This is a genomic window from Acidovorax sp. GW821-FHT09B03 (assembly GCF_059418305.1).
Genome location: NZ_JBWKPP010000001.1, coordinates 504,661 through 559,203 on the forward strand (window position 1 = coordinate 504,661; position 54,543 = coordinate 559,203).

Below are 54,543 nucleotides of genomic sequence, written 5' to 3' on the forward strand. Positions count from 1 at the left end.
GAAAATTCGACCACCGGCCGCCCGGCGGCTCTATCGGACAAGGCGCCGACTTGATCTGCGGCAAGGGCTTGACCTTGACACCATGGCAAGCTGTAACTTCCAGGCCATGAGCACAACCCTTTCCCCTTCCCCCTCTGCTGCAGCGCAGCAGCAGTTCGACCTAGGCATCGGCGGCATGACCTGCGCGAGCTGTGTGGGCCGCGTGGAGCGCGCGCTGCGCAAGGTGCCGGGCGTGCAGGACGCGGCCGTGAACCTAGCCACCGAGTCGGCCCGTGTGGCCATGGCGGTGCCCGAGGGCAGCGATGCCGCGGCGCTGCAGGCGCGGCTGCGCCGTGCCGTGCGCGATGCCGGCTATGAGCCGCTGGCGCCGGGGCAGGCCGATGCGGCCGAGGACCTGTCGCCCTGGGCCGGCTTCCTGCCGGTGGGCGTGGGGCTGGCGCTGTCGGCCCCGCTGGTGCTGCCCATGGCGGGCGATCTCTTCGGGCAGGACTGGATGCTGCCCGCGTGGCTGCAGTTCGCGCTGGCCACGCCGGTGCAGTTCATCCTGGGGGCGCGCTTCTACAGGGCGGGCTGGCACGCGCTGAAGGCGCTGACGGGCAACATGGACCTGCTGGTGGCGCTGGGCACCAGCGCGGGCTGGGGCCTGTCGGTGTGGCTGTGGCTCACGGCGCATGCTGGCCATGCGCCGCACCTGTACTTCGAGGCCTCGGCCGTGGTGGTCACGCTGGTGCTGCTGGGCAAGTGGCTGGAGGCACGCGCCAAGCGCCAGACCACCACCGCCATCCGCGCGCTGCACGCGCTGCGGCCCGACGTGGTGCACCTGCTGGGCAAGGCCGGTGAGGTGGACGTGCCCGTGGCCGAGGTGCTGGTGGGCGACCGGCTGGTGGTGCGCCCGGGCGAGCGCATACCCGTGGACGGCACGGTGCACGAGGGCCACACGCAGGTGGACGAGTCCATGCTGACCGGCGAACCCCTGCCCGTGGCGCGCGAGGTGGGTGCGCCGCTCACGGGCGGGTCGATCAACGGCGATGGCCGCATCGTGATGGCGGTGACGGCCGTGGGTGCCGAGACGGTGCTGGCGCACATCATCCGCCTGGTGGAGGATGCGCAGGCCGCCAAGGCGCCGCTGCAGCGGCTGGTGGACAAGGTCTCGGCCGTGTTCGTGCCGGTGGTGCTGGCGATTGCGCTGGCCACCCTGCTGGGCTGGCTGTGGGCCGGCGCGGGCCTGGAGGCGGCGCTGATCCACGCGGTGGCGGTGCTGGTGATCGCCTGCCCCTGCGCGCTGGGCCTGGCCACGCCGGCCGCCATCATGGCGGGCACGGGGGTGGCCGCGAAGCATGGCATTTTGATCAAGGACGCGCAGGCGCTGGAACGTGCGCACCAGGTGGACACGGTGGCCTTCGACAAGACCGGCACGCTCACGGTGGGGCAGCCGCGGCTGACGGCCTTCGAGGTGGCGCCGGGCGTGGACGAGGGCGAGGCCCTGGCGGCGGTCGCGGCGGTGCAGAGTGGCAGCGAACACCCGCTGGCGCGCGCCGTGGTGCGGGCCGCCCAGGCGCGGCAGTTGGTGGTGCAGGCCCCCGGTGCGGTGCGTGCCGTGCCCGGGCGCGGCACGGAGGGCGAGGTGCAGGGCGCCAGCGTCCTGGTGGGCAGCCTGCGCTGGATGCACGAGCTGGGGGTCGACCTGGGGCCCCTGGCCGCGCGTGCCCAGGCCCTGCAGGCCGAAGGCGCCACCGTCTCGGCCATGGCCGAGCGCACGGACCAGGGCCTGGCCTTGCGCGCGCTGCTGGCGTTTGGCGACGAGCCCAAGCCGGGTGCGCGCGAGGGGCTGGCAGCACTCAAGGCCCGCGGCATCCGCACGGTGATGGTCTCGGGCGACAACCGCGGCGCGGCCGAGGCGATGGCGCGCCGACTGGGGCTCGATCCGGCAGCGGGCGAGGTGATGGCCGAGGTGCTGCCGGGCGACAAGGCGGCGCGGGTGGCTGCATTGCAACAGGGAGGCCATGTGGTGGCCATGGTGGGCGACGGCGTGAACGATGCGCCGGCCCTGGCCGCCGCCGACGTGGGCATGGCCATGGGCAACGGCACCGACGTGGCCATGCATGCGGCAGGTATCACGCTGATGCGCGGCGACCCCCGGCTGGTGGCGGCAGCGCTCGACATTTCGCACCGCACGGTGCAAAAGATCCGCCAGAACCTGTTCTGGGCCTTCGCCTACAACGTGGCCGGCATCCCGCTCGCGGCCCTCGGCTACCTGAGCCCGGTGGTGGCGGGTGCCGCGATGGCGCTCAGCTCGGTGAGCGTGATGGCGAATGCCCTCTTACTCAAGCGCTGGCGCATGTGATAAACACGTATGGCGCATGGTCACACATGTCTGGCAAACTGCAACGTTTTGTTGCAGTCGGGCGGACACGGGGGCAGGGTGCCTTGCATGGCAGGGCATCCCTTGCAGTCCGGCACCGGCACACACACCAATGAAGGATGACAGACATGAATCTATTCGCGCTCATGCGGCAGTTCACCATTCGGTTCCGAATGCTGGGCGCCATTGCCGTGGTGCTGGGGCTGCTGGGCCTGCTCGGAGGGGCCGGCATGCTGGGCATGTTCCGCATTGCGGCGCTCAGCGAGGACTTCATGTCCCACTCGTTCGCCGAAGTCGGCCACATGGCCGAGCTGCGCGGCGAGATGGGCACCATCCGCCAGCTCGAGAAGGACATGATCATCGGCTACGAGAAGCCCGAGGTCGTGAAGGCCGCACACGCCAAGTGGCTGGCCAGCCAGGACAAGGCCAAGAAGGTCGCGGCCCAGCTGCTTGAAGGGCCTGAGGACGCCAACAATGCAGTGGTGCGCGACATCATCAAGCGCCTGGACAGCTACCGCGAGCAGTTCGCGCATGTGGCGCGCCAGCTCGAAGCCGGTGGCTACGACACGGCCACCATCGCCAACCGCATGAGCGGCAAGGCCGTGGCCGAGTTCGACCAGGCCGACAAGCTCATGGTGCAGCTCGACACGGTGCTGCGCGCCGACGTGACCCAGGCCGTGGAACAACAGGGCAAGGTGACCAGCCAGACCAAGTGGCTGTTCGTGCTGGCCGTGCTGATCACTGTGGTGGTGGTGGTGCCGCTGACGCTGTTGAACATGATCTCCATCTGCAACCCGCTGGCCGATGCGCGCCGCATGGCGCAGGCGATTGCCGGGGGCGACCTGTCGCAGCCCATCGTGGCCGACGGCAAGGACGAGGTGGCCGACCTGCAGCGCGCGCTGGGCGACATGCAGCAGGGCCTGGGCGCGCTGGTGGCGCAGGTGCGCGATGCCAGCGGCAACATCGCCACGGCCAGCCAGGAGATCGCCACGGGCAACCAGGACCTGTCGCAGCGCACCGAGCAGACGGCCAGCAACGCGCAGGAGGCCGTGGCCTCGCTGTCGCAGCTGACCTCCACCGTGCAGCAGACGGCATCGTCCTCGCAGATGGCCAACCAGCTGGCGGCCTCGGCCTCCAACACCGCCACGCGCGGTGGTTCGGTGGTGCAGCAGGCCGTGGCCAGCATGCAGGAGATTTCGGCATCGAGCCGCAAGATCGGCGACATCATCGGCCTGATCGACTCCATCGCCTTCCAGACCAACATCCTGGCGCTGAATGCTGCCGTGGAAGCCGCCCGTGCGGGCGAGCAGGGCCGTGGCTTCGCCGTGGTGGCATCGGAAGTGCGCAGCCTGGCCCAGCGCTCGGCCGCTGCGGCCAGCGACATCAAGGGCCTGATCCACAACAGCGTGACCGCCGTGGACGGCGGCGTGCGCCACGTGGAAGACGCGGGCACGGCCATGAAGGAAATCGTGGCCAGCGTGCAGCGCGTGGGCGACATCATCGGCGAGATCACGGCGGCGGCCACCGAGCAGTCGGCCGGCATCGGCCAGGTGAACCAGTCGGTGGGCGAGATCGACCGCATGACGCAGCAGAACGCGGCGCTGGTGGAAGAGTCCGCCGCGGCGGCCGAGTCGCTGCGCGAGCAGGCGGCGCGCCTGTCGGAGGTGGTGCAGCAGTTCCAGCTCGCCGAGTCGATGGGCCATGGCGGCCATGGTGGCGGCCCGGTGGCCCAGCCGCAGCGCCCTGCAGCGCTGCGCGCGCCCGCGGCCTCGCGCCAGCTGCTGGCACGCTGACGCAGCCCCACGGCTGCCGCCAGGGCAAGGCCCCGCATGCTTCGGCAAGCGGGGCTTTTTTCATGGGGCTTTCATTGACCTGCGTCAGGTCGGCCCGGGCCCCTGCATGGCACCCTTGGGTCCATGGAAATTTTGGGAGCAAGGCCATGCCTCATGCCAGTGTGCGGACCATCCGCGACGAGCACGCGTCGCTGGCAGCGGTGCTGCGCTCGCTGCAGTTGATGCTGGACCGGGGGCCGGCCGATGCACCGGCCGCGTTCTTCGATGTGATGCGCGCGATGCTGTTCTACATCGACGAGTTTCCCGAGCGCCAGCATCACCCCAAGGAATCGCAGTGGCTGTTCCCGCGCGTGGCCGAGCGCGCACCCGAGGCGGCAGCGGCCATTGCGCAGCTTGAGCGCGAGCATGTGGGCGGCGAGGCCGCGGTGCGCGAACTGCAGCACCTGCTGCTGGCCTGGGAGCTGCTGGGAGAAACGCGGCGCAGCGCCTTCGAGGAGGCCCTGCAGCGCTACGTGGCCTTCTACCTGGAGCACATGCGGATCGAGGAAACCGTGGTGCTGCCTGCGGCCCATGCGCACCTGGATGCGCAGGACTGGGCGGCCGTGGATGCGGCGTTTGCCAGCAACGCCAATCCGCTGGCGCAGGGGCCGGCCCGCGATGGGGCCTATGACCGCCTGTTCACCCGCATCGTGATGCGGGCCCCCAGCCCGATAGGGCTGGGGTAGATACTTACGTCGCCTCAGCGAGCGTGGGGTAATCGGTATAGCCCTTTTCGCCGCCGCCGTAGAAGGTGCTCTGGTCCCAGGCGTTGAGCGGGGCCTTCTTGCGCAGGCGCTCGACCAGGTCGGGGTTGGCGATGAACAGCTTGCCGAAGGCCACGATGTCGGCCGAGCCGTCGGCCACGGCCTGCTCGGCCAGGCCGGCGTCGTAGGCGTTGTTGGTCATCCAGGCACCCTTGCCGCCGGCTGCGCGGTAGGCGGCCTTGAGGGCCGCGTAGTCGAAGGGGCGGTCGGGGAGCTCGCGCGGGCCGCCGGTGGCGCCTTCGATCACGTGGATGTAGGCCAGGCCCAGCGGGGCGAGCTGGCGCACCACGTAGTCGAACAGGGGCTGCGGGTCCGCGTCCACGATGTCGTTGGCAGGCGTGACGGGTGACAGGCGGATGCCGACCTTGCCGCCGCCCACGGCGTCGACCGCGGCGCGCGTGGCTTCGAGCAGCAGGCGGGCGCGGTTCTCGATGCTGCCGCCGTAATCGTCGGTGCGCTGGTTGGCACCGGTCTTGAGGAACTGGTCGAGCAGGTAGCCGTTGGCGCCGTGGATCTCCACACCATCGAAGCCGGCGGTCTCCACGGCATTGCGGGCGGCGGCGGCGTAGGCGTGCACGATGCCGGGCAGCTCCGAGGCGTCGAGCGCGCGCGGCTGCGAGGTGGGCGCGAAGCTGCCCTTGCCGGTCTCACGGTCGATCAGGTAGGTCTTGGACTTGGCGATGAGGGCCGAGGGCGCCACGGGCGCGCCGCCATCGGGCTGCAGGTCGTTGTGCGAGATGCGGCCCACGTGCCACAGCTGGGTCACGATCTTGCCGCCGGCCTCGTGCACGGCGCTGGTGACCTTCTTCCAGGCATCGAGCTGCTCGGTGCCGTACAGGCCCGGCACGTCGGCATAGCCCTGGCCCTGGTGGCTGATGGCCGTGGCCTCGGTGATCAGCAGGCCGGCGCTGGCGCGCTGTGCGTAGTAGGTGGCCGTGATCTCGGCCGGCACGGCATTGGGCGCCCGGTTGCGCGTGAGCGGCGCCATGGCGATGCGGTTGGCCAGGTGGATGTCACCGACCTGGATGGGATCGAACAGCGAGGGTGCGGACATGTGGTGGTGCTTTCTTTCGTGTTGGAGGAAGGCCGCGGAGGCCGGGAAAGATGGACAAGCCTAGTCGCAAATCGTGAAGCCTGCAGTGGACCGCTGTAACCAAGGGCAAGGGATTTGTGCTATTTCCGGGCGCCCGGGGCGACAGCCTGGCGATGCCCTGCGCGGCACAATGGCCGCCATGAGCAACGACGTTCCAGCGCCTTCTTCCCACCTGCTGCGCAACGGCCTGTGGCTGGCGGTGGCCCTGTCGATGGGGGCTGCCGTCTCGCTCGGCATCACGCGCTTTGCCTACGCGCTGCTGCTGCCGCCGATGCGCGCCGACCTGGCCTGGTCGTACACGCTGGCCGGCGCCATGAACACCGTGAACGCGCTGGGCTACCTGCTGGGTGCCCTGGCCACGCCCCTGCTGCTGCGCCGCCTGGCGCCGGGCACCCTGCTCGTGGCGGGCTCCGTGCTGGCCACCGTGTTCATGGGGCTGTGCGGCTTTTTCGTGGTGGCCGCCCCGCTGCTGCTGCAGCGCCTGCTGGCGGGGGTGGCGAGCGCGCTGGTCTTCGTCTGCGGCGGCCTGCTCGCGGCGCGGCTGGGGGCGCAGCAGCCCGGGCGCAGCGGGCTGCTGCTGGGCCTGTACTACGGCGGCACGGGCTGGGGCATCAGCCTCTCGGCGGTGCTGGTGCCGGCGGTGCTGGCCACCGCACCGGGCCCGCACCCCTGGGCCTGGGCCTGGTGGGCCCTGGCCCTGGCCTGCGTGGCGGCCACGCTGGTGCTGCTGTGGCCGGCGCGGGCGCTGCAGGCCCTGGCGGCACCGGTTGCCTCCGCGCAGGCGGCGACCGGTGGCATGCGCTGGGCGCCCTTTGCCCCGGCGCTGCTGGGCTATGGCCTGTTCGGCGTGGGCTATATCGGCTACATGACCTTCGTGGTGGCGCTGCTGCGCGAGCAGGGCGCCAGCGGCACGGCCGTGACCTGGTTCTATGCGCTGCTGGGCCTGGCGGTGGTGCTGTCCTCGCGCATCTGGGCGGGCCTCCTGGACCGCAGCCGCGGCGGGCAGGCGCTGGCACTGCTCAACGGCCTGCTGGGCGTGGCCACGGTGCTGCCGGCGCTGACCTCCGCCTGGCCGGTGGTGCTGGCCTCGGGCCTGCTGTTCGGGGCGGTGTTCCTGTCGGTGGTGGCCTCCACCACGGCGCTGGTGCGCCACAACCTGCCGCAGGCGCTGTGGGCCAGCGGCATCAGCGCCTTCACCATCGTCTTCGCGGCCGGGCAGATCGTGGGGCCCACGGTGGTCGGCTGGATCGCCGACGGCCCCGGCGGCCTGGCACGCGGGCTGGTGTTCTCGGCCTGTGCGCTGTGGGCAGGGGCGCTGGTGGCGTCGCGGCAGAAGCCGCTGGCCCCTGCCGCGTAGCCACTGCCCATAGACGCTTTTCGCATATCCAAGCGCGAAAGCAGTGCAAGGCGCCGGGGCCGGTGCTGCCTAGAATTTTTCTCTCATGCCGGGTGCGCGCGCCCGGTCGATTCCCATGGATCCCCGAGAGGACACATTCCCGATGGCAACACGCAGAACAAGCATCCAGGCCGCGGCCCTGTTGATGGGCACGGTACTGGGCTTCGGCGCCCTGGCGCAGACCCGCGAGGTGGTGATCGGCTACCAGGACATGGTCGTGCCGTGGCGCCATGCGCAGGAGACCCGCGAGGTCGAGAAGCGCACGGGCTACAAGGTCACCTACCGCAAGCTGGGCAGCGGCGCCGAGGTGGTGCGCGCGCTGGCCTCGGGGGCCATCCACATCGGCGAGGCGGGTTCCTCGCCGTTCGCCTCGGCCATTTCGCAGGGCGTGCCCATCGAGGTGTTCTGGGTGCTGGACAACATCAATGATGCCGAGGCCCTGGTGGCGCGCAACGGCGCGGGCGTGAACAGCCTGGCCGACTTGAAGGGCAAGAAGATCGGCCTGCCCTACGTCTCGACCACGCACTTCCACGCGCTGGTGGCGCTGCAGGACGCGGGCGTGGACCCCAAGGGCGTGCAGATCCTGAACCTGCGCCCGCCCGAGATCCTGGCGGCCTGGGAGCGCGGCGACATCGACGCCACCTTCGTCTGGGACCCGGTGCTGGCCAAGGTCAAGGGCAACGGCAAGGTGATCGTGACCTCGGGCCAGATCGCGGCCAAGACCGGCAAGGCCACCTTCGACGGCCTGGCCGTGACCAAGGCCTTCGCCAAGGAACACGACGCCTTCCTCGCGCAGTTCGTGCAGGTGCTGGCCGATGCCGACAAGGCCTACACCGGCAACAAGGCCGCGTGGAATGCCGATGCGGCCGAGGTCAAGTCCCTGGCCAAGTGGAGCGGGGCCGAGGCACCCACCGTGCCTGCCAGCCTGGCGCTGTACGCCTTCGTGCCGCCCACCGAGCAGGCATCGAACCAGTGGCTGGGCGGCGGCAAGGATTCGGGCGTGGCCAAGTCGCTGGCGGCCACGGCGGCCTTCCTCAAGGAGCAGGGCACCATCCAGAACGTGCTGCCCGACTACGCCGTGGGCGTGAACCCGGCCTGGGTCCGGCGTGCCAAATGACACTGCCGGCATCGCCGCAGCCCCGGGCGGGCTGCGGATCACCGGCCTGAACGTGCGCTATGCGGGCGCGCGCCAGGCCCCATCGCCCGTGCTCGCGCTGCAGGACGTGGATCTCGATATCGCCCAGGGCGAGCTCGTGGTGGCGCTCGGCGCCTCGGGCTGCGGCAAGACCACGCTGCTCAACTGCATCGCGGGCTTCACCGAGGCCTCCTCGGGCCGCATCACGCTGCATGGGCGCGAGGTGACGGGCCCCGGTGCCGAGCGCGGCGTGGTGTTCCAGAAGCATGCGCTCATGCCCTGGCTCAACGTGGTCGACAACGTGGCGCTGGGCCTGCGCCTGCGCGGCGTGCCGCGCGCGGAGCGGCGCCAGCGGGCCGCCGACAAGCTGGCCCTGGTGGGCCTGGAGGGCTTTGCCGAGGCACCCGTGTGGCAGCTGTCGGGCGGCATGCAGCAGCGCGTGGGCATTGCCCGCGCCCTGGCCAGCGACCCCGACGTGCTGCTCATGGACGAGCCGCTGGGCGCGCTCGACGCCTTCACGCGCGAATCGCTGCAGGAGCTGGTGCTGCAGCTGTGGGAGCGCACCGGCAAGACCCTCTTCTTCATCACCCACGACGTGGAGGAGGCGCTGTTCCTGGCCTCGCGCCTCATCGTGATGACGCCGCGCCCGGGCCGCATCGCGCAGCAGCATGCGCTGGACTTCAACCGCCAGCACCTGGCGGGCCGGCCCGCGCGGGCCGTGAAGTCGGACCCGCAGTTCATCGCCTGGCGCGAGCGCGTGCTGGACTGGATCGCGCCGAGCGTGGCGAACGCGGAGCCGGCCCATGCCTGACGCCATGAGCCAGATCCTGGTGATCCCGGGCATCGGCCGCGATGCACCCGGGGCCGCCGTGCCGGTGGAGCCCGCCACGCCGCCGCCGCCGCGTGCCGTCGCGCCCTTTCGGCTGCCCGGCAGCGGGCCCAGCCAGGCCATCAGCGCTGCCACCGTGGCGGCGCTGGTGGCGCTGTGGTGGCTGGCCACCCAGCGCGGCTGGGTGCCGCCGCTGTTCCTGCCCGCACCGGAGGCCGTGCTGCGCGCCTTCGGCGATGCCTGGCGCGGCAATATCCAGGGCGGTGAGCCGCTGTGGAAGCACCTGCAGTGGAGCGCGATCCGCGTGTTCGGCGCGTTCGCGCTGGCCGCCGCCACGGCCGTTCCGGTGGGCATCGCCATGGGTGTGAGCCGCGTGGCGCGCGGCGTGTTCGACCCGCCCATCGAGTTCTACCGCCCGCTGCCGCCGCTGGCCTACCTGCCGCTGATCGTGATCTGGCTGGGCATCGACGAGGCGTCCAAGATCCTGTTGATCTACCTGGCGTGTTTTGCGCCCATCGCGCTGGCCGCCAAGGCCGGCGTGCGCAGTGCCAGCGTGGAGCAGATCAATGCCGCGCTGTCGCTGGGCGCGAGCCGCTGGCAGCTGGTGCGGCACGTGATCGTGCCGGCCGCGCTGCCCGAGATCATGGTGGGCCTGCGCATCGCCATCGGCTTCGGCTGGACCACGCTGGTGGCCGCCGAGATGGTGGCGGCCACCGTCGGGCTGGGGCAGATGGTGCTCAACGCCTCCAACTTCCTGCGCACCGACCTGGTGGTGATGGGCATCCTGGTCATCGGCCTGGTGGCCTGGACCTTCGACTGGCTGATGCGCTGGCTGGAGCAGCGCTTCGTGCCGTGGAAAGGGCGTTGACCGCCATTTCCAGAGGGCCGCTGCTTACTTGAGCAGGCCTTCGGCCTTCATGGCTTCCTGCACGGCAGGGCGGGCGGCCACGCGGTCGCGGTAGGCCGCCAGGTGGGTGAAGGCCGAGATGTCCACGTTGGTGGGCTTGGCCCAGTTGGTCACGGTGAACAGGTAGCCGTCGGCCACGGTGAACTGCTCGCCCATCACGTACTGCTTGTCGGCCAGCTGGCCGTCCACCCACTGCAGGCGCTGCAGCAGCTTCTCGCGCGCCATGGTCTTGTATTCCTCGGGCGTGGCGGGGTTGAACAGGGGGCTGAAGCCCTTGTGGATCTCGGTGCCGATGAAGGTCAGCCACTCCTGCAGGCGGTAGCGCTGCAGCGAGCCGTTCTGGGGGGCCAGCATCTTCAGCGGCACCTGGTCGGCGATGTACTGAACGATGGCCGGGCCTTCGCGCAGGCGCGTGCCATCGTCCAGCTCCAGCATGGGCACGTAGCCCAGCGGGTTGATGGTGTAGTAGTCCGTGCCATCCTGCAGCTTGTGGCTCTTGGTGCTGGCCAGCACGGGGGTGTAGGCCAGGCCCGCCTCGTGCAGGGCGATGTGCGGGGACAGGGAGCAGGCGCCAGGAGAGTAGTAGAGCTTCATTTTTGGGTCCTCTGGGTTGAATGCGGCAGGAACCCCCGATCCTATGCGCTGCGCCCGTCTTTTGCATGACCTGGCCGGTAAAGGCGGCAGGCAGATGTCAGCTGTCGTAACCGGGCGCGTCGCGCTGCGCCTTGCGCAACAGTGACGGCCAGACGAAGGCGCCGCCCAGGCCACCGGTCTGCACGCGCATGGCCTGGGCCACGCCGCTCACGATCTGCGGGTCCACCGGGTTGAGCTCGCCGCCGGCCTGGGCGTCGATCTGGATGCGGCAGGTGTTCTCGAAGGTGTACATCGACAGGAAGGCATCGGCGATCGACTTGCCCACCGTGAGCAGGCCGTGGTTGCGCAGCATGAGGAAGTTGGCCTCGCCCAGGTCGGCCTGCAGACGCGGCTTTTCCTCGTCGCGAAAGGCCACGCCCTCGTAGCCGTGGTAGGCCAGCGAGGCGAGCACGAAGGTGCTCTGCTGGCTGATGGGCAGCACGCCGCATTTCTGTGCGCTCACGGCCACGCCCGCGCGGGTGTGGGTGTGCAGCACGCACTGCGCATCGGCCCGGGCCTCGTGCACGGCGCTGTGGATCACGAAGCCGGCCGGGTTCACGGGGAAGGGCGAGTCGTGCAGCTTGTTGCACTGCATGTCGACCTTGATCAGGCTCGATGCCGTGATCTCGTCGAACATCAGGCCGTAGGGGTTGATGAGGAACTGGTGCTCGGGGCCCGAGACCGACTCGGGCAGCTTGGCGCTGATGTGGGTGAACACCAGGTCGCTCCAGCCGTACAGCGCCACCAGGCGGTAGCAGGCGGCCAGGTCGCAGCGCAGCTGCCACTCTTCGGGGCTGACGCTTTCTTGCAGGGAGGGGATGGCGATCATGGGGCTTGTCTCCTGGAATGTCTTTGGAAAGGAAGCCCACTGTAGGCCGCCTGCGCGGCGGGCGCTGTCAGGCAGGCTACACAAGCCGCAGAAAGTCAGGGCGCCGCAGCGCCGGTCTCGTAGAGGGCGGGAAAGTAGCGCTCCATGAGCGACTGGGGCCGCAGCGGCGCGGTGAAGCCGAAGCTGGCGTACAGGCCATGGGCGTCGCCGGTGGCCAGGGTGAAGCGGCGCAGGCCCTGCAGGTCGGGGTGGTCCATGACGGCCTGCACCAGTTGCTTGCCGTAGCCCAGGCCCTGGTGCGCCGGCAGCACGAACACGTCCACCAGGTTGGCGAAGGTGGCGTGGTCGGAAATCACGCGCGCAAAGGCCACCTGGGCACCGTCCACGAAACCGCCGAAGCACAGCGAATGCGCCAGCGCACGCTGCACGGTGGCCAGCGGAATGCCCCGCGCCCAGGTGGACTGTTCGGACAGGAAACGATGGACCAGGGCCACGTCGAGTTCGGCCGGGTCGGTGGAAATGCGCAGGGGGGTGTCCATGGGAAAAAGTATACGGATGCGCCGGCGAAGCTGCTGCAGCGGTGTTTTCCCGCAATGTCGCGGGCATTCCATTTCGCCGTGCGCGCCTCCAATCGCCGCGCGGCAGGCGTCCCTACAGTCGATTCACCCCATCGACCGATGGGAGGGAACCACCACCGGACTTCTGGAGATCACCACCATGCCAACATTGAAGATCGCGAGGCTGCTGGCCTCGCTCGCGGCCGCCACCTGCCTGTCCGCCCTGGGGCTTTCGGCCCATGCCCTGGAGACCGTGGACAAGGGCGCCTTCACCATCGCGTTCTCGGGCGACATGCCGGGCACGGGCTATCAGGACGGCAGGATGGTGGGCTACGACGGCGAGATCCTGCAGCGCATCGCGCAGGCACTGCAGCTCAAGGTCAAGCCCGCGCTGATGGAGTGGTCGGGCACCATCGCCTCGGTGCAATCGAAGCGCGTGGACGTGATGGCCGGCACCATGGGCTGGACGGAGCAGCGCTCCAGGATCATGGCGCTGAGCGACCCGATCCACTACTTCAAGAACGGCATCACGCAGTCGGACAAGACCGACTGGAGCAAGCTCAAGGATCTGGAAGGCAAGAAGGTCGGCACGATCACGGGCTTCTCGTTCATCCCCGAGCTGCGCAAGATCAACGGCCTGCAGCTGGCGCTGTACGACACCTCGGACGCCGCCGTGCGCGACCTGCTGGCCGGGCGCATCGACGCGGTGATCGGCGACCCGCCGGTCATGCAGTACGCGATCTCGCAGAACCCGCAGTGGAAGATCAAGTTCAATGCCTTCAGCGATGCCTCACCCGACTACCCGCTGCTCACGGGGCTGGGCCAGGTGGTGTTCGGCCTGAACAAGGACAACCCCGAGTTGGTGAAGGCCGTGAACGCCGAGATCGCCAAGCTCTGGGGCAGCTGCGAGCTGCGCAAGATCGGCAAGACCTACGGCCTGGTGCAGGACGTCTGGTACCTCCCCGTGGGCCAGAACGCCCGGGCCGGCGTGGACCGCGCGGCGGACTGGAAGCTGCCGTCCTGCAAATGATGGGCTGACATCCTGGCGAGCCGCATGCATGCCCCCCCGGGCACGCATGCGGCTTTCTTGCGTCAGGCCTCCACGGCGCCGGCCTGCAGCGCCTTGCGCATGCGCCCCGGCGGCATGCCGTACAGCTGCTGGAAGTGGCGGATGAAGTGCGAGGCATCGGCAAAGCCGCACTCGTAGGCGATGGTGATGACGGCCAGGTCGGTGCTGGTGAGCATCCAGCGCGCGTACTTGAGGCGCGCGTTGCGGTAGTACTCCGACGGGGTGGTGCGTGTCTCGGCCAGGAAGACGCGTTCGAGCTGACGGCTGCTCGAATCCACGAGGCGCGCGATGACCGCGATCTCCAGCGGCGTGCCGATGTTCTTCTCCATCAGCACGATGGCCTGGCGCAGCTTGTCGTGGTCGGCCGTGCCGTAGCCCAGCGCGTGGCGGCGCGCCACGTGGGTGCTGCGCGCAGCGGGGTTCACCGTCATCTGGTGGATCACCTTGGCCGCGCGGTCGGGGCCGCAGTGCAGGCGCACCAGCTCGGCCGTGAGCTCGACGATGGAGATGCCACCCGCGCAGCTGATGCGGTCGCCATCGAACACGTAGTGGCAGTCGGTGGCGTGGTCGAGCGTGGGGAAGGCGGCCTTCCAGTCCTCCACATGGTAGGGGTGCACGCAGGCGCGGCGCCCGGCCATGAGGCCCGCATGCGCGAGTGCGAACGTGCCGGTGCAGATGCCGATGAGCGGCTTGCCCAGCGCGGCCGCATCGCGCAGGAAGGCGGTGTAGCGCGGGTGCACCGTGGGGATGGCGGGCAGCAGCCCGCCGATGACGGCGATGTAGTCGTAGTCGCTCTCGGACGAGAGCGAATCCTGCACCGGCACGGGCACGCCGCAGCTGGCCTGCACCGACTGCCCGGGCACTCCGAGGATGGTCCACGAACAGCGGATCTGGCGGCTCTGGTCGCCCACGTCGGCGGCGTGGCGCAGGCCGTCGCACAGGCCGGCCAGCGAGAGCAGGGGGAACTGCGGCCACAGCAGGATGCCCACGCGCAGCTCCGTGGCCGAGGTCGTGCCCGAGGGCCTGCGCTTCGGTGCGGACGATGCCCTGGCGGCATCGAGCTTTCCGATCAATGCACCAATGTCGCCTGTGTTCTGTGCACTGGCCTGGTGCGGCTGCGCACCAATCTCGGCAGGAGTGAGGTCAGATCGGTGTTTGGGTGGTGGCATGGGGTTTTCCCTGCATGTCGCATACGTTCAATATAGCGGCGACCGCCTGCAATGAACAGAGGGGCGTCCTTCCTAGCATGGAGGCACAGGGTAACGAGGGCATGCGGCTGCAAGGACCGTGCCGCGGCACCCGCACACAACTGCCTGGAGAACCCTGCTGTGAACGACCAACCCCCCCTGCTGCGCGTGAGCGGCCTCACGAAGAGCTACGGCCAGGCCGAGGTGCTCAAGGGCATTTCCTTCGACCTGAAGAAGGGCGAGACGCTGTCGCTGATCGGGCCCAGCGGCTCGGGCAAGTCCACCTGCCTGCGCTGCCTGAACTTCCTCGAAAAGCCCCAGGCGGGGGAGGTGCTGCTCGGGTCCGAGCGCATCGGCCAGCGGCCCGACCGCAAGGGCGGCTGGCGCCTGATGAGCGACACCGAGATGGCGCCGCAGCGCCGCGAGATCGGCATGGTGTTCCAGCTGTTCTACCTGTGGCCGCACCTCACCGTGCGCGAGAACGTGGCGCTGGCCTCCATCAAGGCGGCCGGCATGCGGCGCGACGAGGCCCATGCGCTGGCCGAGGCAATGCTGGACAAGGTGCACCTGCGCCACAAGGCCGATGCCTACCCCGAGCAGCTCTCGGGCGGGCAGCAGCAGCGCGTGGCGATCGCGCGCACGCTGGCCCAGAAGCCCCAGCTGATCCTGTTCGACGAGCCCACCTCGGCACTGGACCCAGAGCTGGTGGGCGAGGTGCTGGGCGTGATCCGCGAGCTGGCCGAGGAGGGGCGCTCGATGATCCTGGTAACGCACGAGATCCGCTTTGCGCGCGACGTGGCGGACCGCGTGATCTTCATGGACGGTGGCCACATCGTCGAGGAAGGCCCTGCGGCGCAGGTGATCGACCAGCCGCGCAGGGAGCGCACGCGCAGCTTCCTCGGCCAGGTGGGGGCGTGAGCATGCCGGGCACCGACACCCTGACCCTGATCGTGGCCACGCTGGCGCGCGGTGCGCTCACGGCCGCGCAGGTGGCCCTGGGCGCGGGCCTGCTGGCGGCCAGCCTGGGCCTGCTGCTGGCGCTGGCCGTGGTCTTCGTGCGCAACCGCCTGCTGCAGCTGGCCATTGCAGCCTATGTGGAATGGATGCGCAATGTGCCCGCGCTGGCGCACCTGTTCGTGCTGTACTTCGGCCTGGCTTCGGTGGGCGTGCGGCTGTCGCCGCTCACGGCCGCGGTGGTGGGCCTGGGCCTGGTGGGCGCGGCCGTGCTGTGCGATGTGTTCGCGGCCGGTCTGCGCTGCCTGCATGCCGGCCAGCGCGAGGCGGCCCTGGCCGTGGGCCTGACGCCCGCGCAGGCGCTGCGCAGCGTGCTGCTGCCGCAGATGCTGCGCGTGACGCTGCCCTCGCTGGGCAACTACGCGAGCCAGCTCGTCAAGGACACGTCCATCGCCTCGGCCATCGCGGCGCCCGAGGTGATGTTCTACGCGCGCAACCTGGTCACCTCGACCTTCGAGACGCCGCTGATCTACCTGACGGCCATGCTGCTCTATGCGGCCATGGTGCTGCCCATCAGCTGGGCGTTCGCGCGGCTGGAACGCCGCACCGCAGGGGGTGTGCGATGACTGCCTTCTTCGCGACCTATGCCGAGTACCTGGGCGAGTGGTGGCCACGCCTGCTGCAGGCGGCCCGGGTGACGGCCGAGCTCTCGGCCCTGGGCTTTGCCATCGCGCTGGTGCTGGGCGCCGTGCTGGTGTGGATGCTGCGCAGTGGCGTAGGCGCGCTGCGCCATGCGGCCAACGGCTTCATCCAGCTGCTGCGCGCGGTGCCGCTGCTGGCCCTGCTGCTGGCCATCTACTTCGCGCTGCCCTCGGCGGGCATCACGCTGTCGGGCTACTGGGCCGGGGCCATCGGCCTGGGGGTGCACGGCGCGGCCTATGTGGCCGAGATCCTGCGCGGCGGTCTGCAGTCGGTGCACGGCGGCCAGCGCGAGGCGGGGCTGGCCGCGGGCCTCACGCCGCGCCAGGTGTTCCTCTCCGTGACGCTGCCGCAGGCCCTGCGCGTGATGCTGCCGCCGCTGCTGTCGAGCTATGTGGCCCTGCTCAAGGACAGCTCGCTGTGCGCGCTGATCGCCACCAACGAGCTGATGCTGGCGGCGCGCGCCATGTCCAGCGAGTACTTCCTGCCGCTGCACATCTTCATCCTGGTGGGGCTGCTGTACTTCGCCATCGCCTTTCCCCTGTCCATGCTCTCGCGGTGGCTGGAGCGCCGTCTGGCGCAGGGGCGCCGCACGGTGGGTGCGGCATGAAAGAGCTTATGACATCCATGACCTACGCACCACTGGAGCAGTTGGCCCAAGCCATCGCCTGTGGGGAGCTGTCGAGCGAGGCCTTGCTGGAACACCAGCTCGCGCGCATCGCGCGCCTTGGCGGCCAGTTGCACGCTTTCACCGACGTGTATGTCGACGAGGCCCGCGCCGCGGCGCGCGGCCTGGACCAGATGGCGCGCGCCGGCATCCGCCTGGGGCCGCTGCACGGCGTGGCGGTGGCGGTGAAGGACCTGTTCGAGGTCGAGGGCAAGCCGATTGCGGCAGGCTCGAAGGCGCGGCCGCCGCGCACCTCGGCCACCAGCGCGGCCGTGGTCGAGCGGCTGCGCGCGGCCGGTGCCGTGGTGGTCGGCAAGACGCACACGGTGGAGTTCGCCTTTGGCGGCTGGGGCACGAATGCCGTGATGGGCACGCCCTGGAACCCCTGGGACCTGTGCACCCACCGCACGCCGGGCGGCAGCAGCAGCGGTTCGGCCGTGGCGCTGGCGGCGGGCCTGTGCACGGCCAGCATCGGCACGGACACGGGCGGGTCGGTGCGCATCCCGGCGGGGCTGTGCGGGGTGGTGGGCCTGAAGACCACGCGCGGGCTGATCAGCCGGCACGGGTTGATCGAGCTGTGCCCCACGCACGACACGGTGGGCCCGCTCACGCGCACGGTGCGCGACAGCGCCATTTTGCTCGACGTGCTCTCGGGCCCCGACCCGCGCGATGCTGTGTCGCTACCGGTGCCGGCGCGCGCGGTGCTGCCGCAGCTCGATGCGGCGCGCGGCGTGGCCGGCATGCGCATGTGGGTGCTGCCCGAGGCCGAGCGCGCGGACGTGGACCCCGAGGTGCTGGCCGCCTGCGACGAAGCCGTGCGGGTGCTGGAGGGCCTGGGCATGCAGCGCGTGGAGCGCGCGCTGCCGCAGAGCCTGGCCGAGTCGATGCGCGTGGCGGGCAGCCTGATGAGCGCCGAGGGCTATGCGAACCTGGGCACGCTGTTCGAGCAGGAGGGGCTGGAGTTCGACCCGCATGTGCGCCGGCGCATCCTGCTCGGGCGCGATATCGGCGCGGCGCAGTACCTGCAGCTGCTCAGGCTGCGCGAGCAGGCCAAGGCCGAGATGCTGGCCGCGATGGACGGGATCGATGTCTGCGCCTTTCCGACCAATGCCATCGCCGCGATCCCGCTCACCGAGGTGGACGAGCTGGCCACGCCGCTGTCGCGCTTCGGCCGCTTCGTGAACCTGCTGGACCTGTGCGCGCTGGCCGTGCCGGCGGGCTTCACGGGCCAGGGGCTGCCGGTGTCGCTGCAGTTCATTGCGCGGCCCTTCGACGAGGCCACGGCCTTGCGCGTGGGCCATGCCTTCGAGCAGGCGACGCGCTGGTACCTGGCGGTGCCGCCGGGGCTGGATTAGGACTGGGGGCGCCCACCATGCGTGCATCTGTTTTTCAGAAGTCCCTGCCGGTCCTGGTCGTGCTGGCCCTGCTCTGTACCCTGGGCCATGCCCAGGGTGCCAGGGATGGCGCGCTGGCGCGCATCGCGCGCAGCGGCACGGTGCACGTGGGCTATATCCCCACGCCCGGCACGTTTGCCTTTCGCGATGCGGCGGGCAATACCGTGGGCTATTCGATCGCCGTGTGCAACAAGGTCGTGGAGGCGCTGCGCAAGCAGTTGGGCCGGCCGGACCTGCGCGTGGCGTTCCGCCCGCTGGAGGCGGCGCAGCGCATCCCGCTGCTTGCGGCCGGCAGCATTGACATCGAGTGCGGGGGCAACACCAACACCGTGGGCCGGCAAAAGGAGGTGGACTTTTCGTACACGCTGTTCACCACGGGTGTGCGCTTTCTCGCGCGCCAGTCGGTGCAGCTCGACGGTGTGCCCAGCCTGTGGCGGCGGCGCATCGCCGTGAGCCGGGGCACAACGGCGCAGGAGACGCTGCAGCGCGTGGAGCGTGAGCAGGAGATCGCCGTGACCCTGGTGGCCACCGACGCCGAGGGCGTGCGCCTGGTGGAGCAGGGCCAGGTCGATGCCTTCGCGCAGGACGATGTGCTGCTCTACGGCCTTGTCGCCTCATCGCCGCTGCGCGGGGAGTTGCATGTGACCGGCCGCCACCTCACGGTGGAGCCCTATGCCTTCATGCTGCCCAAGGATGACCTGCCGCTGCGCGAGGTGGTGGACCGCACGGTGCTGGGGCTGATGCATTCCGGCGAGCTGGCGGCCCTGTACCGCCAGTGGTTCGACACCGCCACGCTGCGCATCCCGATGAGCGCGCACATGCGCGAGAACATCCGCTACCCGAACAAGTACGGCATTCCCTGAGCCCCGTGTGCGGGTGCTCGTGGCGCCGGGGACGCGGTGGCGGCCGCTTGGGCGCTCAGCTGCGGTGGCGTGGCAGGCGCACGGCGACCTCGGTGCCCTGGCCGGCTGCGCTGTGCAGCGCAACGCGGCCCTGGTTCTGCTCGACCAGGGTGCGCACGATCCACAGGCCCAGGCCCGCGCCGTCCTGCCCGGCCACGCCGGCGCTGCCCTGCCAGCCGCGCTCGAAGGCGCAGGACTGCTCGGCCTCGCCCATGCCGGGGCCATCGTCGGTGACCCGGATGACGATGCTGTCCTCCGTCTCGGTCGCACAGAGGGTGACGGTGCTCCCCGATGGGCAGTACTTGACGCAGTTGCCGATCAGGTTGCACAGCACGCGCAGCAGCTGGGCATAGTCCACGAAGACCTCGCCCGCCTGTGCGGGCACCAGGTGCAGGTGGATGCCGGCGCGCTCGGCCACCATGCCCATCGCGTCTGCCGCATCGGCCAGCAGCCGGGCCGGTGCGATGGTCTCGCACAGGGTGCGTTCGCGGCTGTCCACGGCATGGGTGGAGAGCAGGTCCTCGACCAGGCGCTTCATGGAGGTGATGGCGCCTTCGATGCGCCGGATGGCCGGCAGCGAGGGGGCGTGGCCGGCGCGGGCGAGCACGCTGGTGTTCAGGCCCATCACCTGCAGGGGCGAGCGCAGGTCGTGCGCGACCACGGCGAGCAGTTCTTCGTTGGCCTTGGCCAGTGCATGGGCGCGTTCGGCATTGGCCTCGGATTCCCTGAGCGCGCTGCGCAGCTGGATCTCGCGTGCAGCGGCCCTGGCGAGCTGCACCAGGGTCTCGATCTCGGTGTCCGTCCAGCTGCGCGGCTGGTTGTCGATGACGCAGAAGCTGCCGATGGGCTGGCCATCGACGATGAGCGGCACGCCCACGTAGGCGCGCACGCCCAGGCTGTTGACCGTGGGCACGGCGCGCCACAGCGGGTCGGCATGGGTGTCCTCGATCACCAGCGGATCGGTGCTGGCAATCGCGTAGTGGCAGAAGGTGCGGCCATGCATCTCGCGCGCAGCGGCCAGTTCCTGCGGAAAGCCGTGGGCGCTTTTGTAAAAATCGCGCTCGGCGTCGACGATGGACAGGAAGCTCGCGGGCGCGCCGACCAGGTTCACGGCCAGGCGGCTCATGGAGTCGAAGGTTTCCTCCGTCGGGCTGTCCAGCAGCGCAACGCTGTGCACGGCCGCCAGCCGGCGGGGGTCGGAGACGAGGGGGTCCAGGTGGGCCACCAGCTCCTGCGGGGCGATCGGCATGCCGGTCCTTTGCGCCACGGGGCTCGCTGGGGTCCGAGGCAGGGCGCGCATCAGGATCCGGGCCGCACCACACCGGCCGGCCCCGTATTGTCGCCCACCCCGGGATTCGGGGTGGGAAGCCCGCGTGCTCAGCCCGCCTGCGCCGGGATGGGCGCGCGCATGCCCGCGTTGATCAGGTTCCAGGCGTTGATGACGCCGATGGCAAAGCCCAGTTCGGCGATCTCGGTGTCGTTGAACTGCGCCTTGAGCAGGGCGAACTCTTCGTCGCTGGCGTCGCTGTGCGGCGTGGCGGTGATGATCTCGGCCCAGCGGAAGGCGGCGCGCTCGCGTTCGCTGAAGAAGGGCGCCTCGCGCCAGCCGGCCACGGCGTTGAGGTGGCGTGGCTCCATGCCGTCCTTGACCAGGTAGGTCCAGTGCATGTCCATGCAGTAGGCGCAGCCGTTGATCTGCGAGACGCGCAGGAAGACGAGTTCGGCCAGGCGGGCGCCGATGCTGCCCTTCTTGACGGTCTCGGACAGGTTCACGAGGCCCATGAAGGCCTTGTTGGCGAGCTGGTGGTAGGGCAGGCGGGCGGTGTGCTGGGTCATGGTGAAAACTCCGTTTGGTGGGTGATGAAGGGTTGGAACTGGAAGGCGCCGGGCCTTTCGTTGCCTTCCATACCCATCATGACGCGTGGGCCGGTGCCGTTGTGACAGCCGGGCGCAAAAAACTTTCTCTCAGTTCTCCACAGCGCTGCGCGTCACCCGCATCGCATGAAACTGGCACGGCCAAGGCCAGTGCCCCCGTGCAAGGGCCGCCAAGCCGCGTATGCGGCGCTTCGCTTGCGTGCACTGGGGGCGTCCCCCTCCCGCATTGCGCGGCAATGCGAGAGAGGGGTGAAGGCGCGAAGCGACTCAGGGGGTGTTCATCAATCGAGTGTGAGCGGGATGCCCGTGAGCTTGTCCGGGTTGCGGATCGCATAGATGGCGACGATGCGCTCGCCGTCGGTCACGATGGCCTGGGCCGATTCGAGCCGGCCGTCGATGTAGCGCAAGAGGCCCGGCTCGCCATTGATGAGCACGGTGCGGTAGACCACCTGCTCGGCCATGCGCCGCCACTGCGCCCAGAACAGGTTGGCGATGCGGAAGGCCCCCACCAGCGGGTGCGGGAAGGACTGCACCTTGCCGCCGCCGTCGCCGATCAGCATGGCGTCTTCGGACAGCAGGGCCTCGATGGCATCGCGCTGGCCGCTGTGGGCGGCCGCGATGAAGCGTTCGAGCAGCTGGTGGTGCACCTTGCGCGGCACCTCGAAGCGGGTGCGTGCCTGCTGCACGCGCTCGCTGGCGCGGTGCACCATCTGGCGGCAACTGGCCTCGGTCTTGCCCAGCTGGGCGGCGATCTCGGGGTAGTCGTAGTCGAAGACCTGGCGCAGCAGGAAGGCGGCGCGCTCCTCGGGGCCCAGGCGTTCGAGCACGTAGAGAAAGGCGACCGAGAGTTCACCGGCCAGTTCGGCGGCGGATTCGGGTGTGCGCTCATCGAGCTGCTCCACCAGCGGCTCGGGCAGCCACCAGCCCACATAGGCCTCTCGCTCGGCCTTGGCGGCGCGCAGCCGGTCGATGGACAGGCGCGTGGTCACCGTGACCAGCCAGGCCTCGGCCGACTGCAGGGCGGTGGTGTCCGTGCCGCTCCAGCGCAGCCAGGCGTCCTGCACCACGTCCTCGGCGTCGGCGCGCACTCCCAGCATGCGGTAGGCGATGCCGAACAGGCGCGGGCGCAAGGTGGCAAAGGTATTGTCGGCCTCAGGGGCCAGGGGTGGTGCGGTCATGGTCGGGCTCCAAGCGTAGTTTGGTCGATAACCAGACGTGCCAGGGGTCCGCTGTGTGACAGTTCGGCCGCGAAAAAATCAGAGCCTGCGGCGCAGCGCCTCGAAGAACAGCTCGGACTGCAGGCGTTCGCCCATGGACTGCTCGCTCACGTGCTGCGCCAGGGTGGCGCTGGCCGGGGCCAGGGGGCGGCCGGTGGATTGAGCCAGCACCTGGGCCATGCAGGCGCGCTCCAGGTAGTAGAGGTCGTCGTAGGCGTAGTCGATGCGATCGCCACAGACGACCACGCCGTGGTTGCTCAGGAAACCGATGTCCGCCGCGCGCAGCACGCCCGCGATGCGCTCGCCCTCGCGCACGTCGAGCGCGAAGCCGTTGTAGTTCGGGTCCACGGCCGTGCGGCCGTGGAAGCGCATGGCATTCTGCGAGAGCGTGGTGTCGAGCGCCCGGTCGGTGGTCAGCGTGAGTGCCGTGGCGTAGGGCATGTGGGTGTGCAGCACGCAGGCCTTCTGGCACAGGCGGTGGATGGCGGCGTGGATGAACATGGCCGTGGGTTCCACCGCGTGGCGGCCGGCCAGGCGCTGGCCCTGTTCGTCGATGAGCACGATGTCCTCGGCCTGCACCTCGCTCCACATCAGGCCGCGCGGGTTGAGCAAAAAGCGCCCCGAGCGGTCGGGCAGCTCCACGCTGAAATGGTTGCACACACCCTCGGACAGGCCATGGTGGGCGGCGGCGCGCAGGGCCAGGGCCAGGTCGTCGCGCAGCTTGCGAACGGTGGGCGAATCGAAGTCGAGGGTGGGTGCAGTCATCGGGGTTCCTGGGGGCGTGGGTTCCTCCATTGTCATCCGTGCAACGGGCGTGCCATCCATTCGGACTGGGCCTGCAGCACGCTGGCCGGGCTGCGGCCGGTGATGGCCTGGTAGACACCCGGGGCGGTGGCGCCCTCGGTGCTGATGAGCAGCACGCGTGCGTCCGGGCCCAGGCCGGCCTGGGCCGCCAGTGCCGGGTCGGCCATGAGGGCGGTGAGCCCGGCCAGGCCCGCGGCGCCCGATTCGCCGCTGAGCACAGGCACATCACCGGCAGTGCCGCTGGCCAGGGTGCGCATGGCCGCTTCGGCCTGGGCATCGCCCACGGTCATGAACAGGTCCACCGTGGGCTGCAGGAAGCGCCAGGCCAGGGGCGAGGTCTCGCCGCAGGCCAGGCCCGCCATCACCGAATCCACGCTGCCCGTGGCGCGGGCCGGCCGGCCGGCGATGGCGCTTTGCAGCAGGCAGTCGGCCTGCTCGGGCTCCACGGCGATGAAGCGGGGGCGTGCGGCGCCATAGCGCTCCCACAGGGGCGCCACGACGCCTGCGGCCAGGCCGCCCACGCCACCCTGCAGCAGCACATGGGTGAAGGGGCTGGCGCCATCGGCGCGCACGGGGACCTGTTCGAGCAGTTCGTCGACCAGGATGCCGTAGCCCTGCATGACGTCGCGCGGGATGTCCTCGTAGCCATCGTACGAGGTGTCTGAGACCACCCACCAGCCGTGGGTGCGGGCCAGGCGCTCGGCCTCCTGCACGGAGTCGTCGTAGTTGCCGGCGATGCGCACGACCTCGGCGCCCAGGTCGCGGATGGGTTGCTCGCGCTCGGCGCTGACGTGGGCATGCAGCACGATCACGCAGCGGCAGCCGATGCTCTGGGCCGCAGCGGCCAGCGCGCGGCCGTGGTTGCCGTCGGTGGCGCTGATGGCGGTGAAGTCGGCCAGCGCGTCGGCATGCCGGCCCGCGAGCAGGTCGGCCGGGGCCCATCCTGCCCCGGGCCACTGGCGCTGCACCAGGCGCACCAGGGCCACGGGCGCGCCCAGCACCTTGAAGCTGGCCAGCGGCGAGCGCACCGATTCGTCCTTGAGGGATAGCTGGCCCAGGCCGAGCTGGCGCGCCAGGTGGGGCAGGGCGTGCAGCGGTGTGCTGCCGCGGCGCAGCTGTGCCCAGCCGGCCAGCCACTGGCGGCTTTCGCGGGCGGTGGCGAGGTTCATCACGCGCTGCAGGGCGGGGTCGTAGGGGCGGCGCGTGGCCGCAGGGTTGGTGAACAGCATGGGTGGTTTTCCGGGCTCAGGCATTGAGGGGCAGGCGCACGCGCGCGATCTCGGCGAAGTAGCGTGCGCCTACCGGCAGCACAGCGTCGTTGAAGTCATAGGCGGCGTTGTGCAGGGGCACGCCGCCGGGCGTGCCGGCTTCGCCGTTGCCGATGAACATGAAGGCCCCGGGGACCACCTGCAGGAAGGCGCCGAAATCCTCGGAGATCATCATCGGCGTGACATTGCGGTCCAGGCGCTCGGCACCGATCACGGCTTCGGCGGCCGCGCTGGCCACCTCCACGCAGGCCGGCCAGTTCACGGTGGGGGCGAACTCGTGCGTGTAGCTGAAGCGGCAGGTGGCGCCGTGGGCCGCGCAGATGCCTTCGCAGATCTCGCGCATGCGCTTTGCCAGCAGGGCCTGTACCGCGGGCGAGTAGCTGCGCGTATCGCCCTTGATCGTGACATGGGTGGGCAGGGCGTTGCGGATGCCGTCGGTGGTGAACTCGGTGCACGAGACCACGGCGGGTTGGCTCGGGTCGACCGAGCGCGCCACCACGGTCTGCAGCGCGAGCACGATCTCGGCGCCGACGACCAGCGGATCGATCGCCATGTGCGGGCGTGCCGCATGCCCGCCACGGCCGGTGATCTCGATGGCGAAGTTGTCCTCGCTGGCCATGATGCCGCCGCTTCGGATGGCCATGTGGCCGGCCGGCATGCCGGGGATGTTGTGCGCGCCGTAGATCTCGTCGACCGGGAAGCGCTCGAACAGGCCGTCGGCCATCATCGCGGCGGCGCCCCGGCCATGCTCTTCGGCGGGCTGGAAGATGAAGCGCACCGTGCCGCAAAAGTCGCGGCGCTCGGCCAGCAGCTGCGCGGCGCCGAGCACCATCGCCATGTGGCCGTCGTGCCCACAGGCATGCATGCAGCCGGCGTTCTGCGAGGCATGCTTGCGGCCGGGTGCGGATTCGCCCAGGGCCAGGGCGTCCATGTCGGCGCGCAGGCCGATGGCGGGGCCGCCGTCGCCCACGCTGAGGCTGGCCACCACCCCCGTGCCGCCGATGCCGCGCTGCACGTCGAGGCCCAGGGCCGCGAGGTGGCGCGCCACGTAGTCGGCGGTGTCCACCTCGTTGAAGCCGGTCTCGGGATGGCGGTGCAGGTGGTGGCGCCAGCGCACGAGCTGCTGGTCGAAATCGGCTGCGGTGGTGATGGTCATGGCGTGCGTCCCGGTTGTCGGATGGTTCCTACGCATTGTTGGGGTGGGCGCCCGGTTGAAACCACCGCAATACGGCGTTCAATGAGGGATCTGTCTCACAATTTGGAGAAGAGTGATGCATTTGTCCCATCGTCCTTTGGTATCGTGGGCGGGCCCATGAACCTTGACCGCCTGGACATCCAGATCCTCAACCTGCTGCAGGAAGACGCCTCGCAGCCGCTGCGCGTGCTGGCCCGCAAGGTCAACAGCTCGCCGGCCACCTGCCAGCGGCGCATTGCCATCCTGCGCGCTGCGGGCATTCTGCTCAAGCAGGTCGGGGTGGTGAACCGGCAGCGCGTGGGGCGCGCGCTCACGGTGTTCGTGTCGGTGGAGCTGGACAAGCAGAACGATGCGCTGCTGCGCAACTTCGAAGCCAAGATGGCGGCGCAGGACGATGTGATGGCCTGCTACGAGGTCTCGGGCGAGTTCGACTTCCTGCTGATCATCAACTCCGCGTCGATGGAGCGCTACCACGCGTTCACGCGCGAGGTGTTTTTGTCGAACAACAACGTGCGGAACTTCAAGAGCACGTTCGCGATGAACTGCTCCAAGTTCGAGACCCGGGTGGCGCTGGACGTGCCGCCGGAAGTCGACAAAGATGACGACGAGGAGGACTGATTAGGCCGAGGGGCGTGTCAGGTCTTCGAGCCGCGTCAGGAAGGCCATGGCTTCGCGCGTGCTGCCTGCGCACATCTCGGCCGAGGGCTGCAGGCCGCTGCAGACGGCGGGGCGCTCGGGCTGCCCAAAAATAAGGCAGCGTGCGTCGTCCCCGAGCTGGATGCAGCGCACGCCCGCCGGCTTGCCCTGCGGCATGCCGGGGATCGGCGAGCTGATGGAGGGGGCGGTGCAGCAGGCACCGCAGCCCGATCTGCACTGCATGAGTTGCTATCTATTCAATAGCTAAAGATCAGGCATTCAGCCTGGCCGAGGCCCAGAGCACCTGGTCGACCACGGCGCGCACGCGCTCGCGGTGCACCGCCTGCACCAGGGCGCCCGCTTCGTCGAAGGCCGTGCTGGCTTGGCCCAGGGCAAAGGCCTTGGGTGCGAGCCAGCACTCCAGGTTGTGCAGCAGCGGTGCCAGGTGGCTTTGCGAGCGCAGGCCGCCCAGGCCGCCGTTGGAGGCGCTGAGCATGCCCACCACCTTGCCGCGGAAGGGCTTGGTGCCGTCCTGCCATTCGGGGTTGCCGCTCACGGGGCTCGATGCCCAGTCGATGGTGTTCTTGAGCAGGGCGGTGTAGCTGCCGTTGTACTCGGGCGAGCAGACGATCCAGGCCGGGTGCGCCCACAGCACCTGCTTGAGGCGCACCACGTCGGCCGGCGTGCCCTGGGCTTCGAGGTCGGCGTTGTACATGGGGATGTCGTAGTCCGACAGCTCCAGCAGCGTGACCTCGGCGCCGGCCTCGCGGGCGATCGCGGCGGTTGCGTGGGCCAGGCGGCGGTTGAACGATTGCTGGCGCGTGCTGCCGGCGAAGACGAGGAGCGGGTTCTTGTGCATGGCTGGATTGGAGCACAGGCGCCAGGCAGGATTCCTGCAAGCGCAGCCTGGCGGTCGGCCCGGGGCGGTGCCAGCCGCCACACCAGGGTGACCAGGGCCGCGACGAAGGCGGCCAGACTGAGCAGGGCGCGCCAGAGGTTGGCCGCGTTCCAGCGCGCGCGCACCTGGGCCCAATCGGCGGGCAGCACCTGCGGGTTCCAGGCCTCGGTGGTCGCGTTGAGCGGCAGGTTCACCTGCTGGGTGAAGAAGACGATGCCCAGCAGGTAGGCCAGCAGCACGGCGGCCAGCGTGGGCCACCAGGCTTCGCGGCGCCGGGCCCAGCCGGTGGCCAGGGCCAGCGCGCACCACAGGGGCGGGCCGAAGAACAGCGCAAAGAACAGGCTGTGGCGCACGTTGCGGTTCAGGGCCGACTGCACGGTGGCGTAGGTCGCGCCATCCATCTGCAGCATGGCCAGGTTCACATTGGCGCTGTAGGTGCCGAAGAAGCCGGCCATGAGCCCGAGCCACACCACGGCCAGGAAGTGGGGCGCCACGGCGATGGCGGAACGGGGGTGGAAAAAAGCGGTGGCAGGCATGGCAACCACTGTGCCGGCCCCGGTGGGCCCGCGCCTTAACCTTTGATAAGGCCCATATCACTGCGCACGCGCGAGAGCGTGACATCGGTGACGCCCAGGTAGGACGCCAGGTGCCGCAGCGCGATGCGCTGCGGCCAGTCCGGGTGCTGGGCCAGCAGCCGGGCATAGCGCTCGCGCGCGCTCAGCTGCAGGAACTCCTGCTCGCGCTGCATCTTGCCGTCGAGCAGGGCGCACAGGACCCGGTGCTCCAGCGCCGCCCAGGGTACCCAGCCATCGGTGGGCGTGGCGGTGCCCCATGCGGGCAGGGGCAGCGCCCACACCCGGCTGTCTTCCAAAGGTTCCACGTGGAACATTGCGGGCTGCTGTCGCAGGCTCGGGGTGATGGGCCAGAACAGGGCGCCGTCGAGAAAGAAGTTCTTGTTGGCCTCTGCTCCGTCCCGGTCCACGAGGTACAGGCGCAGGGCGCCTTGCTCCACCCACCACAGATGGCGCCATGGCTCGCCGGCGCGCAACAAGGGCTGGCCCTTGGCGAAATCGGCCGGCCGGGCACTTGCCCACCACGCTGCCACCGGTACGGGCGGATCGCCCACCAGTCGGGTGAGAAAGCGGGTCAGAGGGCTGTCGGCAGACACGGTGGGCGCAAAGTGGGAAAATCCCGGGTTGCCCGCCGGGGCAGGGTGCAGGCTTGCACCTTTGCACCCGGGCGGGGCCGGTGCGCACGGCAGGCCCAGGCGGGGCCCGCCTCCATGCGTCGTGCCGGGATTTTTGATTATCGGGCCCGACAGGCCCCGGAGCGCTCCCATGTTGTACCCCCAGGAATTTGATGTGATCGTCGTCGGCGGTGGCCATGCCGGCACCGAGGCCGCGCTGGCGGCCGCCCGCATGGGCAGCAAGACGCTGCTGCTCTCGCACAACATCGAGACGCTGGGGCAGATGAGCTGCAACCCCAGCATCGGCGGCATCGGCAAGGGCCACCTGGTCAAGGAGGTGGATGCGCTGGGCGGTGCCATGGCCCTGGCCACGGACGAGGGCGGCATCCAGTTCCGTATCCTCAACAGCTCCAAGGGACCGGCCGTGCGCGCCACGCGCGCCCAGGCCGACCGCATCCTCTACAAGGCCGCCATCCGCCGCATGCTGGAGAACCAGCCCAACCTGTGGCTGTTCCAGCAGGCGGTGGACGACCTGATGGTGGAGGGCGACCGCGTGGTGGGCGCCGTGACGCAGGTGGGTATCCGCTTCCGCTCGCGCACGGTGGTGCTCACGGCGGGCACCTTCCTCGACGGCAAGATCCATGTGGGCCTGAACAACTACGCGGCCGGCCGGGCAGGGGACCCGCCCGCCGTATCGCTGTCGGCACGCCTCAAGGAACTGAAGCTGCCCCAGGGCCGCCTGAAGACCGGCACCCCGCCGCGGCTGGACGGGCGCAGCATCGACTTCTCCAAGTGCACCGAGCAGCCCGGCGACGGCATGCCCGGCGGCGTGAACGAAGGGGCCGTGCCGGTGTTCAGCTTCATGGGCAATGCCGCCATGCACCCGCGGCAGATGCCGTGCTGGGTGACGCACACCAACGAGCGCACGCACGACATCATCCGCAGCGGCTTCGACCGCAGCCCCATGTTCACGGGCAAGATCGAGGGCGTGGGCCCGCGCTATTGTCCCAGCGTGGAAGATAAGATCAACCGCTTTGCCGACAAGGACAGCCACCAGATCTTCCTCGAACCCGAGGGCCTGACCACGCACGAGTTCTACCCCAACGGCATCAGCACCAGCCTGCCGTTCGACATCCAGTACGAGCTGGTGCGCAGCATGCCGGGCCTGGAGAACGCGCACATCCTGCGCCCCGGCTACGCCATCGAGTACGACTACTTCGACCCGCGCTCGCTCAAGAGCAGCTTCGAGACGCGCCAGATCGAGGGCCTGTTCTTCGCCGGCCAGATCAACGGCACCACGGGCTACGAGGAGGCCGCAGCGCAGGGCCTGTTCGCGGGCATCAACGCCGCCCTGCAGTGCCGCGGCGATGCACCCTGGCTGCCGGGCCGTGACGAGGCCTACCTGGGTGTGCTGGTGGACGACCTGATCACCAAGGGCGTGAACGAGCCCTACCGCATGTTCACCAGCCGGGCCGAGTTCCGCCTGCAGCTGCGCGAGGACAATGCCGACCTGCGCCTGACCGAGATGGGCCGCAAGCTGGGCCTGGTGGACGATGCCCGTTGGGATGCCTTCAGCCGCAAGCGCGACGCTGTTTCACGTGAAACAGAACGCCTCAAGGCCACCTGGGTGAACCCACGCAGCCTGCCCGCGGCAGAATCCGAGCGGGTGCTGGGCAAGAGCATCGAGCACGAGTACAACCTGTTCGAACTGCTGCGCCGCCCCGATGTGGGCTACGCATCCCTGGTGGGCATGGACGGGGGCAAGTACGCCTCGGCCGATGTTTCACGTGAAACCCTGGGCGCCTTGAGTGAATCCGTGATCGAGCAACTGGAGATCGCGGCCAAGTACTCGGGCTACATCGACCGCCAGAAGGACGAGGTGGAGCGTGCGGCCCACTACGAAAACCTCAAACTGCCCGAGGACCTGGACTACATGCAGGTGGCGGCACTGTCGATCGAGGCACGCCAGATCCTGACGCGCCACCGGCCCGAGACGCTGGGCCTGGCCTCACGCATTTCGGGCATCACGCCCGCGACCATTTCGCTGCTCATGGTGCACCTCAAGAAGGGTGCGTTCCGCGGTATTGCCGGTGCACGTACCCATGCAGAACCCGCTGCGCACTGAGCCGCCCATGCGGGGCAACAGGGCAGGGCGTCGGGCGCGGCAACGGGGCGAGCTGCTGATGGTGCGCACCGTGGCCGTCGTGGCGGTGCTGTTGCTGCTGCTGGGCATTCCCCTGTGGATGAAACACGAGCGTGACAAGCGCGCCGCCCCGCCCACCGCCAAGGTCAGCGCAGTCGCGCCAGCGGCCCGGGCCACGGTGGCACCCGCGTCCGCCGCGGCACCCGTGGCCGCCCCGGCCGCATCCGGTATCGGCCACGGCCTGACCTTTGCGGTGGTGGCAGACGACGCCAAGCAGCCGGCCGAAGTCGCGCGCCTGGGCTGTGCCGGTGAACCCCGCGCGACCGACCGGCCCTTGAAGGATGACCACCCGTGCAACCACCAGCAGGGCGACACCTCGTGCCGCGTGGTGCTGCCCGTGCTGTGCATCCAGCCCGGTACGGCTGCCAAGCCTGCCGGAAGTGCGGAGGCCAGCTTGGCCGGTTGGACCGGCGGCATGCTGGCACCCACCCAACCCGTGATGGGCGCCATCCTGACCTCGGCGGCCCTGGCGTCGGCCCGGTGCGAGCAGGAGCTGGGCAGCGGCTGGCGCATGGCCGATGTGAAGGATGGCCTGGACAGTGGCAGCATCGTGGGCCTGCGCACCACCAACACCACCCTGGGCCAGGGTACCCGCTACTGGGTGCAGATCCAGGGCCAGCCAGCCAATTGCTGGAACAGCACGGGCTCCTGAACCTGCCAAGCGCCATGGTTCCACGTGGAACCATGGCCTGCCTATCGAACAATGGAAATGCCGCTCCCCATGAACACCCCCTCCGCCACGACCCAGGCGTTTCGCCCCACGCTGCTCTCGGCGGCCGAGCAACTCGGTGTGTCCCTCTCGGACGCGCAGGCCGATGCCCTGCTGTGCTACCTGGACCTGATCCAGAAATGGACCAAGGTCTACAACCTCACGGCCGTGCGCGACCCCAAGGAGATGCTCACCCACCACCTGCTAGACAGCCTGGCGGCGGTGCCGCCGCTGCGCCGTGCGCTGGCGCAGGCGGCCTTGCCGCCAGGGCAGGGGGCCCGCCTGCTCGACGTGGGGGCCGGTGCCGGCCTGCCCGGTGTGGTGATCGCCATCTGCTGCCCAGACGTCGATGTGAGCTGCGTGGACACCGTGGCCAAGAAGGCGGCTTTCATCCAGCAGGTGGCGGTGTCGCTCAAGCTGCCCAACCTGCGCGGCGTGCACGCCCGGGTCGAGAACCTGGACGGACCGTTCGATGTGGTGACCAGCCGGGCCTTTGCCTCGCTGGTGGATTTCACCACTTGGTCGCGCCAGGCTCTGGGCCCGCAGAGCGTGTGGCTGGCCATGAAGGGCAAGCACCCGGCCGAGGAAATCGCGGCGCTGCCAGGCGATGTGCGGGTGTTTCACGTGGAACCATTGACCGTGCCGGGGCTCGATGCGGAGCGTTGCATCGTCTGGATGCGGCCGGCATGACCGGTATCCGGTAAAAAGGGGGCGGGGCCCGCGCACGGGTCGCGTAAACTCGCCGCTCGCTGGTCATTTTGTTGCTGCGGTATCAGCCAGCCTCGCGGTTCGTCTTCCCCTGGGGGTTCTCATGTTTGGCATTGCGGATTACGGCGCCTTCGTGGCGGCCATCGTGTTGTTCCTGGCGATTCCCGGTCCGGGCAATCTGGCGCTCATCACCTCCACCAGCAAGGGCGGTATCCGGGGCGGCCTGGCCGCCACCCTGGGTGTGATCGCCGGCGACCAGGTGCTGATGTGGGCGGCGGTGGCCGGCGTGGCCGCCTTGCTGTCCACCTACCCCGCGGCCTTCCATGCCGTGCAGTGGCTTGGCGCCGCCTACCTGGCCTGGCTGGGCTTCAAGATGCTCACGGCCAAGCCCGGTGCCCAGCCCATCCTGAACATCGAGCCGCGCCACTATTTCAAGCAGGCCGCGCTGATCACGCTGCTCAACCCCAAGGCCATCGTGTTCTACATGGCCTTCTTTCCGCTGTTCGTCGACCCGGCCCGCCACCAGGGCCTGCTGACCTTCGGCGTGATGGCGGCCACCGTGGCGGCCCTGACCTTTGCCTACGGCCTCATCGCCGTGCTGCTTACCCACCACCTGGCGGAGCGCATGCGCGCCAACCCCACCGTCGGCCGCGTGCTCGAAAAAGTCGCCGGCGTGTTCCTGATCGGCTTCGGCATCAAGCTGGCCATTTCGAAGTAAACAAGGCATCCAACCCCATGGCCCAGATCTTTTGCATTGCCAACCAGAAGGGTGGCGTCGGCAAGACCACCACCACCGTCAACCTGGCGGCCGGCCTGGCGAAGATCGGCCAGCGCGTGCTGATGGTCGACCTGGACCCCCAGGGCAATGCCACCATGGGGTCGAACCTGGACAAGCGCAAGCTCGACCTCACGGTCTACGACGTGCTGCTCGAGTCGGCCTCGGTGCGCGAGGCGGCCGTGCTGAGCGAAAAGTGCGGCTACCACGTGCTGGGTGCCAACCGCGAACTGGCCGGTGCCGAGGTCGAACTGGTGGCGCTGGAGCACCGCGAAAAGCGCCTCAAGGCGGCGCTCGCCGAGGCCGATGCGGACTACGACTTCGTGCTCATCGACTGCCCGCCGTCCCTGTCCATGCTGACCTTGAACGGCCTGTGCTCGGCCCATGGCGTGATCGTGCCCATGCAGTGCGAGTACTTCGCGCTCGAAGGCCTGACCGACCTGGTCAACACCATCAAGCAGGTGCATGCCAACCTCAATGCCGACCTGCAGATCATCGGCCTGCTGCGCGTGATGTTCGACCCGCGCATCACCTTGCAGCAGCAGGTGAGCGAGCAGCTCAAGGACCACTTCGGCGACAAGGTGTTCAACACCGTGATCCCGCGCAACGTGCGTCTGGCCGAGGCCCCTAGCTACGGCCTGCCGGGCGTGGTGTTCGACCCGCTGGCCAAGGGCAGCCAGGCCTTCATCGAGTTCGCGCAGGAGATGGTCGAGCGCGTGCAGAGCATGAAGGCGCTTGGCAAGAAGCCCGCGGTCGTCTGACCGGGCACTGGGTCGATTGCTATCAAATTCATAGTATGAATTCACCTTCCGACACCGTGCTGGTGCTGCCCGGCTGGCAGAGCTCCGGCCCCGAACACTGGCAGAGCCGCTGGGAGGCGCTGCACGGCTTTCACCGCGTGGAGCAGCACGACTGGATGCGCCCGCTGCGCGGCGACTGGACCGCGCGGCTCGAGGAAACCATAGTCGACGCCCCCGGCCCCGTGGTGCTGGTGGCGCACAGCCTGGGCTGCATCCTCACCGCCTGGTGGGCCGCGCATTCATCCAACACCCATCGGGTGAAGGGGGCGCTGCTGGTGGCACCCGGCGATGTGGAGCGCGAGGACATCGCCGGCTACCTGCCGGGCTGGTCGCCCATCGCACGCCAGCCGCTGCCGTTCCCTGCCGTGCTGGTGGGCAGCCGCAACGACCCGTACTGCAGCTTCGAGCGCGCCGAAGGCATGGCCCGGGCCTGGGGGGCGCGCTTCATCGACCATGGCGAGCGCGGCCACATCAATGCCGAATCGGGCCTGGCGGACTGGTCCGAGGGCCTGGCCCTGCTGGCCGGGCTGCGCGAGCCGGCCTGATCGACCATTCCTCCCATGTCCAAGATCAATCTCCCAGAGACGGCGCAGACCTTTCCGCAGGCCTGGACTTCGCGCATCGTCGGCCGCGCCGCGGGCGCCAACGTCAAGGTGCTGCGCATGGACGACGGCGCCTACCCCGACGAATCGCACGACTTCGACGAAGCCCTGCTCGTGATCGAAGGCTGCATGCGCCTGGACCTGCAGGGCCAGGTCACCGAGGTGCAGGCTGGCGAAGTCTTCATCGTGCCCGCTGGCGTGCCGCATGCGGTGGCGCCGGGCAGCCATGGCACCTTGGTGATCATCGACCAATGACGGTGGCGCAGCGCCGCCCCTGATTCCCAGAACACAGAACAAGAAAGCTTTCTCACCATGGTCACCAAAAAACCCAAGGGCCTCGGACGCGGCCTCGAAGCCCTGCTGGGCCCCAAGGTCAGTGAAGCCACCGAGCAGGCCCAGGCGGCCGATGCCGGCCTGCCCAATACGCTGACCCTGGCCGAGATGGTGCCCGGCATGTACCAGCCGCGCACGCGCATGGACGAGGGCGCGCTGTACGAGCTGGCCGAAAGCATCAAGGTGCAGGGCATCATGCAGCCCATCCTGGTGCGGCGCCTGGCCGATGGCGAGAACGCCGGCAAGTACGAAATCATCGCCGGCGAGCGGCGCTTCCGTGCCGCGCGCCTGGCCGGCCTGGACCGCGTGCCGGTGCTGGTGCGCGACGTGCCCAACGAGGCGGCGGCCGCGATGGCGCTGATCGAAAACATCCAGCGCGAGGACCTGAACCCGCTCGAAGAGGCCCATGGCCTGCAGCGCCTGGTGCGCGAGTTCGGGCTCACGCACGAGCTGGCCGCCCAGGCCGTGGGCCGCTCGCGCAGCGCCGCGAGCAACCTGCTGCGCCTGTTGAACCTGGCCGAGCCGGTGCAGACCATGCTCATGGCCGGCGATATCGACATGGGCCACGCGCGCGCGCTGCTGTCACTCGAGCGCGCGGCGCAGATCACGGCCGGCAACCAGATCGCGGCCAAGAAGTTGTCGGTGCGCGAGGCCGAAGCCCTGGTCAAGAAGATCGGCGCCGAGTTCAGCCTGGTGCCGCAAAAGCCCAAGAAGGAAAAATCGCGCGACCTGCGGCGCGTGGAGGAAGAGCTGTCCGACCTGCTCATGGCCGAGGTCGAGGTGCGCGTGAAGAAGCGCGTGAAGCGGGCAGGGCGTGTGGAAGACATGGGCGAGCTGGCGATCCAGTTCGGCTCCATCGAGGAACTCAACGGCTTGATCGAGCGCCTGCGCGGCTGAGAGCGGCTAACAAAACTCTTCTGGCGTCGTTGCCGCGTCTTGTCGTACTAATCGTACTGCCTGCGACGCAGCGCCTAGCCAGAACCGCTTCGCTGAGTTTTGTTATCCGCTCTGGGCGGTGCCTGTTCAGGGCGCACGGGCCCCCTGGCACGGGGCCACGTGACAAAGTGCACACAATCGTGCTGCGGTGGCCTGCACAGGCGTGTTGCGGTGCGCCATGCCGGCCTACACTGCGCTCCATTCCATCCCGGGGCATGTGCACCGGGGGAGTTCCGGAGAGTTCCATGCCCCGCGCAAGCCGCCTGCCGTCACCGCATTCCGCCGCCCTGGCAACAGGACTTGTGGGCATGGCCGTTTGCGCGATTTGGGCGCAGACTGTGCGCCTGATCGTCTCCGGCTCCGTCCCATCCCTGCACGGCCTTACGGGCCTGTAATGCATATGCCACTGCGCCTGCTGCCCTGGCCTCTCCCCGCGCTGCTGGCGTGGGCGGGGGCATGGCTGCTGTACCTCAGCCTGCAGCGGGCCGTGCCGCCCGTGGCGGCGCTGGTGGCAGCCAGCCTGCTGGGCACGGCGGCCAGTGTGCTCGGGGCCACCTGGTGGCGGCGTGGGCTGATCGCGCTGGGCTTCCCGCTCTCGCTGGCGCTCACCGGCATGGCCAGCCTGCCGGCCTGGGCTTGGCTGGTGCCGCTGGCGCTGCTGCTGCTGGTGTACCCGCTCAACGCCTGGCGCGATGCGCCGCTGTTCCCGACACCGCACCACGCGCTGCAGGCCCTGGCCGTGCAGGCGCCGGTGGCGCAGGGCGCACGCGTGCTCGATGCCGGCTGCGGCGTGGGCGACGGGCTCATCGCCCTGCGCCACGCCTACCCGCATGCCCGCCTGGAGGGGCTGGAGTGGAGCTGGCCGCTGCGCCTGGCCTGCGCGCTGCGCTGCCCCTGGGCCCAGGTGCGCCGCGGCGACATGTGGGCCGCCGACTGGAGCGGCTACCAGATGGTCTACCTGTTCCAGCGCCCCGAAAGCATGGCCCGCGCCGCCGCCAAGGCCCAGGCCGAGATGGCCGCCGGCGCCTGGCTGGTGAGCCTGGAATTTGCCGTGCCCGGCCTGCTGCCCAGCGCCCAGTTGCGTGCGCCCGGCGGGCGGGTGGTGTGGCTCTACCGCCTGCCGCTGCTGCTGGACAAGGGGGCCTGAAATGCACCGCTACAACTGTTTTCCCAGCCCGCTGCCGGTTACAGAAAAGATACATCCTTTTGCTACATTGCGCCCTGGCTACAGACCACACAAGAACCTAGAAATTCACAGCCACAGGGGGCTTGCAGCAGCAGCAGCGAGGACCAGCGCCAGGAGGGAGCGCTCGGACCTGCACAGCCTTCCTTGTCCGGTCGACTACCTCCCTCGCCAGCGGCATGCCGCGTGCGGCACCCCTTGCGGTGTCCGCCGCAGCATTCCTGTTGCAGGGGCGCGTCGCCGGGGTTTTCTGGTGAACACCCGATCCATTTGCAAGGAGTATTCATGACAACCCGACCCCAATTCCGTCCCCGCCTTCTGTGGGTGCTGGCGCTGAGCGCCGCCCTCACGGGCTGCGCGACGATGCAGAGCCACGACAAGCTCGCCACGGACGTGCAGGGCGCCGGCCGCAGCGGCGGCATTCCCGCGGCCATCGCCCAGCTCGAGTCCACGGCCAAGACCGAGGACGAGAAGACCGCGCTGCTGTTCAACATGGAGCGCGGCGAGCTGCTGCGCATGGACCGGCGCTATGCGGACAGCACGAACGCCTTCCTGCTGGCCGACGTGAAGGTCAAGGAATGGGAAGACACGGCCAAGAGCAACCCGCAAAAGCTCATGGGCACCGTGGGTGCGGCGCTGATCAGCGAGCGCCTGAAGGCCTATGAAGGCCAGGACTACGAGAAGGTCTGGCTGACCACGCGCCTGGCGCTCAACCGCGTGGCCGTGGGCGACGTGGAAAACGCCCGCGTGGACATCAAGCGCACGCACGAACGCGAAGCCATCATTGCCGAGTTCCGCTCCAAGGAAACCCTGGCGGCCGAGCAGGAAGCCAAGTCCAAGGGCGCAAGCTCGGGCGGCAAGGAGCTCAACGGCTACCCCGTCGAGACCTTCAACGACCCCGAAGTGCTGGCATTGAAGAACGGCTACCAGAACGCCCTGAGCCACTACCTGGCCGGCTTCCTGTACGAGATGCTCAACGAGCCGGGCCTGGCCGCGCCGGGCTACCGCAAGGCCATCGAGCTCAAGCCCGAGACCGGTGTGCTCGAAGAAGGCCTGCGTGGCCTGGACAGCCGCACCAGCTTCACCTGGAAGCGCCGCCAGCGCATGACCGACGTTCTGTTCGTGGTCGAGGCCGGTGACGCCCCCGCGCGCAAGCCCCGTGCCTTCACCCTGCCAGTGCCCGTGGGCAGCCGCTGGACCACGGTGAGCGTCTCCTACCCCGTGATCGAGCCCTCGCGCGACGCGCTGCTGACCAACCTGTCGGCCGCCGGCACGGACTTCAAGCTCGAAAAAGTGGTCGACGTGAACGTCATGGCACGCCGCGCCCTGAAGGACGAAATGCCCGGCATGGTGCTGCGCGGCTTCACCCGCGCCGTCGCCAAGGGCGTGATGCAGGACCAGCTGCAGAAGAAGGGCGGCCTGCTGGGCGGCATCGTGGGTGCCGTGGCGGCTTCGGCCACCGAACAGGCCGACGACCGCATGTGGCGCATGCTGCCCGGCCGCGTCTACGTGGCCCGCGGCTACCTGCCACCCGGCGAGCACACCGTGACCATCAACGGCCGCGCGCTGCCCCAGCCCGTGAAGGTCGACGGCCAGTACGCCCTGGTGCCCCTGCGCCTGTACGAGAACAGCGTGCTCATGGGCGACGTGGCATCGGTCGGCCAGCTGGCCGCCGCGTCCTCCACCGCTGCCGTGGCGCCAGCGGCCGTCGAGGTGCCTGCATCGTCCACCAAGACGATCTCCACGACGACGACCACCAAGACGACTACCACCACCAACCGCACGCGGCCTGCGGCCAAGCCCGCGCAAGCGCCCGTGACCCCGGCCAAGAACTGACCTGAAGACCGTTTTCCAAGGAGTTTGATCCATGACTATCCGCACACACCTGACCGCCCTCGGCGTCGCCGTGATGGCACTGACCGGCGCAGCGGCCCATGCCCAGCTGCACGACCCCGCGACACCGATCGCCGTGGCCTCCAAGGTGGCGCTGCGCGGCGAAGCCAACAGCATCGCGGTGCGCGAGATGCGCATCGTGCGCACCAACGACATCCTGGTGGTGCAGGCCGACATGGCCAACATGGGCCGCACCGACCGCACCGTGTTCTACCGCTTCAAGTGGCTGGACCAGGTGGGCAACCAGGTGGGTGACGGAGAGTCGTGGAAGCAGATGAGTGTGCTGGGCCTGGGCCAGCAGACCGTCAAGAGCGTAGCCCCCACCAGCGCCGCAGTCGACCTGCGCCTGGAAATGAACGTAGAACCGCGCTGAACCCCACAGCGCCGACCGGAGAACACACCATGCAACACAACAGCAGCATCCAGCGCACCGCGCTCATCCTGGCCTTCGCGGCCAGCACCCTGGCCCTCTCGGCCTGCCAGAACCTGTCCTCGCCCACCGTGCGCTTCGACCGCCAGGTCAACTACGGCGACGCCAAGGCCGTGGAACTGGTGACCAACGAGTTCGGCTCCACCGACCTGCAGATGATTGCCGAGAAGATGACCGGCGGCCTGCTCGAGACCGGCATCTTCCAGGGCCGCCCCACGGTGACCATCTCGACCGTGAAGAACAAGACCAGCGAGTACATCGACACCACCAACGTGATGAACTCGATCCAGACCGCGCTGGTCAAGTCCGGCAAGGTGCGCTTCGTGCGCTCCATCAACGAGATGCAGCAGGGCGTGGACGAGCTGCAGCGCCAGAACCAGAGCGGCCTGTACAAGCAGGGCACCACCGCCAAGGTCGGCCAGATGACGGCCGCCAAGTACAGCATGGAAGGCGAGCTGACCAGCATCGTCAAGCAGAGCAACTCCACCAAGGACGTGTACTACAAGTTCACGCTCAAGCTGTTCGACGTGCAGGAAGGCACCGTCGAATGGCAGGACGAAAAAGAAATCCGCAAGACCAGCAAGCGCTGATCGACCGCGGCACTGAAAGGACCTCACCATGCAACGCAGAACCACCCTCGCGGCCGCACTGTCCGTGCTGGCCGTCACCGCCCTGACCTGGAGCGCTGGCGCCCAGGCCCAGAATGCGGCCCCCAAGATCGCCGTGACCGACCTGGCTTACGCCCAGCAGGTTTCGGAGTACTTCGTGGCCGGCGCCTACCAGCGCAGCGCCCAGATGAGCGCCGGCGGCAGCGCCAGCCACGGCATGTACGGCGGCTCGGGCAGCCACTCCATGCAGGCCTCCGAGCAGGCCAGCGGCACCTTCGTGGCCGGCCGCTACAGCTACATCGAGCAGCGCGAGCTCGGCGGCTACACCAACGACATCAAGGGTGCGATCCTGCAGGGCACCTACTTCCGCCTCGTGCAGAGCAAGGGCTTCGATGCCGGCAAGCCGCAGAACAGCAAGGCCGAGCAGGTGCTCAACCAGGTGCAGACCGGCAAGATGGCCACGCCCCAGGCCCAGAACCAGGTGGCCAACGTGGTCGCCCGCATCAAGAAGGGCGAGTTCGCCGGTGCCGACTACGTGCTCTTCGGCGTGGTCTCCAGCATCAACTTCACCGATGCGCTCTCGCCCCTGCAGGGCACGACCAGCGCCACGCGCCAGTACGGCCTGCAGCTGTTGACCGACTTCTCGCTGATCAACACCCGCACCTACGAGATCAAGGCCGCCTTCTCCGCGCAGGGCGAAGGCAACGACACCAAGATCCTGTCCAACCGCGGCGACATCGCCCCGCCCAACCGGGCCAAGGTGATGCGCGAGACCTCGCAGAGCCTGGCGCAGGACGTGTACGCGCAGCTGGCCACCCAGCTGGGCTACACCGATGCCCACCTGGCGCGCGGCGTGCGTCCACCGCCACCCCCCGTGGTCTACCAGGGCGGTGGCCAGCCGGTGCCCGTGCCCCAGCAGCCCGACCAGGTGCTGATCCTCAAGTGAGCTGCGCGGGTTCCCTGCAGCCATGATGGGCCGCATGCGTACCGCCCTGAAGGCCAGCCTTGCGCTGGCCTTTTTCGTGGCCGGCTGCGCTGCGCAGCCGGGGCCTGAGGCTGCTGCGGATGCCACGGCCTTCGCCCCCCATCCGCTGCCCGGGGTGGGAGAGGCGCGCATGCAGGCCCTGCAGCGGCCCGCGCGCACCGCGCCGCTGCGCTACCGCGTGATCGTGGTGCCCGGCTCCGGCTGCGCCGGCATGGGGCCGCTGGCCGACCGCTACTTTGCCGGCCTGCTGCATGCCGAGGTGCTGGTGCTGCACAAGCCCGGCGTGGCGCCCGGTGCGCGCACGGCGGCCGGCGCCTGCGCTGCCGATTTCGTGCAGGCCGACCGCCTCTCGGCCTGGCGCGGGCATGCCCGTGCCGCGCTGCGTGCCGATGCCCGGGAGCGCCAGGCCCGCGGCTTGCCGGCGCTGCCCCAGGTGCTGGTCGGCATCTCCGAAGGGGCCGAACTGCTGCCCGCGCTGGCATCCGAGGTGCCCGGGCTGGCGGGCCTGGTGCTGCTGTCCGCGAGCGGGCTCGACCCGCGCGAGGCCGGTGCCCTGCAGGCGCAGCGCCTCGGGGCCGGGGCCGACTGGGAGGCCCTGGGCCGCCTGCAGGCCGACAGCCGCCTGCCCGACAGCGCGCCCGCACAGGGCCGCAGCCTGGGCTACTGGCGCGACCTGTGGCACTGGCCGCTGGCCCGGCCCCTGCGCGACGGGCCCTGGCCGGTGCTGCAGGTGTGGGGCGGTGCGGATGCGCTGGTGCCGCCTGCGGCCTTCGCGCAAGGGGCGCAGCGGGCGCAGGGGCGCAAGGCGCCCTGGTGCGCGCGCGAGCTGCCCGGTGCCGACCACGGGCTGCAAAGCCCCGGGCGCGACGGCGTGCAGCAGCTGTGGGCCTGGCTGGAGCAGTGGGCGCGCGAGCCGCAACAGGGCCTGTGTGCGCCCCTGTCGCGCTGAGCCGAGTTCAGGGCACCGTGTAGATCAGCTGGAACTTGGCGTTGCTCAGCATGTCCGCCAGGCTGGTGCCGTAGCCCAGGAAGAACTGCGTGCCGCGCAGGCCGCTCACATTGACCAGTTCCAGGATCGGCACGGTCTGCGAGGCCGTCAGCGTGCCCTGCCAGGCCGGCGCTGGCGTCGAGGCGCCGTTGAACAGCGTCCAGCCTTGCGGCGACAGCACCGCCAGGCCCACGCCCGGCACCGAGGCCACCACATAGACCACACCGCCCTGGCCCACGTCGCCCGATGCGGGCTGCACGCGCCCGGTCAGCCGCAGCGACTGTACCGTGCCCTCGGTCGTGCCTGAAAAGCTGGCCGGTGTGGTGGGCCCGGTGCCCGGCGCGGGCGGCACGCGCCCGCTGTCGGCGCTGAAGCCCGCGCGCGCGGCGATGGGCGCGAGGTCCACCGCCTCGAAGGCCGTGTGCGGCACGGTCTGCACCTGGGTGATGGTCGCGTCCTGCCACAGCCGGCTCGGGTCGCCCGTGATGTACATGTCCGAGCCGCCGTCGGCGATGTACATGCCGTAGCGCTTGAGCGCGTTGAGGATGGCCTTGGCCTGCGCCGTGTAGCTGTCCGGCACCACGTAGTCGGCGCGCAGGCGGAACAGCTGGCCCATGGGCGGCTTGGCGGCCGAGGCATCGCCGTTGCGCGTGAGGTGGCGCGCCGGCCAGGTGTAGCTCGTGCGGATCTTGCTGCTCTGGATGGTGAAGCGCAGCGCATGCTGGATCTCGCCGGTGCTGGCCTCCTCGGCACGCAGCAGCAGCGGGAAGATCGGAAAGCCTGCCGCGTCCGACGAGGTCCAGCCCGCGGGGCGCAGCGCGTTGGAGCGCAGGTCGAAGGCGGCGCTGCTGTAGATGTCCCAGCCGCCGTCGGCACGGGCATAGCTCAGGTAGCTCTCCCACAGCGTGCAGGTGTCGGTGTCCACGCTGAGGATGTGGTGGTCGTTGTAGACCGCCTTGTTGCTGCTGATGCCGCCTTCCACCTTGGGCTGCAGCGGGAAGGGCAGGCGTGCGGGGCTGGTCAGGCCCGTGCAGGGCCGCGCCAGGCTGCCGTCGGCGCGCGCGCAGTCGCTCTCGTCGGGGGCTCCGTCGGCATCGAAGTAGACCGCGGGCCAGGTGATCTTGCTGCCCTGCACCACGTTGTACGGAATGCCCCAGTACTCGGTGCTGGCCATGTCCTCGCTCTGGCCCAGGTCCAGGTGGAGGCGCCGGCTACCGGTGCTGATGGTTTGCAAAAAGGCCGCCGATTGCGGATGCACCGGCAATTGGTCGATGCGGGTGTTGAACACATGGTCGGCCGGCAGCACGGGGCAGGGCCCCACGGTGGGTGCGGCCACGGCAGCGCTGGCGAGCAGTGCCAGCGAGGCCAGCAGGGCGAAGGTGGGGCGGGGCATGCGTGTCTCCTGGGATCTCGCCAGGATGCTGCCACGGCTTGTTACAGCGTGGCGCGCGCAGTTGTAACTGCCGGCAACCTATGGCTGCAGCTTCTACGGGGCCTTGCGTCTCGGCTGCAGGCTCGCCCATGCCCGCTGAAGGCGAAAACTGGCATGCTCAAGGCCAGTGCTCCCGCGCAAGGGCCGCCCCGCCGCGCTGGGAGCGTCCCCCTTCCAGGGGGATGGCGCGAAGCGCCTCAGGGGGTTACCTTGGTCTGTACATTTTGAAGAGCTGCTCGGGGCCTACCGTGAAATAGTCGGCCGGGCCGCCCGCGCGCAGGATGTGGCCTGCCGCAGCCGTGTCGTAGATGCCGTCCTTGAGCAGCGCCTTGTCGATGTGGATGGCCACCACCTCGCCCAGCACCAGCCAGGTCGGCACCTGTGCGCCGTCCACGCCCTGCAGCTGCAGGATCTGCGTGCGCCGGCATTCGAAGGCCACGGGGCTCTCGGCCACGCGCGGCGGTGCTACCTGGGTGCTGGCCTGCGGGGTGAGGCCCGCGAGCTGGAACTCATCCACCTCGGGCGGTACGGCCGCGCAACTCTGGTTCATGGCCTCGGCCAGGCTGCGTGTGGCCAGGTTCCAGACGAACTCGCCCGTCTCCTCGACATTGCGCACCGTGTCCTTGTAGCCGATGCTCGCAAAGCCCACGATGGGCGGCACGTAGTTGAAGGCGTTGAAGAAGCTGTAGGGCGCCAGGTTCAGCGCGCCTGCGGCGCTTTGCGTCGAGATCCAGCCGATGGGGCGCGGCCCGACGATGGCGTTGAACGGGTCGTGCGGCAGGCCATGGCCATTGCGCGGCTCGTAGCTGTGGATGGAGGAGGGTGCGGGCGTGGCCATGGGCGGTGCGGGGTGGGGTAGTGGGAGGGGCTGAACCGCCACCATACGTGAAGCGCGCCGCGCGTGCACGGCCGGGGTTGATGGCGGGCAGGGCGCAAAGCCGGGCAGGTGGCAGGGGCTCCCCGGCAGCTGCGGGAAATCACCCCTTTACAATATTGAGAATAATTCGCATTTGACATGGCGGCCGTGCTGCCTGTCGATCCACTGCCTCTCCCCGTCCGCGCCGTGCTGGCCCGCTATTACCAGGAACTGCTGAACTACTTCGCCCGCACCGCGCGCGGCCGCGAGAACGCGGCCGACCTGGTGCACGAAGCCTATGCGCGCGTGCTCACGCTGCAGCGCTCGGGCCAGGCCATCGCCCAGCCGCGGGCCCTGCTGTACCGCACGGTGCGCAACCTGCTGGTGGACCAGCACCGGCGCAGCAGCGTGCGCGAGCCCCTGCCCGGCAGGGCCAGCGACGAGCCGCCGCTGCCCGACGTGGCCGACCTCGCGGCACCTGCCGCCCTGGGACCCGAGGCCCTGGCGGCCTCTTCCCAGGGCATGCAGGCGATGCTGGCGACCATCGACGCCTTGCCGCTGCGCTGCCGCGAGGCCTTCATCCTGCACAGGTTCGACGGCCTCTCGCATGCCGAGGTGGCCGCGCAGATGGGCATCTCGCGCAAGATGGTGGAGCAGCACATCCAGCGTGCCATGCAGGCCTGCCGGCGCTGCCGCGAGGCGCTGGACGAAGGGCGTACACCGTGAACCCTGCCCGGCAGACACGGGGTTTTGCCCGGTCCGTGCGTCTACCACCCTAAGAGCCTGCCTGAATCACCTGCAATGCCCACCAAAGACACGCCCAACACCGATGCCGAGCGCCAGGCGCTCGACTGGTTCGCGCGCGCCCGTGGCGGGCTCGGCGCCGAGGAGCAGCGTGACTTCGCTGCCTGGCAGGCGCAGGACCCCGCGCATGCGCAGGCCCTGGCCCGCTGGCAGGCCGACTGGCAGCAGCTTGACGCCCTGCCCGTCGAGGGCGTGGCACAGCTGCGCGCGCGGCTGGCACAGGACCTGGCACGCGAGAAGGAAAACGGAAAAGCCCGGGCCCCGGTGGCTGCCGGCGGCTGGCTGGCCGCCTGGCGCAGCACGCACTGGGCGGGCACTGCTGCCATGGCTGCGTCCGTCGCCGTGGTCGCCGCAGGGGGCCTGCTGGCCTGGAACCACTGGCAGCAGCAGCCCCTGTACGCAAAGCACATCGCCACCCGCACCGGCGAACAGGTGGATGTGCAACTGCCCGATGGCAGCCACCTGCGACTGGACACCTCCACGGCCATCGACGTGGCGCTGTTCCGCCAGCGCCGCGAGGTGCGCCTGCCCGAGGGGCAGGCCGTGTTCCGCGTGCAGGGCGACGCCGCGCGGCCCTTTCACGTGCTGGCCGGCCCGCTGCGCATCACCGTGGTGGGCACGCGCTTCTCGGTGCGCAACACCCCGGGCATCCCGGGCGAGGAGGGCGTGCGCGTGGCGGTGGAAGAGGGGCGTGTGCGCGTGGCCCGTGCCGATGCGCCGGCCGCGGCCTCCGGGGCCGTGGTGGAGCTCACCGCCGGCCAGCAGGTCGCCAGCGATGCCACGGGCCAGCTCGGGCCGGTGGCGGGGGTGCCGCCCTCGGGCATCGCGCCCTGGCGCGAAAGCCGGGTGAGCTTCGACAACACGCCCCTGGCCCAGGCGCTGGCCGAATTCGGCCGCTACGGCCCCACGCAGCTCACGGTGCGCGACCCCGAGGTCGCGGCCCTGCGCCTGACGGGCACCTTCGACCCGCGCCGGCTCGACAACTTCGTGCGCGTGCTGCCCCAGGTGCTGCCGGTGCGCATGCAGGCGCCAGCGGCGCAGGGCGGCGAGGCCGCCACGACCGAGATCGTCGCGGCGCCCTGATTCCGGGCCCCTGCCAGGGGCCGATGTCCCTTCGGCAAAAAGATTTTCCCGGCGACCTGGGGTTCGGGCGCCGTGCTGCGTCTACCTGAGAAAGCGTCTTATTCAATTCCAACACCGGGGAACCCTTGTCCATGCGCCGCCACCGATTCCGTCCCGCACCGCTCGCCCTTGCCGCCGTGCTGGCCCTTGCTGCAATCCCTGCCGTCCAGGCCCAGCCCGCCGTGGCCGGACAGCCGGCGGTGCAGCTGAGCATTGCCTCCCAGCCGCTGGCCCAGGCGCTCAATGACCTGGCGCGCCAGACGCGGCTGGAACTCATCGTGCAGCCGGCCCTGGTGGCGGGCCGCACGGCGCCGGCCGTGGCGGGCCTGCTCACGCCGCGCGAGGCGCTGGACCGCCTGCTGGCCGGCAGCGGCCTGGTGGCCGTGATCGCGGGCACAGCCGTCACCGTGCAGCGCATCCCGGTGCCTGCGGCTGGCACTGCGCCCGCCGCAGGCAGCACCACCCTGTCCGAAGTGCGCGTGACCGCCGCGGGCGAGCGCAGCGGCCTGACCGAGAACAGCGGCTCCTACACCACGCGCCAGGCCGGCACGGCCACGCCGCTGGGCCTGTCGCTGCGCGAGACGCCGCAGTCGGTCAGCGTGATCACGCGCCAGCGCATGGAAGACCAGGGCCTGACCCAGCTGCCCGATGTGGTGGCCCAGACCCCGGGGCTGGTGTCCAGCCAGGGCGGCAACCAGGGCTCGGACAGCTCGCCCATCTACTCGCGCGGCTTCACCGTCAACACCTACATGATCGATGGCGTGCGCCAGACGGACTCGAACTACTCGAGCATCTTCCAGACCAACGACATGGCCATGTTCGACCGGGTCGAAGTGGTGCGCGGTGCCTCGGGCCTCATGAACGGCGTGGGCACGCCGGGCGCGGCCATCAACCTGATCCGCAAGCGCCCCACGGCCGACTTCCAGGGCCACGTGCGCGCCGAAGCCGGCTCGTGGAACCACGCGCGTGCTGAGGTGGACATCTCCTCCCCGCTGAACGCATCGGGCAGCGTGCGTGGCCGCCTGGTGGCCGCGGCGCAGGACAACGACTCCTACATCGACCGCCTGAAGGAACGCAAGAAGCTGCTCTACGGCGTGGTCGAGGCCGACCTCACGCCCGAGACCCAGCTGTTCGCCGGTGCCTCGGTGCAGCACCACGATGCCACGGGCCATGCGCGCGGCGGCCTGCCGGCCTACTACGCGGACGGCACACGCACCGAATGGGCGCGCTCGGCCTCGGCCGCCCCGCCCTGGGCCTACTCGCAGCGCCACTACACCTCGGTGTTCGCGGCGCTGGAGCACCGTTTCAACGACGACTGGAAGCTCAAGGCCACGGCCACGCGCACCACGAACTTCTACGACGAGATGATCGGCTACGCCAGCGGCGGTGCGCCCGTGCGCGAGACCGGGGCGGGCGTCACGCTGTGGGCCGGCCGCTGGACCGCCAAGCCGCGCCAGGACAGCCTGGACGTGCAGGCCACGGGCCGCTTCGACCTGCTGGGTCGCAAGCACGATATCGCCTTCGGCGCGCAGATGTCGCGCACCAGCTACCGGGCGCCCAACTACAGCAACTGGACGCATGCCGGCTGGAGCAGCGCCATCGGCAACATCTATACCTGGGACGGTACCTCCCCTGCGGAGCCCAGCAACCCGAGCGTCGGCCGTGCCACCTCGGACGAGCGCCTGAACAGCGCCTATGCCACCGTGCGCCTGAAGCCCACCGACAGCCTGGCCCTGCTGGCCGGGCTGCGCCTGGTGGACTGGAGCCGCTACCAGACCAGCATCCGCTACTCCACAGGCGCCACCACCATCACCGACCGCGGTGAAACCGGCGAGGTGATTCCCTACCTGGGCGCCGTTGTCGACATCGACCGCAACTGGTCGGCCTATGCGAGCTACACGAGCATCTTCACGCCGCAGAACCTGCGCCTGGCCACCGGCGACTACCTGGACCCGCAGACCGGCGACAGCTTCGAGCTCGGCATCAAGGGCGCCTTCCTGAACGACCGGCTCAACGTCTCGGGCGCCGTCTACAAGGCGCGCCAGGACAACCTGGGCGTGGCCATCCCCAACGTGTTCGCGCCCGATGGCAGCCAGGCCTATCAGGCCGTGTCGGGCACCAGCACGCGCGGCTTCGAGCTGGAGGCCTCGGGCGAGGTGCAGCCGGGCTGGCAGGTGTCCGCGGGCTTCTCGCGCAACATCACGCACGACCGCCTGCGTGCCCGCCTGAACACCGACGTGCCGCAGAACACGCTCAAGCTGTTCACCAGCTACCGCATCGCGGGCATCGGCAAGGGCCTCACGGTGGGCGGCGGCCTGCGCTGGCAGAACCAGATCTACCGTGACAACCAGGGCGCCGCGCGTGCCCGCTTCACGCAGCCGGCCTATGCCGTGGTGGACCTGATGGCGCGCTACGCCGTGACTGACACCGTGGCCGTCACGGCCAACGTCGGCAACCTGTTCGACAAGGTGTACTACAACACCGTCGGCAACGCCTACTACGGCACCCCGCGCAACCTGCGCGTGGGGCTGGACGTCCGGTTCTGAGCGCGCCATGAAAGAAGGTTTCCGCCAGTGCATGGCCTGGCTGCACACCTGGACCGGGCTGGTCGTGGGCTGGGTGCTGTTCTTCGTGTTCGTGACGGGCACGGCCGGCTACTTCGCCTACGAGATCGACCGCTGGATGCGGCCTGAATTGCCTCTTGCAGGCCATGCCGGTGGCGCCATGCAGGTGGCGCCCGACAAGGCCGTGGCGCTGGCGCAGGCCTACCTGCAGGCCCACGCGCTGGGCGCGCAGGACTGGTCGGTGCAATTGCCCGGCCAGCGCGGCAGCAGCAGCCTGTCCGTCACCTGGCGCCAACCGCCCGCGGCCGATGCCAAGCCCGGTACGCGCGGGCGTTTCGTGCGCAAGACGCTGGACCCGGTGACGGGCGAGGCGGCGGCCGAGCCGGCCGTGCGCAAGACCGGCGGCGGCCACCTGCTGTACCGCATGCACTACATGCTGCACTACGTGCCCTACGACGTGGCGATCCGCCTCGTGGGCGTGTGCACCATGCTGATGCTCATGGCCATCGTCACCGGGGTCATCACGCACAAGAAGATCTTTGCCGACTTCTTCACCTTCCGGCCCGGCAAGGGCCAGCGCTCGTGGCTCGATGCGCACAACCTCATCAGCGTGACGGCGCTGCCGTTCTTCCTGATGATCACCTACAGCGGCCTGGTGTTCTTTTTGTTCCAGTACATGCCGGCTGGCATCCAGGCCAGCCACTATGCCGGGAACACGCAGGCTTTCTATGATGACCTGCTGCAGCGCCCTGTACCGGGTGCGCCGGTCGGCGGCACGGGGGCGCCCGTCATCGCCTTTGCGCCCCTGGTCGCCCAGGCCGAGGTGCAGGTCGTGCGCGTGGCGGGCAGCCGCATCGCGGGCAGCGAGCGGCTGCGCTTTGACGCACACACCGGTGCCCCGCTCGACCCCCGGGCCGACGATGGCGCCGCGCGCGAGACGCAGGACGTGATGCTGGCGCTGCACGAAGGCCGCTTTGCCGGGCCGCTGCTGCGCTGGCTGTACTTCGCCAGCGGCCTGCTCGGCTGCGCCATGATCGCCACCGGCCTGGTGCTGTGGACCGCCAAGCGCAAGCTGAAGCAGGACAAGCGCGCCAAGGCCGGCGAGAAGCCCGAGTTCGGCTTTCGCCTGGTGGAGTGCCTGAACATCGGCACCATCGCCGGCCTGCCCGTGGCCGTGGCGGCCTACTTCTGGGCCAACCGGCTGATCCCGGCCGACTTCGCCGCCCGGCGCGACTGGGAGGTGCACGCGATGTTCATCACCTGGGGCCTGCTGCTGCTGTACCCGGCGTTCCGTGCGCCGCTGCGCGCCTGGATCGAATCGCTGTGGCTGGCGGCTGCCGCCTTCGCGTTGCTGCCCGTGCTCAATGCCCTGACGACCGAGCGCCACCTGGGCGTGAGCCTGCCGACCGGCGACTGGGTGCTGGCCGGGTTCGACCTGACCCTGCTGGCGCTGGGCGCCTGCTTCGCCGTGGCGGCCCACCGGGTGCGCCGCAGGCAGCTGCGTGCCGCCACGGCCGCGCGCGCGCCGGCCACCCAGGCGCCCCTCATGGCCGCCAATGCGGCCGGCTGACCAGCACCGATTTTTTCCAAGGAGTCTTCATGTTCAAGAAAACGCTGCTCACCGTGGCCCTGTCCACCCTCGCACTGTCCGCCAGCGCCCACCAGCTCTGGCTGGAGCGCGATGCCACCGGCCCGGTGCGCGTCTACGTGGGCGACGCCGACAGCGCCCACGACAAGGGCGAGGAAGTGGCCAAGCTGGCCGCCACCACCCAGGTCTTCACCAGCGACCGCAAGCAGACCGCCAAGCTCACCGCCAAGGAAGAATTCCTGGAGGCCGACGTGGCCGCGGCGGGCGACGTGCGCCTGTTCAACGACCAGGTCTGGAAACCCTGGAAGGCCAAGGACGGCAGCTACCAGGCCGCGGTGTTCAACGCGCGTGCCGGCCGCACCGACACCAAGGCCGTGCTCGACCACGAGCTGGTGCCCGTGGCCGCCGGTGGCAACAGCTTCACGCTGCTGTTCAAGGGCCAGCCCCTGGCGAACAAGGCGGTCACCGTGATCACGCCCGACAAGTGGAGCAAGGGCTTCAAGACCGACGCCGCCGGCCGCATCGACGTGCCCGTGAGCGGCAAGGGCCGCTACGTGCTGGTCAGCACGCACGAGGCGCCGGCGGTGGGCGAGGTGGTGATCGCCGGCCAGAAGGTCGCCAAGCTCGGCTACACCACCACGCTGACCTTCGTCGCGCAGTGAGCCGGCATGGCAGTACACCCCGGCTCTCCTGCGCGCTACCGCTTCATGGTGGCCAGCCGTGCCATCGCGGGCGCCCTCGGTGGCTATGCACTGGCCTCGCTGGTCACGGCCGTGCTGTCGCTGGCCCTGCCGCTGATCGCCGGGGCGTCGCCTGCCAGCGCGCTGCTCACGGCCACCATGCTCAGCTTCGCGGTGTATGCGCTGGCGGTGGTCTGGGTGTTCAGCGCGCGCAGCGCCCTCTCGGCCTGGGCGGGCCTGGCCATCGCCTCGGCCGTGTTCGGCGCGGCGCTGCTGGCACTGCAGGGGGCGGGCGCATGACGGCCCTCGGCGCCCCGGCCGTGGCGCTGGCCCTCAGCTATGCGGGCATGGCCGGGCTCAGCCTGGCGATGGACCGCCACTACGAACAGGTCTGCGGCCAGGGCACGGTGCCGCCCCGGCGCCGGCGGCTGCTGCGTGCCGCGGGCAGCGCGCTGCTGGCACTGGCGCTGCTGGCCTGTACCGGCGCCTGGGGCGCCACGGTGGGCTTCACCGCCTGGTGGGGCTTTCTCACGGCGGGCGGTGTGCTGGTGGCCTGGCTCATGGCCTACCGGCCGCGCCAGGCTGCGGCCAGTGCCGGGGTGGCCCTGGTGCTGGGCCTGGCCGGCGGGATCGCCACGCTCGCCGGGGGCTGAACCGCCCTCCAGGGCCATGCGGGCCCTGGCTATTTCACGCCGGACCGAAAAAAGCGGGCCTGGCATTGCCCTTTTCTCGATCTCGCTGGTCATAGACAGCAAGAGCCCTCCGAAAACGGCCCGCTGTCTTCCTGTTTCATCCACTACACGCCATGCTGTCTTCTTCGTTCCCCGTTCCTTCCCGATACAACCGCCTGCGCGGCACCGCCCTGGCCGTGCTGGCCACCACGGCCGCCGCCTGCATGGCACCCGCGGCCCATGCGGACTACCTGTGGCTGCAGCGCGAAGGCGCAGAGGCCCGCGCCTACACCGGCGAGGTGGAGCGCCGCAGTGCCGCGCTGCCGGCCCTGAAGGCACCGCGTGCCACCCTGGCCGACGGCAAGGACCTGCCGCTGGCGCCGCAGGCCGGCCACATCGACGTCACCGCCCCCGAGGGCCAGGACCTGCGCCTGACCACCAGCGTGGTGGGCGACAAGGGCGCGCTGACCTTCTACCAGGCGCGCCATGGCCGTGCCGAGACCCGCGCCGCCAACGACCTGGAGCTGGTGCCCACCACCCCCGGCGGCAACACCTTCAAGCTGGTGTGGAAAGGCCAGACCGTGGCGGCCTCGCAGGTCAACGTGGACACCAGCGCGGGCTGGCGCCGCACGTTGGCACCGGCCAAGGACGGCACGGTGAGCCTGGAGACCCCGTTCCCGGGCCTGTACGTGCTGGAGGTGACGGCGCGCGTGAATGGCGCCGCCACGCTGGACGGCAAGCGCTACGAGGACGTGCGCCACACGGCCACGCTGAGTTTCGAGGTGGCACGCTGATGGCGCCGATTCCTCCTTCTTCGTCTTCTTCGCCTTCTTCCGCGCGCTGGGGCCGCTGGCTCGGGTCTGTCGCCCTGGTGGCCGTGGCCGGTGCGCTGGCTGCGGCCTGGTGGAGCCGCCCCACCCCGGTGGTGTACGACACCGCGCCCGTCGCGCTCGGCGACATCGAGGCCACGGTGAGCGCCATCGGCACGCTGCAGCCGCGCCGTTATGTGGACGTGGGGGCCCAGGTCTCGGGCCAGATCAACCGCCTGCATGTGCAACCCGGCGCCGAGGTCAAGAAGGGCCAGCTGCTCGTGGAGATCGACCCCAGCGTGCAGCAGGCCACGGTGGACGGCGGCCGGGCCGCACTGGCCGGCCTGCGCGCGCAGCAGGCCGAGCAGCAGGCCCAGCACCGCCTGGCGCAGCAGCAGCTGGCGCGCCAGCAGCAGATGGAGCGCGAGGGCGCCACGCGCCTGGAAGACCTGCAGACGGCCGAGGCCGCACTGGCCTCCACCGCCGCGCGCATCGAGCACCTCAAGGCCCAGATCGACCAGACGCAGGCCAGCCTCAAGGCCGACGAGGCGCGCCTGGGCTACACGCGCATCTACGCGCCCATGGCCGGCACCGTGGTGGCATTGGAGGCACGCGAGGGCCAGACCCTGAACGCCACCTACCAGACCCCGAACATCCTGCGCATCGCCGACCTCTCGACCATGACGGTCTGGACCGATGTGTCCGAGGCCGACATCCGCCGCGTGCGGGTCGGCATGCCGGTGTACTTCACCACGCTGGGCAACCAGGCCGACACGGCCGCGCGGCGCTGGCAGAGCAGTGTGCGCCAGGTGCTGCCGGCACCGCCCACGCCCGAGGGCAAGGCCGCCGGCGGCGGTGCCAGCGCGCAGGCCGCGGCGAGCAAGGCGGTGTCGTACACCGTGCTGTTCGACGTGGACAACGCCGACGGCGAGCTCATGCCGCAGATGACGGCGCAGGCCAGCTTCGTCACCGCCCAGGCCCGTGGCGTGATCACCGTGCCGATCTCGGCCCTGAAGGACGCGCCCGGTGCGGCGGCCAGGGACGCCGCCGAGGCCGCGCCGGGGCTACGCCAGCACCAGGCGCGGGTGCTGCTGGCCGATGGCAGCGTGCAGTCGCGCACCGTGGAGGTGGCCGTGAAGAGCCGCCACCGCGTCGAGGTGCGCAGCGGCCTGGCGGTGGGCGAGCAACTGATCACCGGTGAGCGGGCGGCGCAGGCCGGCACCAGGAGGTTCAAGCTGTGAGTGTGGGTGCCTCCCACCCACCGTTGATCGAACTCACCGACGTGCGCCGGCGCTACGGCGGCGGCGACCAGCCCGAGGTGGAGGTGCTGCGCGGCGTGTCGCTGTCCATCCACGCGGGCGAGTTCGTGGCCATCGTCGGGGCCTCGGGCTCGGGCAAGTCCACCCTCATGAACCTGCTCGGCTGCCTGGACCGGCCCACGAGCGGGCGCTACCGCTTCAACGGCGAGGACGTGGCCGGCTTCGGCGCCGACCAGCTCGCCTGGCTGCGGCGCGAGGCCTTCGGCTTCGTGTTCCAGGGCTACCACCTGATCGCCGCCGAATCGGCGCGCGAGAACGTCGAGGTGCCGGCCATCTACGCCGGCCTGTCGCGCCAGGACCGGGCCGCGCGTGCGTCCGCGCTGCTCACGCGCCTGGGCCTGGCCGACAAGCTGGAGAACCGGCCCAGCCAGCTCTCGGGCGGGCAGCAGCAGCGCGTGTCGATCGCGCGCGCGCTGATGAACGGCGGGCGCATCATCCTCGCCGACGAGCCCACCGGTGCGCTCGACACCACCAGCGGCACCGAGGTCATGGCGCTGCTGCACGAACTGGCCGACGCGGGCCACACCATCGTGCTCATCACCCATGACCGCGAGGTGGCCGCCCAGGCGCGCCGCGTGATCGAGATCCGCGACGGCCAGATCGTGGCCGACAGCGGGCGCCAGGAGGCCACTGGGCTGGAGCGGCAGGAGCGGCAGGCGCAGTTGGCGGCCGTGCCATCGGTGCATGCCGCAGGGGAGGGGAGTGGCGCGCGGCGCGCCCTGTGGGCCGAGCTGGCCGAAGCCGCGCGCAGCGCCTGGCGCGGCATGCGCATGAACCGGGCGCGCACCGGGCTCACCCTGCTGGGCATCGTCATCGGCGTGGCCTCGGTCATCGTGATGATGGGTGTCGGCGAGGGCGCCAAGCAGCGCGTGGTCGACCAGATGGGGTCCATGGGCACGACCATCATGTACCTGGGCGGCGCCTACGTGGGCAGCGGCGGGCCACCGGGCGAGATCACCGAAGGCGACCTGGAGGCGATTGCCGCGCTGCCCGAGATCGGCTACGTGATGCCGGTGATCGGCGACCCGACGCCCGTGCGCCAGGGCAACGTGGAGCGCCAGGTCTATGTCTTCGCCGCCAGCGAGGACATGCCCGCCGTGCACCACTGGAAGGTGGCCCAGGGCCGCTACTACACCGAGGCCGAGGACCGCGACCTGGCCGCGCTGGTGGTGCTGGGCCACAAGGCGCACCAGCAGTTCTTCCCGGACACGCCGAACCCGCTGGGCCGTGTCCTGCTGATCGGCAACGCACCGTTCG

At 69.9% G+C, this 54,543-nt stretch carries 54 protein-coding genes and 1 pseudogene (1 of these 55 only partly in view); 38 read left to right on the forward strand and 17 right to left on the reverse strand.

The window, feature by feature from the left end; all coding sequences use genetic code 11:
• The first annotated feature begins 106 nt into the window (after positions 1-106).
• From AC07PA_RS02295 to AC07PA_RS02305, 3 genes are all read left to right on the forward strand, one after another.
• Positions 107-2,344 carry a heavy metal translocating P-type ATPase gene (locus tag AC07PA_RS02295; protein ID WP_494603492.1) on the forward strand — a complete coding sequence of 746 codons (2,238 nt, stop codon included), beginning with the start codon at positions 107-109 and terminating at the stop codon, positions 2,342-2,344.
• Positions 2,345-2,490: 146 nt separating this feature from the next.
• Complete coding sequence (locus tag AC07PA_RS02300; RefSeq protein ID WP_007854257.1) at positions 2,491-4,155, forward strand: methyl-accepting chemotaxis protein; 1,665 nt, start codon at positions 2,491-2,493, stop codon at positions 4,153-4,155.
• Positions 4,156-4,301: 146 nt separating this feature from the next.
• Positions 4,302-4,880 carry a hemerythrin domain-containing protein gene (locus AC07PA_RS02305; protein WP_494603490.1) on the forward strand — a complete coding sequence of 193 codons (579 nt, stop codon included), beginning with the start codon at positions 4,302-4,304 and terminating at the stop codon, positions 4,878-4,880.
• A 4-nt stretch (positions 4,881-4,884) separates the two neighbouring features.
• On the opposite strand, the gene AC07PA_RS02310 is transcribed toward AC07PA_RS02305, so the two are convergent.
• Positions 4,885-6,012, reverse strand: a complete 1,128-nt coding sequence (locus tag AC07PA_RS02310) for an alkene reductase (RefSeq protein WP_494603488.1) — start codon at positions 6,010-6,012, stop codon at positions 4,885-4,887.
• A 178-nt stretch (positions 6,013-6,190) separates the two neighbouring features.
• Between AC07PA_RS02310 and AC07PA_RS02315 the strand changes: the two genes are divergently transcribed.
• The 4 genes from AC07PA_RS02315 to AC07PA_RS02330 all read left to right on the forward strand — a co-directional run bounded on the left by AC07PA_RS02315 (position 6,191) and on the right by AC07PA_RS02330 (position 10,279).
• Positions 6,191-7,408, forward strand: coding sequence for a YbfB/YjiJ family MFS transporter (locus AC07PA_RS02315; RefSeq protein ID WP_494603486.1), 1,218 nt, complete (start codon positions 6,191-6,193; stop codon positions 7,406-7,408).
• 142 nt (positions 7,409-7,550) lie between these two features.
• Positions 7,551-8,564, forward strand: a complete 1,014-nt coding sequence (tauA, locus tag AC07PA_RS02320; RefSeq protein ID WP_007854264.1) for a taurine ABC transporter substrate-binding protein — start codon at positions 7,551-7,553, stop codon at positions 8,562-8,564.
• Positions 8,554-9,393, forward strand: a complete 840-nt coding sequence (locus tag AC07PA_RS02325) for a taurine ABC transporter ATP-binding protein (protein WP_494603484.1) — start codon at positions 8,554-8,556, stop codon at positions 9,391-9,393. The genes tauA and AC07PA_RS02325 overlap by 11 nt, the downstream gene beginning before the upstream one ends.
• Positions 9,386-10,279, forward strand: a complete 894-nt coding sequence (locus AC07PA_RS02330) for an ABC transporter permease subunit (protein WP_494603482.1) — start codon at positions 9,386-9,388, stop codon at positions 10,277-10,279. The genes AC07PA_RS02325 and AC07PA_RS02330 overlap by 8 nt, the downstream gene beginning before the upstream one ends.
• A gap of 24 nt (positions 10,280-10,303) precedes the next feature.
• Here AC07PA_RS02330 and gstA read toward each other — a convergent pair whose 3' ends face one another.
• From gstA to AC07PA_RS02345, 3 genes are all read right to left on the reverse strand, one after another.
• Positions 10,304-10,912 (reverse strand): glutathione transferase GstA, encoded by a 609-nt coding sequence (gene gstA / locus AC07PA_RS02335; protein ID WP_007854273.1) that lies wholly within the window; start codon positions 10,910-10,912, stop codon positions 10,304-10,306.
• A gap of 97 nt (positions 10,913-11,009) precedes the next feature.
• The gene (locus AC07PA_RS02340) at positions 11,010-11,780 is read right to left on the reverse strand and encodes a class II aldolase/adducin family protein (protein ID WP_145694163.1); all 771 of its coding nucleotides are present in this window, start codon (positions 11,778-11,780) and stop codon (positions 11,010-11,012) included.
• A gap of 95 nt (positions 11,781-11,875) precedes the next feature.
• Positions 11,876-12,319, reverse strand: coding sequence for a GNAT family N-acetyltransferase (locus AC07PA_RS02345; protein WP_494603479.1), 444 nt, complete (start codon positions 12,317-12,319; stop codon positions 11,876-11,878).
• A gap of 178 nt (positions 12,320-12,497) precedes the next feature.
• Between AC07PA_RS02345 and AC07PA_RS02350 the strand changes: the two genes are divergently transcribed.
• Positions 12,498-13,367 (forward strand): ABC transporter substrate-binding protein, encoded by an 870-nt coding sequence (locus AC07PA_RS02350; RefSeq protein ID WP_007857054.1) that lies wholly within the window; start codon positions 12,498-12,500, stop codon positions 13,365-13,367.
• A 62-nt stretch (positions 13,368-13,429) separates the two neighbouring features.
• On the opposite strand, the gene AC07PA_RS02355 is transcribed toward AC07PA_RS02350, so the two are convergent.
• Entirely contained in the window at positions 13,430-14,575 is a 1,146-nt protein-coding gene (locus AC07PA_RS02355; RefSeq protein ID WP_494603477.1) for a GlxA family transcriptional regulator, read from the reverse strand.
• Between the two features lie 51 nt (positions 14,576-14,626).
• Between AC07PA_RS02355 and AC07PA_RS02360 the strand changes: the two genes are divergently transcribed.
• Genes AC07PA_RS02360 through AC07PA_RS02380 form a run of 5 tightly spaced genes read left to right on the forward strand, consistent with a single transcriptional unit; the run spans position 14,627 to position 19,170 of the window.
• On the forward strand, positions 14,627-15,511 hold the full coding sequence (locus AC07PA_RS02360; RefSeq protein ID WP_494603476.1) for an amino acid ABC transporter ATP-binding protein: 885 nt from the start codon (positions 14,627-14,629) through the stop codon (positions 15,509-15,511).
• Positions 15,512-15,513: 2 nt separating this feature from the next.
• On the forward strand, positions 15,514-16,173 hold the full coding sequence (locus tag AC07PA_RS02365) for an amino acid ABC transporter permease (RefSeq protein WP_494603474.1): 660 nt from the start codon (positions 15,514-15,516) through the stop codon (positions 16,171-16,173).
• Positions 16,170-16,856 (forward strand): amino acid ABC transporter permease, encoded by a 687-nt coding sequence (locus AC07PA_RS02370; RefSeq protein WP_494603472.1) that lies wholly within the window; start codon positions 16,170-16,172, stop codon positions 16,854-16,856. Before AC07PA_RS02365 ends, AC07PA_RS02370 begins: the two co-directional genes overlap by 4 nt.
• 17 nt (positions 16,857-16,873) lie before the next feature.
• Positions 16,874-18,268, forward strand: coding sequence for an amidase (locus AC07PA_RS02375; RefSeq protein ID WP_494603470.1), 1,395 nt, complete (start codon positions 16,874-16,876; stop codon positions 18,266-18,268).
• Positions 18,269-18,285: 17 nt separating this feature from the next.
• Positions 18,286-19,170 carry an amino acid ABC transporter substrate-binding protein gene (locus AC07PA_RS02380; RefSeq protein WP_494603468.1) on the forward strand — a complete coding sequence of 295 codons (885 nt, stop codon included), beginning with the start codon at positions 18,286-18,288 and terminating at the stop codon, positions 19,168-19,170.
• 55 nt (positions 19,171-19,225) lie between these two features.
• Here the strand turns inward: AC07PA_RS02380 and AC07PA_RS02385 are convergent, their stop codons facing one another.
• The 6 genes from AC07PA_RS02385 to AC07PA_RS02410 form a co-directional block, all read right to left on the reverse strand.
• Positions 19,226-20,458 carry a GAF domain-containing sensor histidine kinase gene (locus AC07PA_RS02385; protein ID WP_494603466.1) on the reverse strand — a complete coding sequence of 411 codons (1,233 nt, stop codon included), beginning with the start codon at positions 20,456-20,458 and terminating at the stop codon, positions 19,226-19,228.
• A 128-nt stretch (positions 20,459-20,586) separates the two neighbouring features.
• Positions 20,587-21,045, reverse strand: coding sequence for a carboxymuconolactone decarboxylase family protein (locus AC07PA_RS02390; RefSeq protein ID WP_494603464.1), 459 nt, complete (start codon positions 21,043-21,045; stop codon positions 20,587-20,589).
• Positions 21,046-21,365: 320 nt separating this feature from the next.
• The gene (locus AC07PA_RS02395; RefSeq protein ID WP_494603462.1) at positions 21,366-22,262 is read right to left on the reverse strand and encodes an RNA polymerase sigma-70 factor; all 897 of its coding nucleotides are present in this window, start codon (positions 22,260-22,262) and stop codon (positions 21,366-21,368) included.
• Between the two features lie 78 nt (positions 22,263-22,340).
• Positions 22,341-23,066, reverse strand: a complete 726-nt coding sequence (locus tag AC07PA_RS02400; RefSeq protein WP_494603460.1) for an aldolase — start codon at positions 23,064-23,066, stop codon at positions 22,341-22,343.
• Between the two features lie 32 nt (positions 23,067-23,098).
• On the reverse strand, positions 23,099-24,334 hold the full coding sequence (locus AC07PA_RS02405) for a diaminopropionate ammonia-lyase (protein ID WP_007857042.1): 1,236 nt from the start codon (positions 24,332-24,334) through the stop codon (positions 23,099-23,101).
• Between the two features lie 16 nt (positions 24,335-24,350).
• Positions 24,351-25,529, reverse strand: a complete 1,179-nt coding sequence (locus tag AC07PA_RS02410) for a M20 aminoacylase family protein (protein WP_494603458.1) — start codon at positions 25,527-25,529, stop codon at positions 24,351-24,353.
• 156 nt (positions 25,530-25,685) lie between these two features.
• Between AC07PA_RS02410 and AC07PA_RS02415 the strand changes: the two genes are divergently transcribed.
• Positions 25,686-26,186 carry an Lrp/AsnC family transcriptional regulator gene (locus tag AC07PA_RS02415; RefSeq protein ID WP_494603456.1) on the forward strand — a complete coding sequence of 167 codons (501 nt, stop codon included), beginning with the start codon at positions 25,686-25,688 and terminating at the stop codon, positions 26,184-26,186.
• On the opposite strand, the gene AC07PA_RS02420 is transcribed toward AC07PA_RS02415, so the two are convergent.
• From AC07PA_RS02420 to AC07PA_RS02435, 4 genes and pseudogenes are all read right to left on the reverse strand, one after another.
• Positions 26,187-26,447 (reverse strand): YkgJ family cysteine cluster protein, encoded by a 261-nt coding sequence (locus AC07PA_RS02420; protein WP_007857039.1) that lies wholly within the window; start codon positions 26,445-26,447, stop codon positions 26,187-26,189.
• A 28-nt stretch (positions 26,448-26,475) separates the two neighbouring features.
• Positions 26,476-27,063: an NADPH-dependent FMN reductase gene (locus AC07PA_RS02425; protein ID WP_494603454.1), complete on the reverse strand. Its 588-nt coding sequence runs from the start codon at positions 27,061-27,063 to the stop codon at positions 26,476-26,478.
• Positions 27,064-27,176: 113 nt separating this feature from the next.
• Positions 27,177-27,638: pseudogene (locus AC07PA_RS02430) on the reverse strand (anthrone oxygenase family protein); the annotation flags it as partial.
• A gap of 35 nt (positions 27,639-27,673) precedes the next feature.
• On the reverse strand, positions 27,674-28,270 hold the full coding sequence (locus AC07PA_RS02435; protein ID WP_494603452.1) for a Crp/Fnr family transcriptional regulator: 597 nt from the start codon (positions 28,268-28,270) through the stop codon (positions 27,674-27,676).
• Between the two features lie 169 nt (positions 28,271-28,439).
• Between AC07PA_RS02435 and mnmG the strand changes: the two genes are divergently transcribed.
• The 14 genes from mnmG (at position 28,440) to AC07PA_RS02505 (ending at position 41,402) form a co-directional block, all read left to right on the forward strand.
• Positions 28,440-30,413: a tRNA uridine-5-carboxymethylaminomethyl(34) synthesis enzyme MnmG gene (mnmG, locus tag AC07PA_RS02440; protein WP_494603450.1), complete on the forward strand. Its 1,974-nt coding sequence runs from the start codon at positions 28,440-28,442 to the stop codon at positions 30,411-30,413.
• A gap of 7 nt (positions 30,414-30,420) precedes the next feature.
• Positions 30,421-31,143, forward strand: coding sequence for a hypothetical protein (locus tag AC07PA_RS02445; protein WP_494603448.1), 723 nt, complete (start codon positions 30,421-30,423; stop codon positions 31,141-31,143).
• Between the two features lie 69 nt (positions 31,144-31,212).
• A complete protein-coding gene (rsmG, locus tag AC07PA_RS02450; RefSeq protein WP_494603446.1) occupies positions 31,213-31,890 on the forward strand; it encodes a 16S rRNA (guanine(527)-N(7))-methyltransferase RsmG in 678 nt (225 codons plus the stop codon).
• Positions 31,891-32,011: 121 nt separating this feature from the next.
• Entirely contained in the window at positions 32,012-32,626 is a 615-nt protein-coding gene (locus AC07PA_RS02455; RefSeq protein WP_007857032.1) for a LysE family transporter, read from the forward strand.
• 17 nt (positions 32,627-32,643) lie between these two features.
• On the forward strand, positions 32,644-33,444 hold the full coding sequence (locus tag AC07PA_RS02460) for a ParA family protein (RefSeq protein WP_007857031.1): 801 nt from the start codon (positions 32,644-32,646) through the stop codon (positions 33,442-33,444).
• A 35-nt stretch (positions 33,445-33,479) separates the two neighbouring features.
• A complete protein-coding gene (locus AC07PA_RS02465) occupies positions 33,480-34,028 on the forward strand; it encodes an RBBP9/YdeN family alpha/beta hydrolase (protein WP_494603443.1) in 549 nt (182 codons plus the stop codon).
• Positions 34,029-34,043: 15 nt separating this feature from the next.
• Positions 34,044-34,340: a cupin domain-containing protein gene (locus tag AC07PA_RS02470; protein WP_145694186.1), complete on the forward strand. Its 297-nt coding sequence runs from the start codon at positions 34,044-34,046 to the stop codon at positions 34,338-34,340.
• 57 nt (positions 34,341-34,397) lie between these two features.
• Entirely contained in the window at positions 34,398-35,315 is a 918-nt protein-coding gene (locus AC07PA_RS02475) for a ParB/RepB/Spo0J family partition protein (protein ID WP_007857027.1), read from the forward strand.
• Positions 35,316-35,748: 433 nt separating this feature from the next.
• On the forward strand, positions 35,749-36,501 hold the full coding sequence (locus tag AC07PA_RS02480) for a class I SAM-dependent methyltransferase (RefSeq protein WP_145694187.1): 753 nt from the start codon (positions 35,749-35,751) through the stop codon (positions 36,499-36,501).
• Positions 36,502-36,822: 321 nt separating this feature from the next.
• Complete coding sequence (locus AC07PA_RS02485; protein WP_007857024.1) at positions 36,823-38,373, forward strand: COG3014 family protein; 1,551 nt, start codon at positions 36,823-36,825, stop codon at positions 38,371-38,373.
• Positions 38,374-38,404: 31 nt separating this feature from the next.
• The gene (locus AC07PA_RS02490) at positions 38,405-38,803 is read left to right on the forward strand and encodes a YcfL family putative periplasmic lipoprotein (RefSeq protein WP_494603440.1); all 399 of its coding nucleotides are present in this window, start codon (positions 38,405-38,407) and stop codon (positions 38,801-38,803) included.
• A 29-nt stretch (positions 38,804-38,832) separates the two neighbouring features.
• A complete protein-coding gene (gene lpoB / locus AC07PA_RS02495; RefSeq protein WP_007857022.1) occupies positions 38,833-39,450 on the forward strand; it encodes a penicillin-binding protein activator LpoB in 618 nt (205 codons plus the stop codon).
• 28 nt (positions 39,451-39,478) lie between these two features.
• Positions 39,479-40,414 (forward strand): hypothetical protein, encoded by a 936-nt coding sequence (locus tag AC07PA_RS02500; protein WP_145694189.1) that lies wholly within the window; start codon positions 39,479-39,481, stop codon positions 40,412-40,414.
• 34 nt (positions 40,415-40,448) lie between these two features.
• Positions 40,449-41,402, forward strand: a complete 954-nt coding sequence (locus AC07PA_RS02505) for an alpha/beta fold hydrolase (RefSeq protein ID WP_494603437.1) — start codon at positions 40,449-40,451, stop codon at positions 41,400-41,402.
• A gap of 7 nt (positions 41,403-41,409) precedes the next feature.
• On the opposite strand, the gene AC07PA_RS02510 is transcribed toward AC07PA_RS02505, so the two are convergent.
• Entirely contained in the window at positions 41,410-42,834 is a 1,425-nt protein-coding gene (locus AC07PA_RS02510; RefSeq protein WP_494603435.1) for a hypothetical protein, read from the reverse strand.
• 244 nt (positions 42,835-43,078) lie between these two features.
• On the reverse strand, positions 43,079-43,711 hold the full coding sequence (locus AC07PA_RS02515; RefSeq protein ID WP_494603433.1) for a flavin reductase family protein: 633 nt from the start codon (positions 43,709-43,711) through the stop codon (positions 43,079-43,081).
• 177 nt (positions 43,712-43,888) lie between these two features.
• Between AC07PA_RS02515 and AC07PA_RS02520 the strand changes: the two genes are divergently transcribed.
• The 10 genes from AC07PA_RS02520 to AC07PA_RS02565 form a co-directional block, all read left to right on the forward strand.
• Positions 43,889-44,455, forward strand: coding sequence for a sigma-70 family RNA polymerase sigma factor (locus AC07PA_RS02520; protein ID WP_494603431.1), 567 nt, complete (start codon positions 43,889-43,891; stop codon positions 44,453-44,455).
• A gap of 75 nt (positions 44,456-44,530) precedes the next feature.
• A complete protein-coding gene (locus AC07PA_RS02525) occupies positions 44,531-45,616 on the forward strand; it encodes a FecR family protein (RefSeq protein ID WP_494603429.1) in 1,086 nt (361 codons plus the stop codon).
• Positions 45,617-45,747: 131 nt separating this feature from the next.
• Positions 45,748-48,201 (forward strand): TonB-dependent siderophore receptor, encoded by a 2,454-nt coding sequence (locus AC07PA_RS02530; protein WP_494603427.1) that lies wholly within the window; start codon positions 45,748-45,750, stop codon positions 48,199-48,201.
• 7 nt (positions 48,202-48,208) lie between these two features.
• A complete protein-coding gene (locus AC07PA_RS02535) occupies positions 48,209-49,789 on the forward strand; it encodes a PepSY-associated TM helix domain-containing protein (RefSeq protein WP_494603425.1) in 1,581 nt (526 codons plus the stop codon).
• Positions 49,790-49,818: 29 nt separating this feature from the next.
• Entirely contained in the window at positions 49,819-50,469 is a 651-nt protein-coding gene (locus AC07PA_RS02540; protein ID WP_007856709.1) for a hypothetical protein, read from the forward strand.
• 6 nt (positions 50,470-50,475) lie between these two features.
• Entirely contained in the window at positions 50,476-50,787 is a 312-nt protein-coding gene (locus AC07PA_RS02545; RefSeq protein WP_007856711.1) for a DUF3649 domain-containing protein, read from the forward strand.
• Entirely contained in the window at positions 50,784-51,140 is a 357-nt protein-coding gene (locus AC07PA_RS02550) for a DUF3325 domain-containing protein (RefSeq protein ID WP_007856712.1), read from the forward strand. Before AC07PA_RS02545 ends, AC07PA_RS02550 begins: the two co-directional genes overlap by 4 nt.
• A gap of 152 nt (positions 51,141-51,292) precedes the next feature.
• On the forward strand, positions 51,293-51,952 hold the full coding sequence (locus tag AC07PA_RS02555) for a hypothetical protein (protein ID WP_494603422.1): 660 nt from the start codon (positions 51,293-51,295) through the stop codon (positions 51,950-51,952).
• Positions 51,952-53,208 (forward strand): efflux RND transporter periplasmic adaptor subunit, encoded by a 1,257-nt coding sequence (locus AC07PA_RS02560; protein ID WP_494603420.1) that lies wholly within the window; start codon positions 51,952-51,954, stop codon positions 53,206-53,208. Before AC07PA_RS02555 ends, AC07PA_RS02560 begins: the two co-directional genes overlap by 1 nt.
• A protein-coding gene (locus AC07PA_RS02565) for a MacB family efflux pump subunit (RefSeq protein ID WP_494603418.1) crosses the window boundary here: on the forward strand, positions 53,205-54,543 show its 5' portion. 653 nt of this gene lie beyond the right edge of the window; only the first 1,339 of its 1,992 coding nucleotides appear in the window; its start codon is at positions 53,205-53,207; its stop codon lies off the right edge, out of view. The genes AC07PA_RS02560 and AC07PA_RS02565 overlap by 4 nt, the downstream gene beginning before the upstream one ends.

Bases quoted from the DNA above. Each gene is read 5' to 3' on its own strand.
- AC07PA_RS02295 (WP_494603492.1), top strand. From the start codon at position 107: ATGAGCACAACCCTTTCCCCTTCCCCCTCTGCTGCAGCGCAGCAGCAG.
- AC07PA_RS02300 (WP_007854257.1), top strand. From the start codon at position 2,491: ATGAATCTATTCGCGCTCATGCGGCAGTTCACCATTCGGTTCCGAATG.
- AC07PA_RS02305 (WP_494603490.1), top strand. From the start codon at position 4,302: ATGCCTCATGCCAGTGTGCGGACCATCCGCGACGAGCACGCGTCGCTG.
- AC07PA_RS02310 (WP_494603488.1), bottom strand. From the start codon at position 6,012: ATGTCCGCACCCTCGCTGTTCGATCCCATCCAGGTCGGTGACATCCAC.
- AC07PA_RS02315 (WP_494603486.1), top strand. From the start codon at position 6,191: ATGAGCAACGACGTTCCAGCGCCTTCTTCCCACCTGCTGCGCAACGGC.
- tauA (WP_007854264.1), top strand. From the start codon at position 7,551: ATGGCAACACGCAGAACAAGCATCCAGGCCGCGGCCCTGTTGATGGGC.
- AC07PA_RS02330 (WP_494603482.1), top strand. From the start codon at position 9,386: ATGCCTGACGCCATGAGCCAGATCCTGGTGATCCCGGGCATCGGCCGC.
- gstA (WP_007854273.1), bottom strand. From the start codon at position 10,912: ATGAAGCTCTACTACTCTCCTGGCGCCTGCTCCCTGTCCCCGCACATC.
- AC07PA_RS02340 (WP_145694163.1), bottom strand. From the start codon at position 11,780: ATGATCGCCATCCCCTCCCTGCAAGAAAGCGTCAGCCCCGAAGAGTGG.
- AC07PA_RS02345 (WP_494603479.1), bottom strand. From the start codon at position 12,319: ATGGACACCCCCCTGCGCATTTCCACCGACCCGGCCGAACTCGACGTG.
- AC07PA_RS02350 (WP_007857054.1), top strand. From the start codon at position 12,498: ATGCCAACATTGAAGATCGCGAGGCTGCTGGCCTCGCTCGCGGCCGCC.
- AC07PA_RS02355 (WP_494603477.1), bottom strand. From the start codon at position 14,575: ATGCCACCACCCAAACACCGATCTGACCTCACTCCTGCCGAGATTGGT.
- AC07PA_RS02360 (WP_494603476.1), top strand. From the start codon at position 14,627: ATGAACAGAGGGGCGTCCTTCCTAGCATGGAGGCACAGGGTAACGAGG.
- AC07PA_RS02365 (WP_494603474.1), top strand. From the start codon at position 15,514: ATGCCGGGCACCGACACCCTGACCCTGATCGTGGCCACGCTGGCGCGC.
- AC07PA_RS02370 (WP_494603472.1), top strand. From the start codon at position 16,170: ATGACTGCCTTCTTCGCGACCTATGCCGAGTACCTGGGCGAGTGGTGG.
- AC07PA_RS02375 (WP_494603470.1), top strand. From the start codon at position 16,874: ATGACCTACGCACCACTGGAGCAGTTGGCCCAAGCCATCGCCTGTGGG.
- AC07PA_RS02380 (WP_494603468.1), top strand. From the start codon at position 18,286: ATGCGTGCATCTGTTTTTCAGAAGTCCCTGCCGGTCCTGGTCGTGCTG.
- AC07PA_RS02385 (WP_494603466.1), bottom strand. From the start codon at position 20,458: ATGCCGATCGCCCCGCAGGAGCTGGTGGCCCACCTGGACCCCCTCGTC.
- AC07PA_RS02390 (WP_494603464.1), bottom strand. From the start codon at position 21,045: ATGACCCAGCACACCGCCCGCCTGCCCTACCACCAGCTCGCCAACAAG.
- AC07PA_RS02395 (WP_494603462.1), bottom strand. From the start codon at position 22,262: ATGACCGCACCACCCCTGGCCCCTGAGGCCGACAATACCTTTGCCACC.
- AC07PA_RS02400 (WP_494603460.1), bottom strand. From the start codon at position 23,066: ATGACTGCACCCACCCTCGACTTCGATTCGCCCACCGTTCGCAAGCTG.
- AC07PA_RS02405 (WP_007857042.1), bottom strand. From the start codon at position 24,334: ATGCTGTTCACCAACCCTGCGGCCACGCGCCGCCCCTACGACCCCGCC.
- AC07PA_RS02410 (WP_494603458.1), bottom strand. From the start codon at position 25,529: ATGACCATCACCACCGCAGCCGATTTCGACCAGCAGCTCGTGCGCTGG.
- AC07PA_RS02415 (WP_494603456.1), top strand. From the start codon at position 25,686: ATGAACCTTGACCGCCTGGACATCCAGATCCTCAACCTGCTGCAGGAA.
- AC07PA_RS02420 (WP_007857039.1), bottom strand. From the start codon at position 26,447: ATGCAGTGCAGATCGGGCTGCGGTGCCTGCTGCACCGCCCCCTCCATC.
- AC07PA_RS02425 (WP_494603454.1), bottom strand. From the start codon at position 27,063: ATGCACAAGAACCCGCTCCTCGTCTTCGCCGGCAGCACGCGCCAGCAA.
- mnmG (WP_494603450.1), top strand. From the start codon at position 28,440: ATGTTGTACCCCCAGGAATTTGATGTGATCGTCGTCGGCGGTGGCCAT.
- AC07PA_RS02445 (WP_494603448.1), top strand. From the start codon at position 30,421: ATGCGGGGCAACAGGGCAGGGCGTCGGGCGCGGCAACGGGGCGAGCTG.
- rsmG (WP_494603446.1), top strand. From the start codon at position 31,213: ATGAACACCCCCTCCGCCACGACCCAGGCGTTTCGCCCCACGCTGCTC.
- AC07PA_RS02455 (WP_007857032.1), top strand. From the start codon at position 32,012: ATGTTTGGCATTGCGGATTACGGCGCCTTCGTGGCGGCCATCGTGTTG.
- AC07PA_RS02460 (WP_007857031.1), top strand. From the start codon at position 32,644: ATGGCCCAGATCTTTTGCATTGCCAACCAGAAGGGTGGCGTCGGCAAG.
- AC07PA_RS02465 (WP_494603443.1), top strand. From the start codon at position 33,480: ATGAATTCACCTTCCGACACCGTGCTGGTGCTGCCCGGCTGGCAGAGC.
- AC07PA_RS02470 (WP_145694186.1), top strand. From the start codon at position 34,044: ATGTCCAAGATCAATCTCCCAGAGACGGCGCAGACCTTTCCGCAGGCC.
- AC07PA_RS02475 (WP_007857027.1), top strand. From the start codon at position 34,398: ATGGTCACCAAAAAACCCAAGGGCCTCGGACGCGGCCTCGAAGCCCTG.
- AC07PA_RS02480 (WP_145694187.1), top strand. From the start codon at position 35,749: ATGCATATGCCACTGCGCCTGCTGCCCTGGCCTCTCCCCGCGCTGCTG.
- AC07PA_RS02485 (WP_007857024.1), top strand. From the start codon at position 36,823: ATGACAACCCGACCCCAATTCCGTCCCCGCCTTCTGTGGGTGCTGGCG.
- AC07PA_RS02490 (WP_494603440.1), top strand. From the start codon at position 38,405: ATGACTATCCGCACACACCTGACCGCCCTCGGCGTCGCCGTGATGGCA.
- lpoB (WP_007857022.1), top strand. From the start codon at position 38,833: ATGCAACACAACAGCAGCATCCAGCGCACCGCGCTCATCCTGGCCTTC.
- AC07PA_RS02500 (WP_145694189.1), top strand. From the start codon at position 39,479: ATGCAACGCAGAACCACCCTCGCGGCCGCACTGTCCGTGCTGGCCGTC.
- AC07PA_RS02505 (WP_494603437.1), top strand. From the start codon at position 40,449: ATGCGTACCGCCCTGAAGGCCAGCCTTGCGCTGGCCTTTTTCGTGGCC.
- AC07PA_RS02510 (WP_494603435.1), bottom strand. From the start codon at position 42,834: ATGCCCCGCCCCACCTTCGCCCTGCTGGCCTCGCTGGCACTGCTCGCC.
- AC07PA_RS02515 (WP_494603433.1), bottom strand. From the start codon at position 43,711: ATGGCCACGCCCGCACCCTCCTCCATCCACAGCTACGAGCCGCGCAAT.
- AC07PA_RS02520 (WP_494603431.1), top strand. From the start codon at position 43,889: ATGGCGGCCGTGCTGCCTGTCGATCCACTGCCTCTCCCCGTCCGCGCC.
- AC07PA_RS02525 (WP_494603429.1), top strand. From the start codon at position 44,531: ATGCCCACCAAAGACACGCCCAACACCGATGCCGAGCGCCAGGCGCTC.
- AC07PA_RS02530 (WP_494603427.1), top strand. From the start codon at position 45,748: ATGCGCCGCCACCGATTCCGTCCCGCACCGCTCGCCCTTGCCGCCGTG.
- AC07PA_RS02535 (WP_494603425.1), top strand. From the start codon at position 48,209: ATGAAAGAAGGTTTCCGCCAGTGCATGGCCTGGCTGCACACCTGGACC.
- AC07PA_RS02540 (WP_007856709.1), top strand. From the start codon at position 49,819: ATGTTCAAGAAAACGCTGCTCACCGTGGCCCTGTCCACCCTCGCACTG.
- AC07PA_RS02545 (WP_007856711.1), top strand. From the start codon at position 50,476: ATGGCAGTACACCCCGGCTCTCCTGCGCGCTACCGCTTCATGGTGGCC.
- AC07PA_RS02550 (WP_007856712.1), top strand. From the start codon at position 50,784: ATGACGGCCCTCGGCGCCCCGGCCGTGGCGCTGGCCCTCAGCTATGCG.
- AC07PA_RS02555 (WP_494603422.1), top strand. From the start codon at position 51,293: ATGCTGTCTTCTTCGTTCCCCGTTCCTTCCCGATACAACCGCCTGCGC.
- AC07PA_RS02560 (WP_494603420.1), top strand. From the start codon at position 51,952: ATGGCGCCGATTCCTCCTTCTTCGTCTTCTTCGCCTTCTTCCGCGCGC.